58 protein-coding genes and 5 tRNA genes (2 of these 63 running past the window's edge) are annotated in these 57,671 nt (G+C 23.3%); 19 read left to right on the top strand and 44 right to left on the bottom strand.

Annotated elements, in window-relative coordinates:
• A protein-coding gene (gndA, locus tag AOQ89_RS00930) for an NADP-dependent phosphogluconate dehydrogenase (protein WP_080872446.1) crosses the window boundary here: on the top strand, positions 1–970 show its 3' portion. The gene continues 425 nt to the left of window position 1, outside the view; only the last 970 of its 1,395 coding nucleotides appear in the window; the start codon falls outside the window, past its left edge; it ends in the stop codon at positions 968–970.
• Positions 971–979: 9 nt separating this feature from the next.
• On the opposite strand, the gene AOQ89_RS00925 is transcribed toward gndA, so the two are convergent.
• A tRNA-Asn gene (locus tag AOQ89_RS00925) sits at positions 980–1,052 on the bottom strand.
• A gap of 54 nt (positions 1,053–1,106) precedes the next feature.
• On the opposite strand from AOQ89_RS00925, the gene AOQ89_RS03020 reads away from it, so the two are divergent.
• Positions 1,107–1,195 (top strand) — tRNA-Ser (locus AOQ89_RS03020).
• A 12-nt stretch (positions 1,196–1,207) separates the two neighbouring features.
• On the opposite strand, the gene AOQ89_RS00920 is transcribed toward AOQ89_RS03020, so the two are convergent.
• Positions 1,208–1,295, bottom strand: a tRNA-Ser gene (locus AOQ89_RS00920).
• Positions 1,296–1,343: 48 nt separating this feature from the next.
• On the opposite strand from AOQ89_RS00920, the gene murJ reads away from it, so the two are divergent.
• On the top strand, positions 1,344–2,870 hold the full coding sequence (murJ, locus tag AOQ89_RS00915) for a murein biosynthesis integral membrane protein MurJ (protein WP_080872444.1): 1,527 nt from the start codon (positions 1,344–1,346) through the stop codon (positions 2,868–2,870).
• Here the strand turns inward: murJ and argS are convergent.
• On the bottom strand, positions 2,867–4,588 hold the full coding sequence (argS, locus tag AOQ89_RS00910; RefSeq protein ID WP_080872443.1) for an arginine--tRNA ligase: 1,722 nt from the start codon (positions 4,586–4,588) through the stop codon (positions 2,867–2,869). The two genes, murJ and argS, sit on opposite strands and share 4 nt — an antisense overlap.
• 121 nt (positions 4,589–4,709) lie before the next feature.
• Here argS and aspS point away from each other — a divergent pair, with 121 nt between their 5' ends.
• From aspS to AOQ89_RS00890, 4 genes are read left to right on the top strand one after another with little or no spacing between them, the layout of a single operon-like run.
• Positions 4,710–6,461 carry an aspartate--tRNA ligase gene (gene aspS, locus AOQ89_RS00905; protein WP_195909754.1) on the top strand — a complete coding sequence of 584 codons (1,752 nt, stop codon included), beginning with the start codon at positions 4,710–4,712 and terminating at the stop codon, positions 6,459–6,461.
• Between the two features lie 18 nt (positions 6,462–6,479).
• Positions 6,480–7,205, top strand: a complete 726-nt coding sequence (locus tag AOQ89_RS00900) for a YebC/PmpR family DNA-binding transcriptional regulator (RefSeq protein ID WP_080872439.1) — start codon at positions 6,480–6,482, stop codon at positions 7,203–7,205.
• A 5-nt stretch (positions 7,206–7,210) separates the two neighbouring features.
• Positions 7,211–7,693: a crossover junction endodeoxyribonuclease RuvC gene (gene ruvC / locus AOQ89_RS00895; protein WP_080872438.1), complete on the top strand. Its 483-nt coding sequence runs from the start codon at positions 7,211–7,213 to the stop codon at positions 7,691–7,693.
• 5 nt (positions 7,694–7,698) lie between these two features.
• Positions 7,699–8,829: a peptidoglycan DD-metalloendopeptidase family protein gene (locus AOQ89_RS00890; protein WP_080872436.1), complete on the top strand. Its 1,131-nt coding sequence runs from the start codon at positions 7,699–7,701 to the stop codon at positions 8,827–8,829.
• Here AOQ89_RS00890 and AOQ89_RS00885 read toward each other — a convergent pair.
• Entirely contained in the window at positions 8,822–10,165 is a 1,344-nt protein-coding gene (locus tag AOQ89_RS00885; protein WP_080872434.1) for an Nramp family divalent metal transporter, read from the bottom strand. The genes AOQ89_RS00890 and AOQ89_RS00885 overlap by 8 nt on opposite strands.
• Positions 10,166–10,180: 15 nt before the next feature.
• Positions 10,181–11,605 carry a pyruvate kinase gene (pyk, locus tag AOQ89_RS00880; RefSeq protein WP_080872433.1) on the bottom strand — a complete coding sequence of 475 codons (1,425 nt, stop codon included), beginning with the start codon at positions 11,603–11,605 and terminating at the stop codon, positions 10,181–10,183.
• 134 nt (positions 11,606–11,739) lie between these two features.
• Here pyk and zwf point away from each other — a divergent pair, with 134 nt between their 5' ends.
• Complete coding sequence (zwf, locus tag AOQ89_RS00875) at positions 11,740–13,218, top strand: glucose-6-phosphate dehydrogenase (protein WP_080872431.1); 1,479 nt, start codon at positions 11,740–11,742, stop codon at positions 13,216–13,218.
• Between the two features lie 12 nt (positions 13,219–13,230).
• Here the strand turns inward: zwf and AOQ89_RS00870 are convergent, their stop codons facing one another.
• Together AOQ89_RS00870 and AOQ89_RS00865 are read right to left on the bottom strand one after the other, a co-directional pair.
• Positions 13,231–13,860 carry a two component system response regulator gene (locus tag AOQ89_RS00870; RefSeq protein WP_080872430.1) on the bottom strand — a complete coding sequence of 210 codons (630 nt, stop codon included), beginning with the start codon at positions 13,858–13,860 and terminating at the stop codon, positions 13,231–13,233.
• A 1-nt stretch (position 13,861) separates the two neighbouring features.
• Positions 13,862–16,603 (bottom strand): two component system sensor kinase, encoded by a 2,742-nt coding sequence (locus AOQ89_RS00865; protein ID WP_080872427.1) that lies wholly within the window; start codon positions 16,601–16,603, stop codon positions 13,862–13,864.
• Positions 16,604–16,767: 164 nt separating this feature from the next.
• On the opposite strand from AOQ89_RS00865, the gene htpX reads away from it, so the two are divergent.
• Complete coding sequence (gene htpX / locus AOQ89_RS00860) at positions 16,768–17,655, top strand: protease HtpX (protein ID WP_080872424.1); 888 nt, start codon at positions 16,768–16,770, stop codon at positions 17,653–17,655.
• A gap of 227 nt (positions 17,656–17,882) precedes the next feature.
• Positions 17,883–18,092, top strand: coding sequence for a transcription antiterminator/RNA stability regulator CspE (gene cspE / locus AOQ89_RS00855; RefSeq protein WP_080872422.1), 210 nt, complete (start codon positions 17,883–17,885; stop codon positions 18,090–18,092).
• Positions 18,093–18,134: 42 nt separating this feature from the next.
• Here cspE and manZ read toward each other — a convergent pair whose 3' ends face one another.
• From manZ to AOQ89_RS00835, 4 genes are read right to left on the bottom strand one after another with little or no spacing between them, the layout of a single operon-like run.
• Positions 18,135–18,980 carry a PTS mannose transporter subunit IID gene (gene manZ, locus AOQ89_RS00850; RefSeq protein WP_080872421.1) on the bottom strand — a complete coding sequence of 282 codons (846 nt, stop codon included), beginning with the start codon at positions 18,978–18,980 and terminating at the stop codon, positions 18,135–18,137.
• Positions 18,981–18,999: 19 nt separating this feature from the next.
• Positions 19,000–19,800, bottom strand: a complete 801-nt coding sequence (locus AOQ89_RS00845) for a PTS mannose/fructose/sorbose transporter subunit IIC (protein ID WP_080872419.1) — start codon at positions 19,798–19,800, stop codon at positions 19,000–19,002.
• Between the two features lie 12 nt (positions 19,801–19,812).
• On the bottom strand, positions 19,813–20,757 hold the full coding sequence (gene manX / locus AOQ89_RS00840; RefSeq protein ID WP_080872417.1) for a PTS mannose transporter subunit IIAB: 945 nt from the start codon (positions 20,755–20,757) through the stop codon (positions 19,813–19,815).
• Positions 20,758–20,779: 22 nt separating this feature from the next.
• Complete coding sequence (locus AOQ89_RS00835) at positions 20,780–22,147, bottom strand: chorismate-binding protein (protein WP_080872414.1); 1,368 nt, start codon at positions 22,145–22,147, stop codon at positions 20,780–20,782.
• Positions 22,148–22,164: 17 nt separating this feature from the next.
• On the opposite strand from AOQ89_RS00835, the gene tsaB reads away from it, so the two are divergent.
• The gene (gene tsaB / locus AOQ89_RS00830; protein ID WP_080872412.1) at positions 22,165–22,788 is read left to right on the top strand and encodes a tRNA (adenosine(37)-N6)-threonylcarbamoyltransferase complex dimerization subunit type 1 TsaB; all 624 of its coding nucleotides are present in this window, start codon (positions 22,165–22,167) and stop codon (positions 22,786–22,788) included.
• Here tsaB and minE read toward each other — a convergent pair.
• Genes minE through minC form a run of 3 tightly spaced genes read right to left on the bottom strand, consistent with a single transcriptional unit; the run spans position 22,778 to position 24,492 of the window.
• Positions 22,778–23,029 carry a cell division topological specificity factor MinE gene (gene minE / locus AOQ89_RS00825; RefSeq protein WP_143715370.1) on the bottom strand — a complete coding sequence of 84 codons (252 nt, stop codon included), beginning with the start codon at positions 23,027–23,029 and terminating at the stop codon, positions 22,778–22,780. The two genes, tsaB and minE, sit on opposite strands and share 11 nt — an antisense overlap.
• A gap of 1 nt (position 23,030) precedes the next feature.
• On the bottom strand, positions 23,031–23,843 hold the full coding sequence (gene minD / locus AOQ89_RS00820; RefSeq protein WP_080872408.1) for a septum site-determining protein MinD: 813 nt from the start codon (positions 23,841–23,843) through the stop codon (positions 23,031–23,033).
• Positions 23,844–23,859: 16 nt separating this feature from the next.
• Entirely contained in the window at positions 23,860–24,492 is a 633-nt protein-coding gene (gene minC, locus AOQ89_RS00815; protein WP_080872406.1) for a septum site-determining protein MinC, read from the bottom strand.
• Between the two features lie 174 nt (positions 24,493–24,666).
• Here minC and alr point away from each other — a divergent pair, with 174 nt between their 5' ends.
• A complete protein-coding gene (gene alr / locus AOQ89_RS00810) occupies positions 24,667–25,746 on the top strand; it encodes an alanine racemase (RefSeq protein ID WP_080872404.1) in 1,080 nt (359 codons plus the stop codon).
• On the opposite strand, the gene AOQ89_RS00805 is transcribed toward alr, so the two are convergent.
• The 12 genes from AOQ89_RS00805 to AOQ89_RS00750 form a co-directional block, all read right to left on the bottom strand.
• Positions 25,724–27,460: a potassium/proton antiporter gene (locus AOQ89_RS00805; RefSeq protein ID WP_080872402.1), complete on the bottom strand. Its 1,737-nt coding sequence runs from the start codon at positions 27,458–27,460 to the stop codon at positions 25,724–25,726. The two genes, alr and AOQ89_RS00805, sit on opposite strands and share 23 nt — an antisense overlap.
• Before the next feature lie 49 nt (positions 27,461–27,509).
• A complete protein-coding gene (gene gap / locus AOQ89_RS00800; protein ID WP_080872400.1) occupies positions 27,510–28,508 on the bottom strand; it encodes a type I glyceraldehyde-3-phosphate dehydrogenase in 999 nt (332 codons plus the stop codon).
• 27 nt (positions 28,509–28,535) lie between these two features.
• Positions 28,536–30,386 carry a signal peptide peptidase SppA gene (gene sppA, locus AOQ89_RS00795; RefSeq protein ID WP_080872398.1) on the bottom strand — a complete coding sequence of 617 codons (1,851 nt, stop codon included), beginning with the start codon at positions 30,384–30,386 and terminating at the stop codon, positions 28,536–28,538.
• A gap of 76 nt (positions 30,387–30,462) precedes the next feature.
• Positions 30,463–30,990, bottom strand: coding sequence for an exodeoxyribonuclease III (locus AOQ89_RS00790; protein ID WP_080872396.1), 528 nt, complete (start codon positions 30,988–30,990; stop codon positions 30,463–30,465).
• Entirely contained in the window at positions 30,906–31,253 is a 348-nt protein-coding gene (locus AOQ89_RS00785; RefSeq protein WP_080872395.1) for an endonuclease/exonuclease/phosphatase family protein, read from the bottom strand. The genes AOQ89_RS00790 and AOQ89_RS00785 overlap by 85 nt, the downstream gene beginning before the upstream one ends.
• Positions 31,254–31,389: 136 nt before the next feature.
• Positions 31,390–31,471, bottom strand: a tRNA-Tyr gene (locus AOQ89_RS00780).
• A gap of 69 nt (positions 31,472–31,540) precedes the next feature.
• Positions 31,541–32,968: a cardiolipin synthase gene (gene cls, locus AOQ89_RS00775; protein WP_080872393.1), complete on the bottom strand. Its 1,428-nt coding sequence runs from the start codon at positions 32,966–32,968 to the stop codon at positions 31,541–31,543.
• Between the two features lie 42 nt (positions 32,969–33,010).
• Positions 33,011–33,778 (bottom strand): YciC family protein, encoded by a 768-nt coding sequence (locus AOQ89_RS00770; RefSeq protein ID WP_080872391.1) that lies wholly within the window; start codon positions 33,776–33,778, stop codon positions 33,011–33,013.
• Positions 33,779–33,807: 29 nt separating this feature from the next.
• On the bottom strand, positions 33,808–34,518 hold the full coding sequence (locus AOQ89_RS00765; RefSeq protein ID WP_080872389.1) for an SDR family NAD(P)-dependent oxidoreductase: 711 nt from the start codon (positions 34,516–34,518) through the stop codon (positions 33,808–33,810).
• A 17-nt stretch (positions 34,519–34,535) separates the two neighbouring features.
• Positions 34,536–35,123 (bottom strand): GTP cyclohydrolase II, encoded by a 588-nt coding sequence (gene ribA, locus AOQ89_RS00760; protein WP_080872387.1) that lies wholly within the window; start codon positions 35,121–35,123, stop codon positions 34,536–34,538.
• A gap of 53 nt (positions 35,124–35,176) precedes the next feature.
• Entirely contained in the window at positions 35,177–35,965 is a 789-nt protein-coding gene (locus AOQ89_RS00755) for an enoyl-ACP reductase FabI (protein ID WP_080872385.1), read from the bottom strand.
• 84 nt (positions 35,966–36,049) lie between these two features.
• Positions 36,050–37,891, bottom strand: a complete 1,842-nt coding sequence (locus AOQ89_RS00750; protein ID WP_080872383.1) for an inverse autotransporter beta domain-containing protein — start codon at positions 37,889–37,891, stop codon at positions 36,050–36,052.
• Positions 37,892–38,003: 112 nt separating this feature from the next.
• Here AOQ89_RS00750 and nth point away from each other — a divergent pair, with 112 nt between their 5' ends.
• On the top strand, positions 38,004–38,648 hold the full coding sequence (gene nth, locus AOQ89_RS00745) for an endonuclease III (RefSeq protein WP_080872381.1): 645 nt from the start codon (positions 38,004–38,006) through the stop codon (positions 38,646–38,648).
• Here the strand turns inward: nth and tyrS are convergent.
• Together tyrS and pdxH are read right to left on the bottom strand one after the other, a co-directional pair.
• The gene (tyrS, locus tag AOQ89_RS00740) at positions 38,631–39,896 is read right to left on the bottom strand and encodes a tyrosine--tRNA ligase (RefSeq protein ID WP_080872378.1); all 1,266 of its coding nucleotides are present in this window, start codon (positions 39,894–39,896) and stop codon (positions 38,631–38,633) included. The two genes, nth and tyrS, sit on opposite strands and share 18 nt — an antisense overlap.
• 1 nt (position 39,897) lies before the next feature.
• Positions 39,898–40,512 (bottom strand): pyridoxamine 5'-phosphate oxidase, encoded by a 615-nt coding sequence (pdxH, locus tag AOQ89_RS00735; RefSeq protein WP_080872374.1) that lies wholly within the window; start codon positions 40,510–40,512, stop codon positions 39,898–39,900.
• Between the two features lie 115 nt (positions 40,513–40,627).
• Here pdxH and rnt point away from each other — a divergent pair, with 115 nt between their 5' ends.
• On the top strand, positions 40,628–41,269 hold the full coding sequence (gene rnt, locus AOQ89_RS00730; protein WP_080872371.1) for a ribonuclease T: 642 nt from the start codon (positions 40,628–40,630) through the stop codon (positions 41,267–41,269).
• Here rnt and grxD read toward each other — a convergent pair.
• Complete coding sequence (gene grxD, locus AOQ89_RS00725) at positions 41,250–41,567, bottom strand: Grx4 family monothiol glutaredoxin (protein ID WP_080872369.1); 318 nt, start codon at positions 41,565–41,567, stop codon at positions 41,250–41,252. The genes rnt and grxD overlap by 20 nt on opposite strands.
• A 9-nt stretch (positions 41,568–41,576) precedes the next feature.
• The gene (locus AOQ89_RS00720) at positions 41,577–42,185 is read right to left on the bottom strand and encodes a riboflavin synthase subunit alpha (protein ID WP_080872366.1); all 609 of its coding nucleotides are present in this window, start codon (positions 42,183–42,185) and stop codon (positions 41,577–41,579) included.
• A gap of 125 nt (positions 42,186–42,310) precedes the next feature.
• Here AOQ89_RS00720 and AOQ89_RS00715 point away from each other — a divergent pair, with 125 nt between their 5' ends.
• From AOQ89_RS00715 to AOQ89_RS00705, 3 genes are all read left to right on the top strand, one after another.
• A complete protein-coding gene (locus AOQ89_RS00715) occupies positions 42,311–43,657 on the top strand; it encodes an MATE family efflux transporter (RefSeq protein ID WP_080872363.1) in 1,347 nt (448 codons plus the stop codon).
• Positions 43,658–43,756: 99 nt separating this feature from the next.
• Positions 43,757–43,828: transfer RNA gene (locus AOQ89_RS00710), tRNA-Val, on the top strand.
• Between the two features lie 74 nt (positions 43,829–43,902).
• On the top strand, positions 43,903–44,133 hold the full coding sequence (locus AOQ89_RS00705) for an LPP leucine zipper domain-containing protein (protein WP_080872361.1): 231 nt from the start codon (positions 43,903–43,905) through the stop codon (positions 44,131–44,133).
• A gap of 39 nt (positions 44,134–44,172) precedes the next feature.
• Here AOQ89_RS00705 and AOQ89_RS00700 read toward each other — a convergent pair whose 3' ends face one another.
• From AOQ89_RS00700 to AOQ89_RS03060, 13 genes are all read right to left on the bottom strand, one after another.
• Complete coding sequence (locus AOQ89_RS00700) at positions 44,173–44,589, bottom strand: SufE family protein (protein WP_080872358.1); 417 nt, start codon at positions 44,587–44,589, stop codon at positions 44,173–44,175.
• Between the two features lie 17 nt (positions 44,590–44,606).
• On the bottom strand, positions 44,607–45,839 hold the full coding sequence (locus AOQ89_RS00695; RefSeq protein WP_080872356.1) for a SufS family cysteine desulfurase: 1,233 nt from the start codon (positions 45,837–45,839) through the stop codon (positions 44,607–44,609).
• The gene (locus tag AOQ89_RS03030) at positions 45,836–46,573 is read right to left on the bottom strand and encodes a SufB/SufD family protein (protein ID WP_280938073.1); all 738 of its coding nucleotides are present in this window, start codon (positions 46,571–46,573) and stop codon (positions 45,836–45,838) included. The genes AOQ89_RS00695 and AOQ89_RS03030 overlap by 4 nt, the downstream gene beginning before the upstream one ends.
• Positions 46,574–47,032: 459 nt before the next feature.
• The gene (gene sufC, locus AOQ89_RS00685; RefSeq protein WP_080872353.1) at positions 47,033–47,776 is read right to left on the bottom strand and encodes a Fe-S cluster assembly ATPase SufC; all 744 of its coding nucleotides are present in this window, start codon (positions 47,774–47,776) and stop codon (positions 47,033–47,035) included.
• A 26-nt stretch (positions 47,777–47,802) separates the two neighbouring features.
• Positions 47,803–49,254, bottom strand: a complete 1,452-nt coding sequence (gene sufB, locus AOQ89_RS00680; RefSeq protein WP_080872352.1) for a Fe-S cluster assembly protein SufB — start codon at positions 49,252–49,254, stop codon at positions 47,803–47,805.
• An 8-nt stretch (positions 49,255–49,262) separates the two neighbouring features.
• Complete coding sequence (locus tag AOQ89_RS00675) at positions 49,263–49,586, bottom strand: HesB/IscA family protein (protein ID WP_080872350.1); 324 nt, start codon at positions 49,584–49,586, stop codon at positions 49,263–49,265.
• An 8-nt stretch (positions 49,587–49,594) separates the two neighbouring features.
• A complete protein-coding gene (pheT, locus tag AOQ89_RS00670; RefSeq protein ID WP_080872349.1) occupies positions 49,595–51,925 on the bottom strand; it encodes a phenylalanine--tRNA ligase subunit beta in 2,331 nt (776 codons plus the stop codon).
• Positions 51,926–51,943: 18 nt separating this feature from the next.
• Positions 51,944–52,696 carry a phenylalanine--tRNA ligase subunit alpha gene (gene pheS, locus AOQ89_RS00665; protein ID WP_080872347.1) on the bottom strand — a complete coding sequence of 251 codons (753 nt, stop codon included), beginning with the start codon at positions 52,694–52,696 and terminating at the stop codon, positions 51,944–51,946.
• Between the two features lie 76 nt (positions 52,697–52,772).
• Positions 52,773–53,135 carry a 50S ribosomal protein L20 gene (gene rplT / locus AOQ89_RS00660; RefSeq protein WP_080872346.1) on the bottom strand — a complete coding sequence of 121 codons (363 nt, stop codon included), beginning with the start codon at positions 53,133–53,135 and terminating at the stop codon, positions 52,773–52,775.
• Between the two features lie 23 nt (positions 53,136–53,158).
• The gene (gene rpmI / locus AOQ89_RS00655; RefSeq protein ID WP_080872630.1) at positions 53,159–53,356 is read right to left on the bottom strand and encodes a 50S ribosomal protein L35; all 198 of its coding nucleotides are present in this window, start codon (positions 53,354–53,356) and stop codon (positions 53,159–53,161) included.
• Positions 53,357–53,360: 4 nt separating this feature from the next.
• Positions 53,361–53,888: a translation initiation factor IF-3 gene (gene infC / locus AOQ89_RS00650; RefSeq protein WP_143715369.1), complete on the bottom strand. Its 528-nt coding sequence runs from the start codon at positions 53,886–53,888 to the stop codon at positions 53,361–53,363.
• A gap of 35 nt (positions 53,889–53,923) precedes the next feature.
• Positions 53,924–55,813 carry a threonine--tRNA ligase gene (gene thrS, locus AOQ89_RS00645; RefSeq protein WP_080872342.1) on the bottom strand — a complete coding sequence of 630 codons (1,890 nt, stop codon included), beginning with the start codon at positions 55,811–55,813 and terminating at the stop codon, positions 53,924–53,926.
• Between the two features lie 107 nt (positions 55,814–55,920).
• Entirely contained in the window at positions 55,921–56,055 is a 135-nt protein-coding gene (locus tag AOQ89_RS03060) for a hypothetical protein (protein ID WP_280938066.1), read from the bottom strand.
• Between AOQ89_RS03060 and AOQ89_RS03095 the strand changes: the two genes are divergently transcribed.
• Together AOQ89_RS03095 and nadE are read left to right on the top strand one after the other, a co-directional pair.
• Positions 56,033–56,452: a metal-dependent hydrolase gene (locus tag AOQ89_RS03095; protein WP_425356349.1), complete on the top strand. Its 420-nt coding sequence runs from the start codon at positions 56,033–56,035 to the stop codon at positions 56,450–56,452. The genes AOQ89_RS03060 and AOQ89_RS03095 overlap by 23 nt on opposite strands.
• Position 56,453: 1 nt before the next feature.
• Positions 56,454–57,251, top strand: a complete 798-nt coding sequence (nadE, locus tag AOQ89_RS00635; protein WP_080872340.1) for an ammonia-dependent NAD(+) synthetase — start codon at positions 56,454–56,456, stop codon at positions 57,249–57,251.
• Here nadE and kdsA read toward each other — a convergent pair.
• Positions 57,248–57,671: the final stretch of a 3-deoxy-8-phosphooctulonate synthase gene (gene kdsA / locus AOQ89_RS00630; RefSeq protein ID WP_080872338.1), read on the bottom strand. The gene runs 443 nt beyond the window's last position; 424 of the gene's 867 nt are visible here — the last part of the coding sequence; the start codon falls outside the window, past its right edge; the stop codon is at positions 57,248–57,250. The genes nadE and kdsA overlap by 4 nt on opposite strands.

Genomic DNA, 57,671 nt, shown 5'->3' with positions numbered 1-57,671 from the left:
TTATCATTATATTCGATTTATGCTAGAAAAAATTTCTGCAAAATATAAAGAAGAAAAATGCGTAGGATATTTTAAATATGCAGGAACAGGTCATTATATAAAAATGATACATAATTCTATTGAGTATGCATTTATGCAATTAATAGCAGAATCTTATGAAATTCTAAAAAGAATGCTGTTTTTTAGTAATAAAAAAATATCGAAAGTTTTTTTTGAATGGAATAAAGGAGAATTAGAAAGCTATTTGATAGAGATATGCATTAATATTTTTCGAAAAAAAGAAAATAAAGATTCTTATTTGATTGATAAGATTTCTGAAAGAGCAAATAACAATAAAACAGGATCTTGGGCTTGTAAAAGTGCTTTAGATTTAGAAGAATTTTTTAGCGTTCCTTCGGAAGCTATTTTTTTTAGGTATATATCAAAAAACAGAAAAATTCATAAATACCTTATGCAAGAAAATTTTGGACCAAAATTTTCAAATAAAGAAATTAAAAAAAATAAAAAAAGTATTTTGTATTCTTTGAAAAAGAGTCTTTATGTTTCTGCAATTATTTCGTATCATCAAGGATTTTCTTTATTACAAAAAGCTTCTAAATTTTATGGATGGAACATTGAAATAGAGAAAGTTTTAAAAATTTTTCTTTCTGGATGCATCATTCGCTCAAAAATACTAGAAAAATTCTTATCTTTTTATAAAGAATTAAAAAAAATGAATAAAAAAGAAATTTTGTACTCTAAAAAATTCTTAAATACTTTAATAGAAAACCAAAAATATCTTAGAAATACGGTAGTTCTATGTGCCAAATTTGGACTAGCAGTACCTTGTTTTTATAGTTCTTTATCTTATTATGATATTTTAAGAAGCGAAAAATTACCTACAAACTTAATTCAGGCGCAAAGAAATTACTTTGGTTTGCATAAATATACAAGATCAGATAAAAAAGGATATTTTTCGGATTTTTGGTAAGTTTTAATTCTCCTCTGACTGGATTCGAACCAGTGACATACGGATTAACAGTCCGTCGTTCTTCCAACTGAACTACAGAGGAATTCTTAATTCTACTACACAAATATCAGTTTAGTCAAATAAAAAAATTGCATAAGGAGAGATGCCAGAGAGGTTGATTGGAACGATTTCGAAAATCGTTAAGGAGATAAATCTTCTTCCAGGGTTCGAATCCCTGTCTCTCCGAAAAATATAGTACGGTGAGAGAGGGATTCGAACCCTCGATACGTTATTAACGTATACACGCTTTCCAGGCATGTTCTTTAAGCCTCTCAGACATCTCACCTCTTTCTTATATTATATACTATAAAAATAACTAAATAAAATTACAAATATGAATTTAATAAAAAAAATCTTACAGATTAGCATTACAATATTATTTTCTAGGATTTCTGGTTTTGTAAGAGATGTGTGTATTGCTAATTATTTTGGTACTACTCCTGAAATAGGGATTTTTTTTATTGCTTTTAAAATACCAAATTTTTTAAGAAAGATTTTTGCGGAAGGAGCTTTTTTTCAAGCATTTTTTCCTATTTTTATAGAATACAAAAAAAATAACTCTCACAAAAAAACAAAAAAATTTTTTTCTCTCATTTTTGGATGGCTATTACTCATTTTAGTTATTATTAGTATAACAGGTGTTATTTTTTCTTCTGTATTTTTATTTTTATTAGCTCCTGGAATACTATTTATATATAAACAATATTTTGATTTAGCTAATAATTTAATAAAAATAGTATTTCCTTATTTGGTATTTATTTCTTTATCTTGTTTATTTAATATAGCATTGTATGCTTGGAAAAAACTTTTTATTCCAGTAATTTCTCCTTTTTTTTTAAACTTTAGCATTGTATGCTTCATACTTTTTTTCTATCCTTTTCATTTAGGAGAGGAGACAATTTTTTTATCCTTTTCTGTTCTATTTGGAGGAATTTTACAGTGCTTATACCAAATTCCTTTTTTAAAAAAAATAGACATGCTAGTTTTTCCTAAAATAGAATTTCATAAAGATGCATTTTTAGTATTTCAAAAAACTTGTTCTGGTATACTAGTTTCTATAGTACCACAAATTTCTTACATTACTAGTACAATTATTTTTTCTTTTTTAGTACCTAATTCAATTTCATGGATCTATTATACAGAAAGAATTATAGAAATACCTTGTGGTATTCTATGTTATGCTATAACAGTAATATTATTGCCGTATCTATCTAGACTTATACAAAAAAAAAACTACAGTAAATACTATAAAACTATACAAAATAGCATCAAAATAGGAGCTATTTGTACAATTCCTGTATCAATTGCAGTATTTACTCTTTCATTTCCTATAGTAGTTTGTTTTTTTCAATATGGAAAATTTTCTTATTTCGATTCTTTTATAGTATCAAAATTTTTGAAAATTGCTTCCATAGGAATATTTTTCACAATAGTATATAAAATACTTCTTTTAGGATTTATTTCTAGAAAAGACTTTAAAACTCCAATTCAAGCATCTTTTTATACCATGATTTTTTCACAATTGACAAATCTACTTTTGGTTTATTTTTTAAAACAAGAAGGTATGTTTATTTCTTTAATTTTTTCTAACGTATTTAATTGTGTATTTCTTTTTTTTAGAATGAAAAAAAAAAGTATTTTTTCCATAAAAAATTATCAAAAAACTTTGATTAAAATATTTTTTTCAAGTTTATTTATGGTATTTTTTTTGAAATTTTTTCTTTCATATTTTATTTTTTTTGAAAATTTTGAAACAAAAAAAAAGTTTTTTTACTTATTTTCCGCAATTTTTTTGGGAATTTTTGTATATTTTTCAGTTTTTTCAATTTTTGAAATAAACTATAAAAATTTTAGAAACTAAATCTCTTTTACTGTTTTTATTCCTAAAAAATTTAAGCATAATTTTATAATTTTTGCAGATAAGTAAGATAGATGCAATCTACTGATTTTTTTATTTTTTTTACTGTTCATTATATTAAATTTTTCGTAAAAAATGGAGAATAGTAAGGCTATTTTGTACAAATATTCGCATAAAATATTCGGCATTTTAAATTTTTGTAAAATAGAAAGAGTTTCTCCTAATCTAAGTATTTGAATAGCCAGTTTCTTTTCTTCTATAGAAGAAATAATAATTTTTTTTTTCTTTTCTTTGTAAGAAAAATACTTATTTTTTTTTAATAGAGATAGTATTCTACAGTAAGTATATTGTATGTAAAGCACTGTATTTCCTTTGAATTTTAGCATATTATCAAAATTGAAAACATAATCTAACTTCCTATTCTTAGAAAGTTCGAAATATTTGATTGATCCAATTCCTAATACTTGTGATAATTTTTCTAATTTTTCTTTTTGAATACCGGAATTTCTTGCAAAAATAACTTTTTTTGTATCTTTTATAAAACGATTAATAATTCCTTTTAAATTGACTGTTTTTCCAGATCTTGTTTTAAAAGGTTTTCTTTTGCTATTTAAAATCATACCAAAATTATAATGCTGTAAAATCAAATTTTTTGGAACAAAACTTGCTTTTCTACAAATCTCCCAACTTTGCATAAGATGCTGTTTTTGTCTAGTATCAATACAGTATATAATTTTCTTGGGAAGAAATTTTTTGTATCTGTACTTTAAACAAGCAATTTCTGTAGCCGCGTAAAGATACAATCCATTTTTTTTTAAGATAACTCCCATATTTTTATTATCTCTATTCTTAAAATTTTTTAAAAAAACAACTATTTTGTTATTTTTGTTATTTGCTATTTTTTTGTATTTTAATTTTTCTATAACTTTTTTTATAGTAGTATTGTAAAAACTTTCTCCTAAATTATTTTTTAATGAAAGTTTAATATCTAAAAGGTTATAAATTTTTTGATTTTCTTTAATTGATACATTAGTAATTCTTTTCCATATATCTGTACATAATTTATCTTTATTTTGTAATTTAAAGGCACAATTTTCTGCAAAATAAGAAAATTCTTTATCTTTTTCATACATTTTTCTAGCTTTTTTGTATACTGCATCTAAAAAAAGTATATTTTCGTACTTTTTTATTTTATATTTTATTATATAAGCTATTAGAATTCCAAAATTTATTCCCCAATCCCCTAAATGATTAATCCTAATTACTTTATTTCCTAAAAAAGAAAAAACTCTTGCAAAACAATCTCCTATTATAGTAGACCTTATATGTCCAATATGCATACTTTTTGCTAAATTAGGAGAAGAATAATCTAAAATTATTTTTGAATTTTTTGTTTTATAAAAACAAAAGTTTTTTTTTTTGAAAAAAATTAGTAATAATCTCTCAATCCATTTCGTATTTAAAAAAAGATTTATAAATCCTAATTTAGTCATTTCAATTTTTGAAAAAATTTTATTTTTTTTTAGACAAAAAATAAAGCATTGAGATAAATAAGAAACTTCAATATCATTTTTTTTAGCAATATTTATAATTCCATTTATTTGATAGTCTCCAAACTTTTCATTTTCTGAAGTTTTTAAACGTATTAGAGAAATTCCTACAATTTTCATTTTTTGTAGTATTATACTAATTTTCTTTAGTACTATAGAGTGTATGTCCAATTTTACCTCTTAAAATAAAAAATTAAGATTGTTTTATTTTTTTATTTTAGTATATTGAATAATTAGCAAACAAGTATAAAAATATAAAATATTCATATAATTTAAAAAAATGGTTTTCTTTATGAAAAGAACGTACTGTAAAAATATAAATTTATTAGAAAAAAAAAAAGTTAAAATTTTTGGATGGATCAGCACAATTAGAATTCTAAAAAATTTAGTATTTATAAAAATAAGAGACTTTACTGGAGAAGTACAAGTTATTTGTATAAAAGAAAAAAAAACAGTATTTGAGTTAGCAAAATCTTTAAAAAATGAATCTTGTGTAAAAATTTTTGGAATAGTTCAGAAAAAACCAAAAGATCAAATTTTAGATCATGAAAATAAAGAAAAGTTTGAAATTATAGCTAAAAAAATAGAAATTATAAATATTTCAGACAACATACCTATAGAAATACAAAAAGAATCTTCTGAGGAAAAAAGATTAAAATTTAGATATCTTGATTTAAGAAGCAAAAAAATGCAGAAAAACATTAAAATAAGATCCAAAGTAATAGAAATAATTAGAAATTTTTTTTATAAAAAAAAATTTTTAGAAATAGAAACTCCTATACTTTCGCATTCTACAGAAGAAGGAGCTAGAAATTATATAATTCCAAGTAGAGTGCAAAAAAATAAATTTTATTCTCTTCCACAATCACCTCAAGTTTTTAAACAAATTCTTATGATTTCTGGATTTGAAAAATACTATCAGATAGCCAAATGCTTTAGAGATGAAGATTTAAGATCAAATAGACAACCTGAATTTACACAAATAGATTTAGAAGTTGCTTTTGCAAACGCAAGATCTATACAAAATATCATAGAAAATCTAATTCGAATAGTTTGGAAAAAAATTTTTAATATTTTTCTTCCAAAATTTCAAAGAATTTCCTATAAAAATTGTATTTTACGTTTTGGAAATGATCAACCAGATTTAAGGAATAAAATACAATTTATAAAAATAAAAAATAGCAATGTTCAATACAAAATAAAAACTAAAAAAAAAAAATATTCCCTTTGTTTTAAATTATCTAGTTCAGACATGCAAAAAGATATTTATAAGATACAAGAAAAATACTTTTCTAAAATTTTTCAAAAATACTATCCTTATATTTCCTGGACACAAATTATTCTAAAGAATAGAAAATTAGAATTTTTTGGTCCTTTAAAAAAAATTTTATCTACTTATTCAATTGAAAAAATATCAAAAATTGCTAATTGTGAAAATAAAGATTTTTTATTTTTCTATAATTTTGAAGATATACAAGATATAGCAATTTTTAACAATATAAAAGAAAGATTTGGAAAATATTCAAAATCTTTCATTAAAAATTATAGTTCTTGGAATCCTATTTGGGTAACAGATTTTCCAATGTTCGTAAGAGATGAATCAGGAAAAATTATTTCTGGAAGACATCCTTTTACATCTCCAAAAAATAAAAAAATAAAAATAAAAGATTCTTCTAAAAATCTTTTAAATATCGTATCCGACTCTTATGACTTAGTAATAAATGGATTCGAAATAGGAAGTGGATCAGTTCGTATTTTTGAGTATAAAATGCAAAAATCTATTTTTAAAATTCTAAATATTGATAAAAAAAGAAATTTTGGCAATCTTTCTTTTTTTCTAAATGCTTTAAAATTTGGCGCTCCCCCACATGCTGGTTTTGCTATAGGTTTAGATAGACTTATTATGATACTAACTGATTCAAAAAATATTAGAGATGTAATAGCATTTCCAAAAACTACTTCTGCTATTGATTTAATGACAAATTCACCTAATAATATAGATAAAAATCTTCTTAAAGAATTAAATCTATACAAGTTTTATTAACTTTTAATTAGGTAAATTATGTCTGGTCACAGTAAATGGTCAAATACGAAATATAGAAAAGCATACAAAGATTCTAAAAGAGAAAAAATTTTTAATAAAATTGTTAGAGAAATATACTCTGCTATAAAATTTGGAGGAATTGATCCAACAAAAAATTACAAATTACGATCTATTATAGAAAAATCTTCTTTGTACAATATGCCTAAAAGTAATGTACTGAAAATTATTTCTAAATTTAAAAAAAATTCTCTAAAAAAAGAATTTTTTATAGAAGGATATGGCCCAGAAGGAATAGCAATTTTAATTTTTTGTATATGTAGTAATTTTAGTATTGTACTCTCAAAAATAAAAAAAGTATTTTCTAAATTCAATGGTAACGTATCGAAAAATAATTCTGTATCTCATATTTTTAAAGAAATGGGTGTATTTTTAGTATATTCAAAACTTTTAAAACAAAAAATGATAGAAAAAATGATTGAAATTGGAATAGAAGATATATTCAATATTAAAAATTTTACAGTTTTGTATGTTTTAAAAACTTATTTTGAGAAAATTAGCTTTTTTTTAGAAAAAAAAAATACTAAAATAATTTATAAAAAAGTACTTATGATTCCAAAAAATAGAATTGAAATTTGTAGTAATAAAAAAGAAAAAGTTCTTAAATTTATTAATGAATTAAAATCTATGGGGGAAGTATCAAAAGTATACCATAATATGAATAAAATAACTATTTTAAAAAATTAAAACATATGAAATATATTATACTAGGAATTGATCCTGGATCTACTGTTACAGGATACGGAATAATAGAAAAAAATTTTTATATCAATAGTGGATGCATACCAGTAAAAAAAAAATATCAAAAAAATTCTTATTACTTTTTAAGATATATATATTTAGAAATAAATAAAATTATTAGAAAATTTAATCCAAATTATTTTGTAATAGAAGAAGTTTTTATAGGTAAGAACGCAAAAAATTCTTTAAAACTATCTCAAGCTAGTTCTGCTGCAATACTTAGTGCTACAAAATTCAAAATACCTATATTTCAGTATTCTATAAAAACGATAAAAAAAATAGTCACTGGATTTGGTAATGCAAAAAAAGACTATATTTTTGAAATTGTTTCTAAATTTTTTAGTATTCAGAATAGAAGTATAAAACAAGATTCTATAGATGCTTTAGCAGTTGCTATGACACACTATTTTATATTTTTAAAAAATAAAATATAAAAATTATGAATTTTTTTTTTAAAATAGTAAAAATACTAGCACTTTTTTTATTTATATTAACATTTACTCATATCGTACAATGCGAAAATCTAATTTTCTTTACAGAAATTAGAAAAAATTTACTTTTTTTAGAAATTTATAAGATTTACAAAAAAATAAAAAAAATTTTTTTTTATTCTACATTGGAAAAAACAAACCCAATTTTTTTAAGTAAAGAGAAAAATAAAAAAAACTTATATATTCGTACTAAAGAAGAAAAAGAAATTATAGATACAGAACTTTTAAAAAGAAAAAAAAAAATTTACGATGCCTCCATTATTAGAGAGAAAAATAACAAAATAAATAAAAGTACTGAAAAAGAAAATAGGTATATTTTAATTAAGGGAGATACAAAAAAAAATAAGTTTTTATACTATACGGAAAACCTTACTATTTCTAAAGAACAAATAGAAGAAATAAAAGAGATTTTTAAAACACAAATTAATTCGCAAAAAAAAATTAAAGAATTTGCTTTTCTTTTAGAAAATAAGAAATATTCTTTAGAAAAAAAATTTGATAGAATTATTGCAATCCGTATTTTGCAAGAAAATAAAGAATACTTTGCATTTTTAGAAAAAAATGGAAATTTTTATAATCAAAACGCAAAAATTTTATCTAAAAAATTTATAAAATTTCCTATACTAAAAAAAGTTCGTATTTCTTCTTCATTTAATTTAACAAGAATTCATCCAGTAACAAAAAAAATATCCCCTCATAAAGGAGTAGATTTTGCTTTACTAAAAGGAACACCAATAGTATCCATAGGAGATGGAGAAGTAGTAATTTGTAAAAATGATAGAAAAGCAGGAAATTATCTAGAAATAAAACATAATAAAATTTGTAGCAGCAAATACATGCATTTAAAAAAAATACTAGTGAAAAAAGGACAAAAAGTAAAAGTAGGAGAAAAAATTGCTTTATCTGGAAATACAGGTAGATCTACAGGTCCTCATTTGCATTTCGAAGTTTGGGTTAATAAAAAAGCGGTTAATCCTTTAACTACTAATCTTCAGTATACAGAAAATCTTACAGGAAAAAAAAAGAAAAGATATTTAGAAAAAATAAAAAATATACTACCTAAATTAAAGATTAACTAAAAAAAATTTCTAATATCAATCTTATGTTTAAGATAATTAAAATAAAAGCGATTAGAAATCCAAAAAATATTTGATACTTTTTATTTACAAAATTTTTCATTATTTTTTTTGATGAAGTTATGTACAACAATGGTATAATTGATACAGGAAGAGCTATACTTAAAAAAATTTGCGTATATATTAGTAATTTCTCTATTTTATCGTTATTATTTCCGTAAAAAAATATACAAAATAAAACAGGAATAATTGCAAAAAATCTGGTAATCATTTTTCTCTTCCAAATTGAGATTCTAAAATTTAAAAATCCTTCCATTACAATTTGTCCAGATAAAGCTCCTGTAATAGAAGCGCTTTGACCAGAAATAAGTAGAGCAATTGCAAATAAATTAGATAAAGTTGAACTAGCAATTTCCCCTATAGTATTTTTGTTTTGTAAAGAATAGTAGATTTTAAAAATTTTTCCTACTGTTTCTGGAGATTTTCCGAAAAACAAAGAAGCTCCCAAAATTAAGAGAAGGCAATTTATAATTAAAGAAAAACTTAGTTGTATATTTGAATCAAAAATGGCGTATTTAATCGATTCTTTTATATCTTTTTCATTCTCTCTTATATACCTTCTAGATTGTACTATAGAAGAATGTAAGTATAAATTGTGAGGCATAATAGTAGCTCCTATAATTCCTAAAGATATAAAAAAAGAAGAATCATTTCCATTTGAATAAGAATATAAAATTTTTTTATTAGGTAATAAAGATAAAAATATTTTTTTCATATCCGGATTTGCCAAAAAAACTTCGTAACAAAAAATTAGAAATACTGTAAAAATCAAAGTAAATACTATTGCTTCAATTTTTCTAATTCCAAATTTAGTCAGTTCTAAGAGTAATAAAACATCTAATATTGTTATAATAGTTCCAAAAATAATTGGTATTTTGAACAGTAGACTTAGTGCAATTGTACTTCCTATAATTTCCGCTGTTTCTGTAGCGATTATAGATAATTCAGCTATTATCCATAAACATAAATTAATTTTTTTATTTTTTACTAAAAAATTAGTTGCTTGAGCCAAATCCATACCTGTAACTATTCCTAACTTAATACAAAGTACTTGTAAAAACATAGCAATAATACTAGAAACAAAGATCACAGAAATTAATAAATACTCGTATAAAGCACCTCCTTGTATAGATGTAATCCAATTTCCAGGATCCATATATCCTACTGCTACTAGAGAACCTGGACCAGAAAAAGCAAATAAATTTCTAAAAAAATTCCTATTTTTTTTAAAAACTGGAACTGTATTATTAATTTCTGGAAGACTTACTTTTTTTTTCATTTTTAAGAAAATTCTTTATTCTACTCGAAATATTTTCATTATACTAAAAAATTTTTTGAAATTTGTTTTTGTATTTTTTTTGATAATCACTACTAAATCATTTTTTTTTAATATTTTTTTGTATTTTAGTTTTTCTATAATATTTTTTTGTAAAGAAAACTTTTTTTTATTTTTGATCTGAAATACTGGAAAAATACCTTTGCATAAAATAGAATTATACAGATTTTTTTTATTTTCTGATACAAAGAATATTGGAGTTCTACAATTCATTTTTGACATTTTTACTAAAACTTTTTCAGAAATAGAAAATGCTAAAATAGCTTTTATTTTATGAAAAATATTAGATATATAAATTGCAGATATTCCAATAGATTCTTGTAAATTTGTAATTTTTTCAAAATTTCTTATTGTTTTTTCTTTTATTTTTTCTGCTTTTAAACAAATTTTAGACATACTCAATACAGTTTCTACTGGATATTTTCCTGTAGCTGTTTCTCCAGAAAGCATAACACAATCAGTACCATCTAAAACAGAATTAGCAACATCCATCACTTCTGCTCTTGTTGGAATACGATTGTATGTCATAGATTCCATCATTTGCGTTGCTGTAATAACTGGTTTTTGCAATTCTATAGATCTCAATATAATTTGTTTTTGTATTTTTATTAAATTTTCGTATCCAATTTCAACTCCTAAATCTCCTCTTGCAATCATAATAGCGTCTGATGCTAAAATCATTTCGTCTATATTTCTTTTATTTTTTACTACTTCAGCCCTTTCTATTTTGGAGATAATTTTTGCTGTACTGCCTACTTCTTTAAGTAATTTTCTAGCTAAAAGTATATCAGATTTATTTTTTGGAAAAGATATGGCTAGATAATTGATCTCCATATTAGATAACTTTTTAATATCTTTTTTATCTTTTTTTGTTAGTGTTTCTGCTGATAGACCTCCGTATAATTTATTAATTCCCTTATTATTTGCTAAAACTCCTCCTGTAAGAACTTTAGTAAAAATTGTATTTTTTTCTATTTTTTCAACTTTTAATTGTATTTTTCCATCATCCAGTAAAAGAATATCCTTTAAAAATATGTCTTGTAGTATTTTTTCATAGTTTATTACTCCTACAAAATGATTAGTTAGTTCTTTCGAAAGACAACTTAAAATAAATTTTTGTCCTTCTCTAAGTTCCACATTTTCTTTTTTATAAGTTTTTACTCTTAATTTTGGTCCTTGTAAATCTCCTAAAATTCCTACATATTTTCCTAGTTTATAAGAAATTTTTTTTATTTTTTCTATTCTTCCTACATGTTCTTGAAAATCTCCATGAGAAAAATTTAAACGGAATATATCTGCTCCAGAAATAATCAATTTTTCTATATTTTTATCTAAATCAGTAGAGGGACCCAAAGTAACAACTATTTTAGTTTTTCTAATCATATAAATAAATTCCTTTTGTTTTTATAAAAATTTTTATTTTTTATTTAAACAATATAATATAAATATCTTTAAAAAAAATAGTTTTGTTATAATCTTTATCAAAATTAATCATCTAATTCTTAAAAGGAAATCATATGCCAAAAATTGTACAAAAAAAAATAAATCCGTATAATTTAGTAATTTTTGGCGCTAAAGGAAATTTATCTAAAAAAAAATTGTATCCTGCTATTTATCAACTAGAAAAAATGCATCTTATACATCCAAAAACTAAAATTATAGGAGTCGGAAGAGCAAATTGGAATTCAAATTTTTATAGAGAAATTTTTTTCGTTGCTATAAAAAAAAAAATTAAAAATTTTTTAGAATTTTCAGTTTGGAATAGACTAAGAGAAAAATTAATATTCTGTAATTTAGATATAGAAGAAACAAAAAATTTTAAAAAATTAAAAGAAATTATTGAACTAAATTCTTTTATTACAATTAGCTATTTCGCTACACCACCTGAAACTTTTTCTAATATTTGCTATGGATTAGCTAAATTCAAAATGAACAAAAAAGAAAATAGAATTATACTAGAAAAACCTTTCGGTACAGACTATTCTTCTGTAAAAAAAACAAATGAAAAAATTTTAAGATACTTTCAAGAAGAACAAATCTATAGAATAGATCATTATTTAGGAAAAGAAACTGTTTTAAACTTATTTCCTTTACGATTTTATAATTCTTTTTTTTATTTTAATTGGAATAATATTTCTATAGACCATATACAAATAACTTTGGCAGAAAAAATAGGCATAGAAAAAAGATGGAATTATTTCGATAGAATAGGACAAATGAAAGATATGTTTCAAAGCCACATGCTGCAAATACTTACAATGATTTCTATGAAAAAACCAAATTCTATGAATGTTTTTTCTATAAGAAAGGAAAAAGTAAAAATTTTAAAATCTTTAAAAAAAATGGATATTAAAAATGCCAGAAATTTGATTTCTCTTGGTCAATATAGTTCTGGATATATAGACAAAAAAAGAGTTCTAGGATACTTACAAGAAGCAAATGCAAATCAAAAAAGTCAAACAGAAACTTTTTTTGCTGCCAAAATAGAGATAGAAAATTCCAATTGGTTTGGAGTTCCATTTTATTTACGAACTGGAAAAAGAATGCCAAAAAAATGTTCAAAAATAGTTTTGTACTTTAGAAATCCATTTAAATTTTTAAAACAAAAAAATAAATTTTTTGAACAAAATAAAATTACAATTAGACTACAACCTGATGAAGGAGTAGATATCGATATTTTTAGCAAAATTCCTAATTTAGAAAAAAACAATTTTTATAAAAAAGTAAAATTAAATGCAAATTTTAATAGAATATTTAAAACTAAAAAATACTGCTCTAATTCTTATGAAAAACTTTTATTAGAAGTTATGAAAGGAAATCAATCTCTTTTTGTAGGAAGAGAAGAAATGGAAGAATCTTGGAAATGGATAGATTCTTTATCTGAAGTAATATCAAAAAAAGAAAAATTTTTACAAACCTATCCTTCTGGAACTTGGGGTCCAAAATCTTCTTTTAAAATACTAAAAAAAGATAAAAGATATTGGAATAACTCTTAATTTACTACAAAACTAGTCTTGAATAAGACCTAATTTTCTAGAGAAATTTAGTAATTCTGTTACTTTGTGTACACTTAGTTTTCTCATAATATTTAGTCTATGTGTTTCTACCGTTTTTACACTAATAAATAAATTTTCTGCAATTTTTTTATTAGTGTATCCTAAAGAAATTAACTGTAAAATTTGTTTTTCTCTGAAAGAAAGAATAAAAAATCTTTTTTTATTTTTTATTTTTTGCAGAATTGTTTTTCTATTTAAAGAAGGATCAATATATACTTTTTTAACAGCTACAGTTTGTATTGCAGCTAGTAATATTTGTTTCTTACTGTTTTTTAGAACGTATCCTTTTACTCCATCAGAAAAAGCTCTGATAGCAATTTTTTCTTCTGTAAAAGCAGTATAGGCTAATATAGACATTTCTGGAATTTCATAGTGTAGTTTAGAAATTAAGTTTAATCCATTAATATCCGGTAAATTTAAATCTAAAATTAAAATATCTGGCTTATGTAAACAACAAATTTTATATAAAGAGTTTCCTTTATTAGTTTTTGCTATTATTTTAAATCTAGTATAAGGATATAAAAGATTTTTAATTGCATAAAAAATAATTTCATGATCATCAGCTATTATCAAATTATACATATTAGGTCTTTAAATTTTTTTGTATAGTATCATATAATAATAAGATTTCTTTATTAGATATTTCTTCTTTTTGATTTTTTTCAATTTTTACTACTCTATTAAAAGTATTTTTTAAATTACATTGTCCTGCAATTCCTTTTATATTATGTAAAAAAAACGAAATTTTTTCTTTATTTTTTCTATTTTTATAAATTTTAGAAATAATTTTTTTGAAGAAAAGAAATAATTTCTTTTTAGGAACAAAAAATTTTTTAAAATTTTCTTTTTTTTCTGTATGATTCTCTTTTAATGGAATATTTCTTAGAATTTGAAATTCATATGCAATGCTTAAAATATTTGCAATTTGTAAAATATTAATTGGTTTAATCAAGTATTGATTAACTCCTATTTTTTTACTATATTTTATATCTTTTTGTGAAATACTAGCAGAAAGTATAACGATCATGCAATTTTTATCTTTATTTTTTTCGTCTTCTCTCCAAATTTCTATACAAGATAATCCACTTATTTCTGGCATTTTTATATCTACTATAACTAAATCAAATCTATGAACTCTTCCTAGTAAAATTGCTTTTCTTGCAGAAGAAACAGAATAGACTTCTTGTTGTAAATACTCTAACATCATAGTAATTAAATTTCTATTAATTTTTTCATCTTCTACTATAAGTATTTTCATTCTCCATGGTTGCACTAAAAAATGTTTTTTCTTAAATTTATAGAAATTTTTTTCTTTGAGTATATTTCTTATATATTTGTATAATTGATTTGGTAAGAATTGAAATTCTTTTTTAAAATACTTGTTTTTCTCATATGAAATACTGCATTTTATTCCCCAGTTAGATAATTGTTGGTATAAAAAAAGAGGAACTTTTTTGATTTCTTTATGAAATTTTATTTCTTCTTTTTCTTTTGTTAGTAAAGGAATGGTGCAAACTACAATAGTGCCAAAATTTAAAATACTATACAAAGATATTTTTCCTTTCATAATTTCAACTAAATTTTTAGCAATTGTTAGTCCTAATCCAGTACCTTGAACTGTGTTTTTTGATTGGAAAAATGGTATAAATATCTTTGATTGATCTTTATCGGATATACCTGATCCATTATCATGAATAGAAAATCTTATATTTTTTTTTCTTCTTAGAACACTAAGAAGTATTTTTCCGTTTTTTTGAGTAAATTTAATTGCATTACCTAGAATATTAATTAGTATTTGTTTTAATTTTTCTCCATCTGTATAAATCTCTTTTGGAATTCTTCTTCCTATAAAAGTTCTTAATTCAATTGATTTTTTTTTACTTGCATTTTGTATGGTATAAATTGACTGATCTATTATTCTCAGTATAGAAGTTATTTTATTATGTAAAGAAATTTGTCCTGATTCTATTATAGAATAATCTAGTAAATTATTTACTATAGAAGATAGAGATACTGCACATTCTTTAGTAATCTTATTTAATTCTTTTTGTTTTTTACTAAGAGAAGTAGTCTTTAACATATCTATGGCTCCTAGTATTCCATTTAATGGAGTTCTTATTTCATGACTAATATTTGTAATTTGTATACTTTTTCTTTTATTTTCAATTTCTGCTTTTTTTTTAGCAAAATTAATTTGTCTTGTTCTATATTGAACTTGTTTTTCCAAATTTTCATATTGAAATTTTAAAATTTTTAATAGTAAATTATAAGATTTTGCTATTTTTCCAATCTCATCGTTTCTATTTTGAGGTAGTTTTTTTTGTAAAGATTTAAAACTTGTTTTAGTAATAATATCTATAAATTTCCAAAGTGGTTTAGCTAAGTGTATTCTTAATAAAATAACTAAATTAGTAATTAAAATTAATAAAGTCAGTACTACAAATGGAAGCTGTTTATTTAAAATTTTCATACTTTCATCAAAAAAATCTCTATTGGGTAGTATAGTAATTTGTTTCCATTTATTTGGTACCAAAATTTTACAGTATATACTGTATCCAGAAATTTTTTGCCAACCTTCTCGGATATTTTTGAAGTCAATAATAGATTTTAATTTTTTTTCATTAAATTCAGATACTCGAGAAAAATGTAAAAGATTTCCTTTTTTATCAGTCCAGACATTTATTTCTGTTCCAAAAATTTTGCTTGTATACTCAAAAATATCATTAATTTTTATAATTAAACCTATAACAGTATTACAATCTACTTTTTTAGCTACAGAAACTATCCATCCTATTTTTTCTTGGTATCTTGGAATGCTCCAATAAAATTTTTTATTTTTTGAATACTCTGAAATTTCATTTAAAATTTTTTTTTGTGCAAAAAAATATCCCTTTTCTACTTTTTTTGGCAAAAGTAAAATATTATATTTTTGATCAAATAGAAAACTATCTATATAGTAAGTTTGTCCAGAAGTTCCATAGTACTTTATAAAATTTTTGTAATTCTCTTTTGTATTTTTGTATGTACAAACATTCTTATTTTTTCTATCATTCTTTTCTAGAATAGAAGATGTATAATGATTTTTTTCTTTATAATTCTTATATTTCTTTTCTAATTCTTCTACATCTTTTTCTGCTCCTAAAAATTTATAACTTGTTAGATTATTTTTTAATAAAGCAAGTTTTTCAGTATTTTCTAAGATCATTCTTTTATTTCTATCAAAAGAAATATAAGAAAATATAAATATAGACAGTATCCAAATAATTATTAGATTCAGTATTATAAAAGTGGTTAATTTTGCCACTATAGAATTTGTTATTTTCATGATTATAAAATTTAGATTTGTAAAATACTAAGCAATTAAAGTATTTTTTTCCTACTATTTAAAATTAAATTAGTTTAATGTTTACTAAAAAAAAATAATTTTTTATAATTTTGCAAACATTAAAATTTTTATAAAATCTTATTTATAATGGAGAAAATAAAATTATGCTAAGAATAGCAATTTTTCTTCTAACAAACTTTTCAATTTTACTAACATTAGGAATGATCTTACAATTTTCCGGATTTCAAAAATCTAATATACTATCTCTACTAATAATTTCAGGAATATTTGGATTTGGAGGATCTATAGTATCTTTAGTACTATCAAAGTATTTATCTCTAAAATCCGTATCTGGGAGAATAATAAAAAAAATTACAAACCAAGAAGAAAATTGGTTATTCAAAACTATATCTAAACATGCAAAAATAGTAAATATTAAAACTCCGAAAATTGCTATATATCCATCTATGGAAATAAATGCTTTTGCAACTGGAATAAGTAAAGATAATTCTTTAATAGCTGTAAGTCAAGGATTAATAGATAATATGAACGAAAAAGAGAAAGAAGCAGTTTTGGCTCATGAAATTAGTCATATATCAAATGGTGATATGGTTACTATGACTCTATTGCAAGGTGTACTAAATACTTTTGTATTTTTCTTTTCCAGAATACTTGCTCAAATTGTATATTCTATATTTCAAAACAGCAAAAATTGTAAAGAAGAAAAACCACAAAATAGTTTTTTGTATTTTGTTTTTTGTATGATATTAGAAACTATATTAGGAATATTTGCAAGTGTTATAGTGTTTTGGTTCTCTAGAAATAGAGAGTTTTACGCTGACGCTGGATCTGCAAAAATAGTTGGAAAAAAAAATATGATTTCTGCTTTAGAAAAACTAAAAAGCAGTATTTCTCCTAAAGAACCTAATCATGTACAGGCATTTTGTATAAATGGAAAAAAAACTAATTCGAATATTTTAACTAAATTATTTTTATCGCATCCTAGTTTAGAGAAAAGAATAAAAGCTCTACTAATGGAAAAATATTTCTAATTTTCTCGTAATTATAAAATTTGAAATATTCAAAAACTCAAGTACAATAAAAATCTATCAATTAAAAATTTTGTAAAAAAAATTGCATAAATTTTTTGTTCAATATAATATTTTTATCATGAAATAAAAGAATAAAAAGTTTCTGTATAGAAAAAATAAATTCTAAAATACAGCAACAATTTTCTTTTATAAAATTTTATTAATTTAGTTTGAGGAAATAAGTAACAATGGCAAAAATTAAAGGTCAAGTCAAGTGGTTTAATGAATCTAAAGGATTTGGTTTTATCACTCCTGAAGATGGCAGTAAAGACGTATTTGTGCATTTTTCAGCTATTCAAGGAAGTGGTTTTAAAACCTTATCAGAAGGACAAAATGTAGAATTTGAAATCCAAGACGGACAAAAAGGACCTTCAGCTATTAATGTAACTACATTATAATTGCAAAAAAATTGCAACTCCTATAAAAAGAGTTGCAATTTTTTAGTTTAGAATTCCTAACCAATATCCTAAAATTCCAAAAATAAAAAAACTCACAATAATCCAAAGAGCATTAATTTTTTTATTCAATAGCCAAATACAAAAGAAAGTTAAAATTAGAGGTACAATTCCCGGCATAAGTTGATCTAATACGTTTTGCAATGTAGTAATTTTAGAATCTCCATTTCCTCCTTCTAATCTTGAGATTACAACAGGTATATTGATGTGTGTCCATTTATTTACTAAAGCTCCCATTACAAAAAGTCCTAGTATTGAAGATCCTTCAGTAATTTTTTGTAGCACTCCTCCTTTAATATCTTCTACGATATTAGCACCTTTTTTATATCCGTATAGCAAACCATAGTATTTTGTAGATAATCTTACTAGATTAAAAGTACTAAAAAATAGTATTGGACCAAAAATATTACCAGCTATTGCAAAAGTAGCTCCTAAAGCGGCTAAAATAGGTCTGATAGTACCCCAAAATATAGGATCTCCAACTCCAGCTAAAGGACCCATAAGACCTACTTTAATACCATTAATTACAGAACTTTTTATTCCAGAAAATTTTGATTTTTTTTCTTCCATTGCAATTGTTACTCCTAAAATAGGAGAAAACATATACGGATGAGTATTAAAGAATTCCAGATGTCTTTTAAGAGCTTCTTTTCTATTTTCGTCATTTTTTGGATACAACTTTTTAATAATTGGTATCATGGAAAAACAAAATCCCATAGCTTGCATTCTTTCAAAATTCCAAGAACCTTGTAAAAAATTTGATCTAAAGAACACCTTAATAAGATCTTTTTTGCTAATTTTTTTTTTTATTATTTCTTTTTTTTTAGACATAGAATATTCCAATTTTTTATTAATCTAATTCATTATCGATAGTTTTAGCGCTCAGATTTTCTTTTGTATAAGAAGTAATTTTTTGATATTTTGGATTCAACTGTATATATATAATAGCCATTACTGATCCAATAATGCCAAGAGCTACTAAGTTAAAGTTTGTGAAAGCAGCTATTACAAAACCTAAATAGAAAAAAGGCATTAGGTATCCAGTTTTCATCATGTTTATTACCATAGCATATCCTACGACAACTATAATACCTCCTGATATATTCAATCCATTAGTAATAACTTTTGGTATTGAATTTAAGAAATTTCCAATTTTTTCTGTTCCTACAGAAATTCCTATTATGGTAGAAGGAATTGCTATACGTAATGCTTGCATAAAAAGAGCTAAAATATGTATTCTACTAATTTGATTTATTTTTCCAAAGTTTGCATATCTATTTGCTATATGCTGTAAACCTACAGCAATTGTTCTTACTAAAATAGTTAAAACTTGTCCTGTTGCTGCTAATGGTATAGCCAACGCTATTCCCGATCCAATTTCTTGACTGCCTGAAATTACTAGAATAGTAGATATTATAGAAGCTAGTGCTACATCTGGAGCAATTGCTGCACCTATATTCATCCATCCTAGTGATATCATTTCTAAGGTTCCACCAATCATAACTCCTTTTGTTACATCTCCTAAAATTGCTCCAACTAAAGTACAGGAAATTATTGGTCTGTGCAATTGAAATTCATCTAAAATGGATTCCATTCCAATCAAACAAGCAACAAAAAACAACAAAACGATTTGTATTATATTTATTTCCATTTTGGATGTTCCTTAAATATTATTTGCTTTTTTAATGAGTTTTATTAAATTTACTGATTTTTCTGTAGCTACCTTTCGTATTTCTAATTCTATTCCCAATTTATGTAATTTTAAAAAATATTTTATATCTTCACTACTTACAGAAATTGAAGAATGAATTTGTTTTTTACCTTCTTTAAAAGACATACCTCCTATATTTACAGATTTAAATTTTACTCCTTTTTCTAAAACTTTAAATACATCTTTAGGATTCGTAAAAAGTAAAATGACTCGATCTTTAGAATATTTTGGATTTTGATATACTTTGATAAATTTTTCTATACTAACAACATGAGCTGAAATTCCTGGAGGAGGTACTTGAGTTAATAAAGTTTTTCTAATTAAATCTTTTGATATTTCGTCATTTACTACTATAATTCTATTTGCTTTAGTAGATTTAGTCCAACTTGTTACAACTTGCCCGTGTATTAAACGATCATCTATTCTAATTAAAGAAAGATTCATACTTAGTTTTTCTTTTTCTTTAATAGGTTTTTGTTTGTTTTCTATTTTACATTTTGTTTTTTTTTGCGTAATTTGTATACTTTTTTTTCCTATTTCTTGAAGATAACTAGCTAATTCTTTTAAAGAAAATTTTTCTTCTTCTAAAGTACTCACTTCTAGTAGAATAGGAATATTCAATCCTGTCAAAATTTCACAATTTCTTATTTCAGATTTAATTCTACTAGCAGCATTAAATGGACTACCACCCCACATATCTACTAAAAATAGTACACCTTTCTTACAATCCAATTTTTTTATCGTACTTTTAAATTTTTTATACAATTTTTCAGTATCTTCTTCAGATAAAAAATTTACAAATTTTATATTTTCTCTTTTTCCAGCAATCATTTCTGCAGTTTCTAGAATACTTTCTGCAGTTTTTCCATGAGTGCTAATAACAATTGCAGTTTTCATAATTTTTCCTAAATTAATTTCATTAAATTAAAATACCATATTTTGCGTTTAAAACTGGAATAATAGACATTATTTTATGTATAGTTTCTTCAAATTCTTCTTCATACTTACTAGATATAGTTATGCCACCACCTGCAGAACAATATATCTTTTTTTCTTCTGTTATTAAAGTTCTAATTAGTATATTACTATCAAAATTTTTACAAAAACTTAAATAAAAAACATTTCCGCACCAAGCATTTCTTTTGTTTGGTTCTATACTTTCTAAAATTTGCATAGCTTTTATTTTAGGAGCACCAGTAATTGAACCTCCTGGAAAACAAGAACGAATTAATTTAAAAATTTTTTTATTGCTACTAATTTTTCCATTAATTGTACTTACCATCTGATAAACTTTTTTAAGTTTCTCTATTCTAAATAAAGAAGAAACATACACACTCCCTGGAATAGCAATTTTTCCTATATCGTTTCTTAATAGATCTACAATCATAACATTTTCAGATTTATTTTTTTCTGATAAAAACAAATCTATTTTCTTTTTTTTGTCTATTTTTTTATTACTAGATCTATTTGTTGTTCCTTTAATAGGTTCTGAAATAACACATTTTTTTTTTACTTGTAAAAATCTTTCTGGTGAAAAACTTAATATAGTTTGAGAATTATTAATTCTAATAAAAGAAGAAAAAGAAGCAGAATTGTAAAATAGTAAATTACAAAAAGCTCTCCATTCATTTCCAGAATATGAAGAAAAAAATCTTTGTCCAAAACAAATTTGGTAGCAATTTCCTTTATTCAGATGCGAAAAAATTTTTTCAAATTTTTTTTTATATTCTAATTTTGACATGTTTGATTTCCATGAGCTAGACAAAGAAAAATTTTCTTTTTTGTTATTTTTTAATGATTTAATCATTTTTATAATTTTATTGGGATTTTTTCTACTGACTAAAGTAATCTTTTTTTTTTTAAATTCAGAAATAATCGCCCAATTGTATATTCCTACAGCCATATCTGGAAGATATAGATCTTTTTTAGAAATATTGGGAATTCCAGAAAAAAAATATTTTGATAGATCGTATCCTAAAAATCCCATTGCTCCTCCTTGAAAAGGAATGTTCTTTTTTCTTTTTACTCTATTAAATTTTGAAAAAAAATATTCTACTAATTCAATAGGATCTTTAGTGCTTACAAAACTTTTATTTTTATAAGTAACAAAAGTATAGAAATTTTTTGTTAGTAGTGTAACTTCTGGAAAAGAAGAAAAAATATCATATTTTCCATCTTTTTTATTATTATTTCCGGAATGTAGTAAAATAGACCAAGGAATATCAGAAAAATGACTAAATATTTCTAATATTTTATTTTCTTGATAAGATAAAGATTCGTAGTACATAATTTAATAATACTGACATGAAAATTTTATGTATAGACACTACCACAAGTACTTGTTCTGTTGCAATTTTTAAAGGAAAAAAAATTTTTTACAAAAATAAAATAGTTCTAAGACAGTATACTAAGTATATTTTTCCTATGATAGAAGATTTATTTAAAAAATCTAAAATTTCTAATAAATCTATTGATGCTATTTCTTTTAATTGTGGTCCTGGAAATTTTACAGGAATCAAAGTAGCACAATGTATAGCAAATAGTATATTTTTTATTAAAAAAGTACCTATTCTCGCAATACCTTTGTATATTATTTTGGCAGAAACAATCAAAAAAAAAATACAACTTAACAGAGTAGTAATATCTATTCGATACAAAAAAAAAAAAATGTATTTCGCCAGTTGTTTAAAAAACAATTTAGGAAATTGGATTTTTTTAAAAAAAAAAGAAGAAAAATTTTCTGTGAAGAAAATTCTTAATTATGTAAAATATATCAAAGAAAGAACTATTTTTTTAGGATACGGGAAAAAAGAAATTTTAAAAGTAAAAAATAACAAAAATTTAATTTTCCATGATTTATGCAAAATAGATGCTCGTCATGTAGGAATAGTAGCAAAATTATTTTTTAAAAAAAAAATCACTTTTTAAAAATTTCAATTTTACAGACTAAAAATGAAGAACTTTTATTATTTTTTCTAATTTTTATAGATATCATATTAGGTTCAACTTTATAATGTTGGCAAATTTTTGTTATTAATTTTTTTCTTAAAAAAGAAGGAAAACTTTTATTTTTTTTATTTCTTTTACTATCTATAAGAATTCTAAGTCTATTTTTCGCAATTTTTGCAGTGTTCAACTTTTTGGAATTAAAGAAATTTAAAAAATTCATTTTAAATTCTCCTAAATATTCTTCTAAAAAATCCAAATTTCTTTTTTAAGAAAGGAAATTCTATTTTTCTTCCAAGCAAACGTAGTACAGTGTTATAGTACTCTTTTCCTGCTATAGAATTTTTTTGTAGTATAACAGGCTTTCCTATGTTAGAAGATTTTAAAACCAGTTTATCTTCAGGAATTATACCAATAATTGGTATCCCTAAGATTTCCATTATATCTTTTGTACTCATCATATCTCCTTTACTAACTAAATTAGCATTATATCTGTTAATCAATAAATGTTCTCTTATTGGATTAAGATTATTTTCTGATTTATAAGATTTTGATGCGATAATTCCTAGTATTCTATCTGCATCTCTTACAGAAGAGATTTCAGGATTAGTAACTATAATAGCTTCATCTGCATAGTACAAAGCCATTAAAAAACCTAATTCTATTCCAGCTGGAGAATCACAAATAATAAACCTAAAATTTTTTTTAGCAAGTTCATCGAAAATTTTTTTTATCCCTACTTTATTAAGAGAATCTTTATCTTTTGTTTGAGAAGCTGGAAGAATAAAAAGATTTGTACTTCTTTTATCTTTAATTAGAGCTTGAGAAAGATTTGCATTGCCTCTTATTACATCTATAAAATCGTATACTACTCTTCTTTCACATCCCATAATTAAATCTAAATTTCTTAATCCTATGTCAAAATCTATAACTGCTGTTTTGTATCCAATTTTTGCTAAACCCATTGCTATGGAAGCGCTGGAAGTAGTTTTACCAACTCCTCCTTTTCCAGAAGTGACAACAATAATTTTTGTCATTATCATTCCTCAAAATTTATACTAGTATTTTTTGCATACAAATCCTATTATTTAATAAAAAAAATCTAACAGATTTTTTTATAAGATTTTTTGGTATATCTTCATAAAAACAGCATTTTCCAGCTATAGAAAGCATTTCTGGTATTGATTTAGTACAAAATATTTGACATTCTTTATTTCCGGAAAATCCTGCTAAAGCTTTTCCTCTTAGAGTTCCATAAATATATATATTGTAATCAGAAATTATTTCTGCTCCTGAATTAATATTACTAAGTACTATTAAATCTTTTTTTCTTTCGTATATTTTCTGTCCTGATCTAATTGTTCTTTGTATAACTTTAAAGGATTTTTGTTTTTTAGAAAGAAAATTATTTTTTTTCATAGAAAAATTTGCACGCACAAAATTTTCTTTTTTGATTTTTTTTTTTGTTACACCTACTACATTTAGTCCCATTTTTGTAATTATTTTTAAAAAAAGTTTTTTAGGAAAGTTTTTTTTTGTATTTTTAAAATTTACAATAATAGGAATATTTTTTAAAAAAATTGGATTTTTTTCTAAAAAATGAAAGATTTTTTTTTGTAGTTTATTTACATCTTTTTCATATACGTATATGACAAAAAAAGAAAAGTTTCTAACTTTAATTTGCATATTACAATTAGTAAAATAAAATATTAAAAATTAGGGATAGTATTTTTTAGAATACTTGTATTATATAAAATTTTTTATAAATTAAAAAATTTAAATGGTTTTAAGTGGGCATAAAAATTTTAATAATTGTTTTTTCGTTATACAATTGAAAAGAAATTTTCTAAAATTTGTTAAATGTATAGACCAGTTTTTATAAATATCAATTTGAAGAATTTTTCAAAAAATTTATCTATAATTAAAAAAATAGTACAAAATTCATTTATATGGGCAGTAGTAAAATCTAATGCTTATGGACATAGTTTGATGAGTGCTATACTAGGACTAAAAAAAGCCAACGGATTTGCAGTTTTAGAAATAAGAGAAGCAATTTTTCTTAGAAAAAATGGTTGGAAAAAACCTATTTTATTGCTTTGTGGATTTTTCAAAAAAGAAGAATTAGAACTTATTGTAAAGTACAGAATCACTTTGGTAATTCATAATAAATGGCAAGTCAAAATTCTCAAAAATAGTTCTTTCATTTCAGAAAATATATTTATTAAGTTGAATAGTGGAATGAATCGATTAGGTTTTGATAAGAAAAATTTTATAAAATTTTGGATAGAAATGAAAAAAACAAAAAAATTTTCTAATATAATTTTAATGACTCATTTTTACAATACTAATAGCAAAAAAAGTACTAAAAAAATTATGTATACTATTAAAAATATTAGCACGAAAATACCAGTAAATAGTTTCTGTCTCGCAAATTCTGCTTCTATGCTTCTTTCTAAAGAAACACATTTAGATTTTGTTAGACCAGGTATTTTGCTATATGGAGTTTCTCCTAGTAAGAAATTTGAAAAAAAGGTTAAACAGTATAAAATAAAACCTGTAATGACTTTGCAAAGTGAGATAATATCTATACAAGAATTTTCTAATATAAGAAAGAATTTTGGATACTATAATAAGGAAAAAAAAATTAAAAGTAGAAAAGTTGGGATTGTAGCCTGTGGATATAATGACGGATATCCAAAAAAAATTCGTATTGGACACTCATATTGTTTAGTTGAAGGAAAAAAATGCTTTGTCATATTTGTTTGTATGAATATGATGGTTGTAGATCTACAATTTTGTCCGCAAGCATCTTTAGGATCTAAAGTTGAACTTTGGGGAGAAAATATAAAAATTAATGAAGTAGCTGAATTTTGTCAAACAAGTTCTTATCAAATTTTTAGTAATATTTCTAAAGATATTAGGTATTTCTATAAAAAATAGAAGATTTTTCTAAAAGTTTTATTCCTATTTTTTTTATTTTATAATTTCTTTTTTCAGCAATTATCCAGATCATATTTTCAAATAATATACTATCTCCAACTACAGGAGTAATATTTTTTGTAAGTTTCATAAAAAATTTTTCTAAACTAATATTTTTTGAAATTTTTTTAGAAAATTGTATTCCGTAAATTTTTGATATTTCGTATATTTTAGTTCTAGCGTTTAGTATAAAAATTCCAAAAATAAATTTTTTGTTTTTTGGTTTACAACTAAATACTTTACTAAGATAAGATAAATTCTTTTCTTTTCCTATTATACAAAGAATATCGTCTTTTTTTATTCTTATATACGGATGCAAATTAATCAACATATTTTTTCTAAAAATAGCCGTAATTTTAGAGTTTTTCGGAATTTTAATGTCTTTTAATAAAATACCTATACAAGAACTTCTTTTTTTTATTCTATATATAAATTGCTCCCAATGATTTTTTGGACATATATCTATTCCAATTCTTATCATAGGCAAAGAAATAGGAGGAATAATTACTCCTGCAAATCTAGCAGCAAAACTTAAAGAAGTACCTTGAAATAAAAGAGAAATTAGTACAACAAAAAAAGCTACATTAAAATACAATTTTGAATTATTTAAACCTGCCATCATTGGAAAAACTGCTAAAATAATTGGAACTGCTCCTCTTAAACCTACCCAAGATAAAAATATTCTTTCTTTTAAAGAATATTCTTTAAAAAATAATAAACTTAAAAATATTGAACAAGGTCTCGCTATCAGCATTAGCCAAATAGATAAAAACAAAGAAGGCATGGAAATCTTAATTAAATCACTAGGAGTAACTAATAATCCCAACACCAGAAACATACAAATTTGACTTAACCAAGCCATTCCATCAAAGGTTTGTAATATACCGTATCTATTTTTTATTGGATGATTTCCTAAAAAAAATCCGCATAAATATATTGCTAATATTCCACTTCCTCCAAAAAAATTTGTTATTGAGAATACTAAAATTCCTCCACTAATTGCTAGCAAAGGATACAAACTATTTGATAAAGAAATTTTATTAATTGCCTTTTGTAAAAGCCATCCTCCTAAAAATCCTGTTAGAATACCTAATCCAAATTCTTGAAAAAAATGTAGTATAAAGAAAAAAAAAGAAAAATTACTTTTATTTTTTATAGCAGAGATGAGTGTAGTAGTAAGGAAAACAGCCATAGGATCATTGCTTCCAGATTCTAGTTCTAAAGTAGAACTAACTCTTTCATTAATTCCTTTATTTCCTATAAGGGAAAAAACAGCTGCTGCATCAGTGGAAGATATGATAGCTCCTATTAACATTCCTTCTATAATATTTAGACTAAATAAATAAGAAGCCATCATTCCAGTCATTCCTGCAGTGATTGCTACACCTAAAACAGATAACGATAAAGAAGGTTTTATAGCAACAGAAAAAGCAGATTTTTTTGTTCTCATACCTCCGTCTAGTAGAATTATTGCTAAAGACAGATTACTAATAAAATAAGCAATTGAGTAGTCGTTGAAATCTATTTTTCCTATTCCGTCTACTCCTGCTAACATTCCTATAGCCAAAAAAATTACTAATATAGGAATTCCTAAACGAGAAGAAATTGAACTTAGTATAATGCTGATGCTAATTAGAATAGCGCTTATAATAAATAAGCTATCTGTATTGTGCAAATCTTAATACCTTAAAGTAATTATAAAATAAATACTAATGAATATAGATTTAAAATTTTGCTACATAAGATACTAAATCTAACACTTTACTAGAATACCCAGTTTCATTATCGTACCATGCAATCAATTTAAAAAAGTTTTTATTTAATTCGATTCCTGCTTTTGCATCAAATATTGAAGTTAATTCATTTCCATTAAAATCTGAAGAAACTACTTCATCTTCAGTATACCCCATAATGCCATAAAATTTATTTTTACAATACTCTTTAATTATTTTACATATACTATAGTAAGAAGTAGATTTTTTTGTTCTTACAGTTAAATCTACTACAGAAACATTTGCAACAGGAACTCTAAAAGACATTCCAGTAATTTTTCCTTGTAATTCCGGTATCACTTTTCCTACTGCAGTGGCTGCGCTAGTAGAAGCTGGAATAATATTTTGAAATGCCGCTCTACCTCCTCTCCAATCTCTTTTAGAAGCAGCATCTACAGTTTTTTGTGTCGCAGTAACAGCATGTACGGTAGTCATCAAGGCTTCTGTGATGCCAAAATTTTCTTGTATAACTTTTGCAAGTAAAGCTAAACAATTTGTTGTACAAGAAGCATTAGAAATAATTTTTTCTTTTCTGTAAGATTTTTCATTAACACCAATAACAAACATAGGAGTTTGATCTTTAGAAGGTCCTGTCATAACTACTTTTTTAGCACCAGAATGAATATGTCCATAAGCAAGTTCTTTAGTTAAAAATAATCCAGTTGATTCTATAACTATATCGACTCCTAATTTTCCCCATTGAATTTCTTTAGGATTTTTTTTTGAAAGACACACAATTTTTTTATTATTAACTAGTAAAAAATTTTTTTCAAAAGATATTTTTCCTTTAAATTCTCCATGCATTGAATCATACTTGAGCATATAAGCTATATACTTAGCATCTAAAACATCATTAATTGCAATAACATTAATGTCTTTTCTTTTTTGTGATAATCTAAAAATTACTCTTCCTATTCTTCCAAAACCATTAATTCCAATTCTTATACTCATAAATAAGATCCTTTTAAAATTGATTTTTTATTTATTACAAGAAGTGCAAATAGCGTACTGCATATCTTTATTTTCATTAAATATGAATTTATTTGTTTCTTGATTTTTAAATATATCTTCTATATATGGAAGATAATAAAGTAGATTTATTTTAAAAATTTTATATAAAATGCTATTTAAAAATTTATTTTCATAAAGAATAGAGTCTAAAATACTAGAATTATTATAGTACCAAATTATACTACCTTCTTTGATTTTACACATTTTATAAGCTTTGTTTATAGCATCATCAAAATCTCCAATTTCATCTACCAGTCCAATTTTTTTTGCATCTCTACCTGTCCAAACTATACCTTGACTGATTTTTTCTATTTCTTCAATTTTTTTATTTCTAGAATTTGATACGATTTTGATAAAATCTTCGTATTTCTTTTTAGTAATTAGATCTATAATAGCTGCGTTTTCTTTAGATAATTTTTTGATAACACTGATTTCATCTAATTGAGTTGTAGAAACTCCATCAGAGTATATCCCTATAGCATTTAAAGCATTTTGAATAGTGTTCACTACACTAAATATTCCTATAGATCCAGTTAGTGTACTACTTTCAGAAATTATATAATCTGCAGCAGTAGAAACTAAATATCCTCCAGATGCAGCTATAGAACCCATTGAAACAACTATAGGTTTTTTAGTTTCTAAAGAATACTTTTTTAAAGAATTTCTAATTATTTCAGATGCTGCGACACTTCCTCCAGGAGTATTTATTCTTAGAACAATTCCTTGTACTTCTGGATTTTCTTGAATATCTTTTATATTCTTCACAAAATTTTTAGAATTAATAATTGAACTGTTTTCATAAGAATCCGATATAATGCCGTCTAAAAAAACAACTGCAATTTTTTGACTGTTTTTAGGAATTTTTTGTTTTTTTTGATATTCATAGATGCTAACAGATTTGTAGGTATTTTTCTTTTTATCAATTCCAAAAATTTTTATCATTTCTCTTTCAAAATCAGAGAAAGAAATTATTTTGTCGACTAGTTTCTTTTCTAAAGCTAATTTTGCCAAATTTCCTTCTAAAATATTTAATTTTTCTATGGTTTCTTCCGCATCTGGAAATAGAATATCTTCATTAGAATTCCTATTCTTTGCGATAATTTTTTTATAAGAGTTCCAGATCTGAATTATCCATTTTTTTCTATTATTCCTAGACTCTTCTGACATATTGTTTCTAAATAAAGGTTCTACAGCACTTTTATAAGGTCCAATTCTGAATACATTTCTTTCTATTTTTAATTTGTCTAAAAAATCTTTGTAGTACAAATCATTTATAGAAAATCCATATAAATCTACCGATCCCTCTGGAGTTAAGTATATTTTGTCAGAGTAACTAGCTAGTAAGTATTGTTTTTTGTCATAAGAATTACTAATTGCATATATTGGTTTTCCTGATTTTTTGAATTCTTTTAAATACTTTCCTATATATTCAATTAAATTGCATTCAGAATCTGAAAAATTCTGTAGATTTAGTATAATTCCTTTAATGTTATCATCAAATTTTGCTTTTTTTATCGCATTGCATATTTCATACACAGAATTTTCAGGAAGATAATTTTTTGAACTTCCTAATAGTCTATTACTTATTTTGTATATTTTTTTTGTTTTTGGAGGTTTATCTACTATTGATCCTAATATATCAATATTTAGTACTCCTTTTACGTTTTTTTTATTATTTGAAAAATATATAAAGAACAGAAAAATGAAAAAAAATACCAGTAGTGTAATAATGTTTAGTAACAAGGTTCTAAAAAAATTTAAAATTTTCCAAATCCAAAAAATTGGAGAAAAAATCATTTTTAAAAATTTTATACGCATTATTTTAATTTAAACCTTTGTATCAAAAAAAATTAAATAATAAAATAAATTTCATGAAATTTTTATATAAAAATTTTTATATTTTAATTTCAATTAAAATAGGAATATGATCAGAGGGTCTATTGTATTCTCTGAATTTTTGCATCATACTGATTTTTTTAACACAATTTATAAGATTTTTACTTATAAAAATTGTATCTATTCTCATTCCTATTTTATATTTTTTAAAATATCTATAATCGTACCAGGAAAACTTTCTGTGAAAAGGATACGTAAATCTGTATATATCCGTTAGACCTAAGTTTTCTATTTTTTTGATCCATTCTCTTTCTTCTGGTAAAAAAGAACATTTTTTAGATTTTATCCAGTATTTTTTTTGTTTTTCACTAATCCCTATATCTAAATCTTTTTGCGCAATATTGAAATCTCCAGATAAAATTAAGTTTTTTTTACCATAAAAATTTTTTTTTATATACTTAAATAAATTTCTAAAAAAATTTTTTTTTTCTAAAAATTTTTTTAAATTGCTCTTCTTGTCTCCTTGAGGAGCATAACAATTAAAAAAGAAAAATTTTTTTTTTTTACAAAACTTATTCCTATAAATCTTTTATTTTTTTCTTTCTTTTTAATTCCTATAAAAAGATCTTTATTTGGTATTTTAGTTAAAATTGCTACTCCATACTTTTGTTTTTGACCATATACCAAAGATTGGTATCCATATTTTAGAAATTCTAAATAAGGAAAATTTTCATTGGAAGTTTTAATTTCTTGTAAACCAATAATATCAGGATTATCTGATTGAATTATATTTTTTATAGCTTCTATTCTTGCACGTATACCATTTACATTAAAAGAAACAATTTTCATGATTTTATTTCATATGGTAGTAGAAGAAGGATTTAAACTTCTGAAGTCTATTACGAAAGATTTACAAACGCTGTCTTTTAGTCACTAAATAACCTCACTAGTTATTTAACTTGAGTTTTTATGAAAAAATTTTACTTGGTGGGAGAAGGATTCGAACCTTCGAAGTCTACGACGACAGATTTACAGTCTGCTCCTTTTGGCCGCTCAGGAATCCCACCTTTTTTATTATTTCATATTTAAAAAGTTTTGTAAATTTTTTTTAAAATTTTGTCAATAAAATTATATTTTTATAATAAAGGGCTAAAAAGATAGAAAAACCTCTCTAATAATTTTTTCCAAATAGGTCTTTTCTTCCAACTATAAAAACTAATTGCTTTTGATAAAGCAATATATTTTTCTTGTAATTTTTTTAACTTTTTTCCAAATTTTTTACTATCTATAATTATTGTTAATTCTGAATTCAACCAAAGACTGCGCATATCAAAATTTGCAGTACCAATTAGGCTTAGTCTATTATCTATAAGTATACTTTTTGTATGTAGTAAACCGTGAAAAAATTGATATATTACCACTCCTGAAGTAAGAAGATCTTTAAAAAATACTCTTCTAGCCCAATATACTGGAAAAGAATCTATTTTTTTTGGTATAATAACAAACACTTTCACTCCTCTTTGTGCAGCAGTGCATATCGCGTATACTAAATCATTCGTAGGTATAAAATATGGAGTGGTAATAATAATTTTTTTTCTTGCAGAATGTATAGCAATTAAAAAAGCTTTATGTATAATTCCTTTTTTAAATCCTGGTCCAGAAGCTATGTAGTGAATAGAATCATTTTTCTTAAAAATTTTATTTTTTTTTAAATTTATACAAGGGAGAAGAATTTTTTTGCCTGTTTCAAATTCCCAATCGCAATTAAATATCATTTTGATATAAAAAATAATGGGACCGTGTATTTTAATCATAATATCAATCCAGTTTCCTATTCCTATATTTTTCTTAAAGAAACAAGGATCTACCATATTCATACTTCCTATATAAGCCTGTTTTTCATCTATTATGATCATTTTTTTATGTTGTCTTAGATCTATTCTTGTAATAAATAATGAAAATATATTTATTTTAAATGCTTTTACTATATTTATTCCATAAGAAAGAAATAATTTATAGTTTTTACTTTTAAAAAATTTTTTGCTTCCTGCATCATCTAGTATAATTCTGCAACATACCCCTCTTTTAGCTGCATTGATAAGTTCTTTAGTTACTTTATACACAATTCCTTTAGAATTCCATATATAAAATACAATATCTATGCTATATTTTGCATTTTTTATATCTACTAATAAAGATTGCATAAATCTTTTTGTATTCGTATACAATTTTATTTTTTCAATTTTCATACTTTGAAGGTCTTGTTGCAAATTACAAAATTGAAATAGAGGATGCGCTGTTTTGCTGTATCGATAGGAAAATACAATTTTTTTTTTATTTCTTTTTTTTTTCCATTCTTTATTGATTCTTGATAAAATTTCTTTATATTTCTCAAATCTTTTAGATATTTTATTTTTTCCAAAAAAAACATAAAATAGTATTCCAAAAATTGAAATAAAATGCATAAAAAATAGCCAATTAAGTAGAAACATAAATTTTTTATTTTTTATAAATATTTTATTAATAAAATTATAGAAATGATTTAAATAGATCAAAATAAAAATAGTACTTAAAAAAAATTATAAATCTGTATTTTATAAGATATTTTAAGTATTTTCACTTTTTTTATCAAACGCTATATACATTGTAAAAAAATAAATTAGCAAAAATGAAAAAAGTAATTTATTTAATAAAATAAATATATAAGAAAAAAAAATTGGAAAAAAAGGTTTCGAAACTATTAAAAGAAAAAAAAATGCATATTTAATAGAATAATATACCAAAAAAGTGTAGGAAACAGTTTTAATTTTAGAATTGACTAGAAATATACTCTTTTTTAAAGAAGAAGTAATTTTACTATGAATATCTTGCACAGCAAATATTGGAGAAAAACTTAAAAATACAATAAGTAAAATTCCTGGAAAAAACATGCATAAAAATCCTAATTGCACCAAAAAAAATACTATAAGATTTAGAAAAAAAATTTTTGGAAAAAACAAAAAAGAAGATCTAACAATCTTAGATAAGCTTATATTTTTTTCTGTATAAAAATATTTACTTAGTAATAGAATACTACAAACTTGTATTGAATTACTAAAAATATGTATAAAAAAAGTAAAAAAAATGAATTTTAGTACATAAAAATTATCCTGCTGAGAAAGTTCTTGTATTAAATTTTGTATACTACTTTTTTGTATACTACTTATACTAATGTTTTCCATTATTTCCTTACTTCTTTTATTAGTAATTAAGGAAATATTTTTTAAAAAAAAATTAACTATTTCTGAAAAAAAAGTAAAGAAAAAAATTTTCTTATACTGATTCTTTATGCAATTTATTGTGTTTTTATAAATCTTATCAATATGAGAAGACATTTGGATAATTAATAGATTAAAATGAATTCTTATGCTAAAAAAATTTTTCCGTTCTCTTTTTTACTTTCTTCACTCATTAAATATAGATATTTATTCATAATTTGATTTGTTTTCTTTAACTTTTTTTTTGATTTTTCTTTAGGATACGCTTTTTTTCTCATACCAGTTGCAACTCTTCCTGGATTAATACAATTAAATCTTATATTTTTATTTTTTAAAAATTCTGAAACAAATGCTTTCATAATTCCTTCTGTAGAAATTTTTGAAATTGCATAAATTGCCCATTTCTTTTTTATTTTTTGCGTCGCATTTGAAGTGGTAAATACTACAGAAGAATTTTTTGATTTTAGTAAAACAGGAATTAAGTATTTAGTTATAATAAATACACTAAAAAAATTGACTATAAAAACTTTTTTTATATTATAAAATCTTTGATTTTGTATTTTTTTTAAACTTCCTAAAATAGAAGCATTATTTAGTAAACCATCTAAACAAGAAAAATTCTTTTTTACTTTCTTAATAAAACTTACGTATTTATTTTTTTCAAAACAGTTTAGATCAAAACAAATTACTTCAGATTTTGTCTTATATTTATCTAATTTTTTTTTGACTTCCATAAGACTTTTTTTTCTTTTTCCAACTAAAATTACATTTGCTCCGTGTTTAGAATAAGTAATTGCAGCTTGCTTTCCAATTCCTCTATTTGCTCCTGTTATTAGTATATTTTTGTTTTTTAGCATTAATTTTTATTTGATACCTACAGAATATGGCCCATTTTTTTTTCTTTTGTTTTTAGATACTGTTTATTTTTAGGATTGATTCCAACTACCAAAGGAATTCTTTTATTTACTATAATTCCAAAATTCTTTAAAAATTCTAATTTTTCAGGATTATTAGTTAGTAAATTAATAGATTTTATTTTTAAAAAATTTATTATCTCTGCACATATTGTAAAATTTCTTTCATCCGCAGAGAATCCTAATTTGTAGTTTGCTTCTACTGTATCCATTCCTTTTTCATCTTGTAGGGAGTATGCACGAATTTTATTCAAAAGTCCTATTCCTCTACCTTCTTGTCTGTGGTATATAAGAACTCCTTTTTTATTTTTAGCAATTCTCTTTAATGATTCTTTTAATTGAAATCCGCAATCGCATCTTAAACTAAAAAGTGAATCTCCTGTCAAGCATTCGGAATGTATACGAGTTAAAATTTTTTCTTTATTTTGCACTTTTCCTAAAACTAAAGCGATATGATTATTTTTATTTTTTATTTCTTCGAATCCAAAAATTAAAAAGTTTCCCCAAAGAGTAGGTAAATTTGCTTTTTTTATATATTTAATTTGCATATATTTGTAATTTTTTAAAAATTAAAAATTTTTAATTTTTAATTTTTAAAAATTTATTCTTCAATGATTAGAGAAGGAGAAAGTTTATTAAATCCACCATCTACATGAATAATTTCTCCATTGATACCGGAAGAAAGATTGGAAAGCAAAAATAAACAGGTATTTCCAATTTCTTCGATAGTTACTAATCTATTTAAAGGACAAATTTTTTTGAAAGAAGAGAGCATTTTTTTAAAATTTTTTATTCCAAGAGCTGCAATAGTTTTAATTGGTCCAGAAGAAATTGCGTTAATTCTAAAACCTAATTTTCCTAAAGAATACGAAAGATACTTTACACTTGCTTCTAATGAAGCTTTAGCAATACCCATTACATTATAATTTTGTACTACTTTTTCAGAACCTAAATATGTAATTGTAACTGCAGAAAAATTTTTGTTGAACATATGAATACTACTCTTTATCATTTCAGAAAGACTATACGCACTAATTTCATGTGTTTTTAAAAATGCGTCTTTTGTTATCGAATCTAAATATGTTCCTTGTAATTGATTTTTTGGAGCGAAAGCTATTGAATGCACAATTCCATCAAATGTATTCCAAGATTTTTTTAATATTTTAAACAAATTCTCTATTTCTTTAGTTCTTGATACATCACAGGGAATAACTATACTACAATCAATTTCTTCTGCTATTTTTTGTACTTTTTCTCTTAATCTTTCGTTTTGGAAAGACAAAGCTAAATTTGCTCCATGTGTTTTTAGTACTTTAGCAATTCCATAAGCAATGGATTTTTTGCTAGAAATACCTGTTATCAAAATTGATTTTTTTGATAAAAACCCCATTTTTTATTCCTTAAATTTGAATTTTAAAAATATTTTAAATATAAAATTTAATTTAATTTAATTGATTGATGCACTATACTTCATTTATTCTAAATCTTTATTTAAATGAACAGCTATAAATTTTCTTTCTTCTACTTGTTGTTCTGGTTCATCTGTACGGAAAATACTTTTAATATTTTTTAACTTTCTAGGTTGTCGAATTTCTTCTAACAATTTTTCTCTAAAATTTTTGCTATTTTCACTTTCTATAGTAGAAGAAACTTTTTGAGACTCTACATATTTAATTGGAGCAGGACTTTTAATACTTCTCAATTTTCTTGGTTGTTTAATTTCTTCTAACAATTTAGCTCTAATATCTACATTTTCTTCTTTTTTCAAAACAGCAGCTACTTGTTGAGGAGTAGGTTTTTTTGGAACTGGAGGTGGATTATCTTTAATACTTCTAAGTTTTCTTGGTTGTTTTATTTCCTCTAATAACCTAGCTCTAAGATCTTGTTGACTATTTTGGGTAGCAAATTGAGAAGTATTAGCACTTCTCAATTGTTCCGGTTGTTCAGACTTCACAGAAGTTTTTTCTGCAATTTGTATTACTTCTGGCATAGATGGTGGTGGTGGCGGAGGTGGAGGTGGTGGTATAGCAGCCATCTCTTTTTCCAATTGTTCTATTCTAGATTTTTGTCTTTCTTTCTCTGCTTCTATATCTTTAGTTGCTTGTACTGTTTCTTCAACATCAGCATTCATTTCTTTTGTTAAAATAGGAATATTTTGGAATACTCCTTTTTTCATCACCATGCCTTTATTTCTTTCTGATGATCTAGATCTAGATCTTTTTCTAGATGGACTTGATTTTTTTGGTTTTAGAGGTTTAAATTCAAATTCAGATCTAGCTAGTTCACGAGCTTGTTCATTTCCTTCTACTCTATATGAATTTCTTCTATCTTTTTTACTTTTTCTTTTTCTTACTTCTTGAAACTCTGGTTCATAAAATGATTGTTCACTTAGAACTATTACGTTATTTCTCTTTACAGTTTGATAAAAACTATTTTTTATTTCCTCTTTTTGTGAATAAAAAGGATTTGATTGTTTTGAAATAGATTTATCTGTACTATAGTTTATAGATATTCCAAAAATAGTATTTCTTTTTTTATTAGAACAAAAAACATTATCTACATCCAATTTTAGTAGAGGTATTGGATTGTATCTAATTCCTACAGTAATGATATTAGGACTATTTAATCTAATTTTGTCTTGATAATTAATATTTCTTCCAAAATATTTTTCTAGTTTAATTTTTCCATTTATTTGCGGAAAATTAGAAAACCATCCTATTGCATATAAGTCGCATCCACTTTTTGCTTTTTGTTTAGTATTTAGCTCAGAATAATTAGGAGAAGATATTCCATAATATCCATTTAAAGAAAGATATAAGAATTTTCTTTGATACTCTGTTCCTACTCCTATTCTTTGATGCATATTTTCAGACATTTGAGAATCGTAAAATGCATTATAGCCACTTATCCAATTATTTCCAGCAAATCTTTTTCCGATTCCAAAATTGATAATATTTCTGTTTTCTACGTTTCTTATTCCAAATTGACTAAAAAATATTTTCTTTTCTTTTTCTTTAAATGGTAAAAACAAGTCAAAGGATTTTTCGTATTGATTATTTTTATTTATATTTTTTGTAGTTATTTCTCCAGAAATACTATGATTTTCTCTTTTAATTTCTTCTATTTCTCTAGAGTATTCCTGTTTGGGTTCATTAATAATTTCTTCTTCTTTTATTTGTTGCTCTCTATACTTTTCTTCTGATTCTTCTTCTTTACTTTCGTATTGTGCGAAAGAACTTTTCACTATAGAAGAAAAAAGTACAGAAAATATAGCAAAAATTTTGAAAAAAGAATAAAATTTATTTAGTATTTGCATATATTTTTTTGTTAATTTAGTTACAAATTTTTTACGTTACTTCCAGTTTAACAAAAAAAAAAAAAAAATTCAATAATTTTATAAAATTAAAATTTATATACTTTAAAATAGTATGAATAACAAAAAAAGAAAAGAAATTCTTCTTAGATTTTATAGTAATAATCCTACTCCTAAAGTAGAACTTTCTTATAAAACAGAATTTGAATTTTTAGTATCTGCAGTGCTTTCTGCTAGAGCTAAAGATTCTGTAGTAAATAGAATTACAAAAAAACTTTTTAAATTAGCTAATACTCCTAAATTAATAATAAAATTAGGATACAAAAAATTAGAGAAAATCATATATCCTATAGGATTTTTTAGAAAAAAAACAGTAAATATAATAAAAATATGTAAAATTTTATTAAAAGATTTTAACGGAAAAGTTCCAAATAAAATAAAAAATTTAAAAATTTTACCAGGGGTTGGAAGAAAAACTGCAAATTTAATTGCAAGCACGATTTTTAAAAAAAATACTATAGCAATAGATACGCATGTTTATAGAGTGTGTAATAGAACAAAATTTGCTATAGCAAAAAATATACCAGATATGCAAAAAATACTAGATTCTAAAGTACCAAAAAAATTTAAACCTTACATTAACAATTGGTTTGTCCTACACGGAAGATACATTTGTACTTCTAAAAATCCATTTTGTATTTCTTGTAATATTTCTGATTTATGCGAATATAAAAAAAAATTCCTATTTTTTTTTAAATAATAGAACGTAATTTTTTTTTCCTTTTCTGATAAGTATGTACTTTTCATAAATAAAATCTTTGGAATCTATTATATAATCTTCTTTATTATTTAATTTTTTATTGATAAAGATTGCGTTTGATCTAATTAATTCTCTTGAATTTCTTTTAGAAGTAGATAATTTACATGCTACTAGAATAGACTGTAAATCAAAAAAATTTTTTATCAAAAGATTAGGTATTCCATTATTTAGAAGAAAAGAAAAATCTTTTTCTTTCAATTTAGAAATTTCTTTTAAAAATAAGATTTTAGAAATTTTTTTAGCAGAAGATAGTCCTATACTTCCATGTACTTTTTTTGTAATTTTTTCAGCTAGTACTTTTTGGGCTTTTTTCTTGTTCTTCATAATAAGATCTATTGTTTTTTTTGATAAAGAAGTAAAAATTCTTAAAAATTTTTTTATCTTTAAATCAGATATATTAATAAAAAATTGATAAAATTGGTACGGACTAGTTTTTTTTTTATCTAACCAAATGGTATTTTTTTCTGTTTTTCCAAACTTTTTTTCTTTTTTATCAGTCACCAGTTGTACTGTTATTCCATAAACTTTTTTATTTAAAGTTTTTTTTATCAAATAAATACCAGAAACAATATTACCCCATTGATCTGAACCTCCTATTTGGAGTATAACATTATGTTTCTTATACAAATGTAGATAATCATAACTTTGCATTAAACTGTACGTAAATTCAGAAAAAGAACAACTTTTCTTTTTTTGTTTAAGTCTATTTTGTATAGATTCTTTTTGAATCATATTTTTAATAGAAAAATTGTTTCCTACTTTTTTTAAAAATTTTATTAGTTTCATAGAAAAAAACCAACTATTATTAGTTTCTATAACAGCTTTATTTTTTCCGTATTTAAAATTTAAAATTCTTAAAATTTGTAACTTTATTTTTTTTGTAAATTCTTTTATATTTTGTAATTTTTCTAAATTTCTTTTTATTTTTCTGAAACTAGGATCTCCAATAATAGCAGTTGCATTTCCTAATAGTACTATTGGTTTATGGCCTTCTTTTTGAAATTTTCTTAAAATTAGTAGAATCGCTAAATGTCCTATATGCAAACTATCGTCGTTTGTGTCAAATCCACAATAGATAGAATGCATTTTATTTTTTTCAAACTCTTTTTCTAATTCTTTTTGTTTAGTAATTCCGTGTAAAAGATCTCTATTTTTTAGATATTTTATTATATTTTTTGTTTTTTTCATTTTATGGAGAAAGTCTATTTAAGATCCAATTATTCTTTATTTTTTTGTATACTATCCTTTCATGTAATCTGTATTTTGATTTTTTCCAAAATTCTATAGATTTTATCTCCACTAAATATCCTCCACAAAAATTTGGAAACGGAACATTTTTATTTCTAAATTTTCTTTTCAATTTTATAAAACTATTAAGTAGTTTTTTTCTACTAAAAATTATCTCCGATTGATGAGAAGATATAGCAGAGATCTGATGTTCTTTTGGTCTAGAATAAAAATATTTTTTTGACTCTTGTATTTTAAGCATCCTTGCTGTTCCTAAAATTAGAACTTGTCTATTTATTTCTTGCCAAGGAAAATGAAGACTAATTTTTTCACTATTAGAAATTTGTTTTGCTTTTCTACTTTGAAAGTTAGTATAAAAAACTATACCTTTTTGGTCCATTTTTTTTAAGAACACAATTCTTTGATAAGGGTACTCATCTATACCAAATGTGGCAAGTATCATTGCATTAAAGTACGATATTTTTGGAGAAAATTTAGCTATTTTCATCCATCTTTTAAATAGTATAATAGGATTTATTGTCTTCTTGCTTTTATTTTTTTTTTTCTTTTTTTTCATGAGAAATTAATTAAATTTCTGAAAAATTTTTACTTTTATTTTTATTATATCATGTTTTAAAAAAATAAAATTTTTCATATAATTATAATTTTTATAAATACTTCAAGTACTGTATATGACTGAAAAAAATAAAAAAAATACTTTTAAAACAAGATTTCAAGGATTGTTTCCAATTGTTGTAGATACAGAAACTAGTGGATTAAATTCTAAAAAAAATGCTCTATTAGAAATAGCTTTTGCTATTTTAGAAATGAACAAAATGGGATGGATAAAAATTAAAAAAATTTTAAATTTTCATATTATTCCTTTTAATGGATCTATACTAAATCCTGAATCTTTGGAATGCAATAAAATCGATCCAGAATCTCCTTTTAGACAAGCAATTACAGAAAAAGAAGCAATTGAAAATTTATTTAAAATAGCTTTTTTAAGTCTGAAAAAAGAAAACTGTAAAAAAGCAGTTTTAGTTGCACATAATTCTGCATTTGATCATAAGTTTATTAAAGAAGCTGCAAAAAGATCAAAAATAAAATACAATCCTTTTCATTCATTCGTCACTTTTGATACAGCTACTTTAGGAGCACTAATTTTTGGACAAACTGTATTAGCGAAAGCTTGTTATGCTGCAAAAATTTCTTTCAATAATAGAGAAGCACATTCAGCTTTATACGATGTGAAAAAGACAGCAGAATTATTCTGTAAAATTATAAATATATGGAATAAAGTAAGAAACTTTACTAGCAATCGTTTTTTTTAAAGATTTTAGCAAGCTGATCTTTTTTATCTAAATGTACAACTATATCACAACCTCCTATTAATTTTCTTTTTACCCATAATTGAGGAAATGTAGGCCATTTTGAGTATTTTGGTAAGAAATTTCGTATTTCTATATCTTTTAAAACATCAACATACGCAAATTTTACTTTATTTTTTAGTAGTATTTTTACTACTTGTGCAGAAAATCCACATTTTGGTTCTTCAGGTGTTCCTTTCATATAAAGTATAACTTTATTATTTGAAATTTGATTTTCTATTTTTTTAAAAATTTTTTTCATAGTTTTGACCTACATGTTTTTTAAAGTTCTTTTTACAGAATCTACCACAAATTTAGCAAAAACATCAAATTCTACATTTACAATATCCAAAATACTTCTATACTTAATATTTGTTGATCTTATCGTTTCTGGAATAAAATTGATAGCAAAAGAATCATTTTTTTTATCAGATATAGTTAGGCTAATACCATCTATACTAATAGATCCTTGTTCAATAATGTACTTATTTAATTTTTCTTTTTCTAATAAAAACCAAATTTTTTTTCCTATTCCTCTAGAAATTATTTTAATAATTTTAGCTTTTCCCATAATATGACCGTATACAATGTGCCCATTTATTTCTTCTGAAATTTTTAAAGATCTTTCTATATTTACTACTTCATTTATTTTTAGAAACTTTAGATTAGTTTTTTCTAAAGTTTCTCTAATAATTTCAAAATCTACTAAATTTTTTAAAATTTTTGTAACTGTTAAGCAGCAACCATTATACGATATTGATGATCCTACCTTCAAACCTGATAAAAGTTTTTCTGAAAGGCAAATAGTATGTGTGTAAAAATACTTCTGTTTTTTAATTTCTAAAATTTTTGCCGTTTCTTGTATTATTCCTGTAAACATTCTTATTCTCTAATTAAAAAAAATTCACTATTTTAAAAAATATAATATAATTCGTATAGAAGATATTTTTATTTATAGATAGTATACATATAAATTTTATAAAAGCTAAAAATAAAGGATTTTTTTTGCAAAAATATTTTAAAGAGATAAAAACTTTAGTAATTTTAGCAATTCCTGTAGTTTTTACACAAATATTTCAAACTTCTATGGGTGTAGTAGACACAGTTATGTCTGGTACTATAAGTGCTATTGATATGGCTGCTGTCTCTCTTGGAACTTCAATTTGGCTTCCAATTATACTATTCGGTCACGGTATACTTCTTGCCTTAACTCCTATAGTTGCTCAAATGAAAGGTTCTAATCTACAAAAAAGTATTCCAAAGCAAATTCAACAAGCTATTTGGTTATCTATATTTATTTCTATTATAATTATGATTGTTCTTTATAACAGTCACCTTCTTATATACTGCATTAAAGAAATGGATTCAAAATTAGCAGAAAAATCTGTTAGTTTTTTAAGATGTCTATTGTGGGGTGTTCCTGGATATTTACTTTTTCAAGTTTTACGATGCAAATGCGAAGGTCTATCGTATACAGTTCCAAGTATGATTATTAGTTCAATAGGATTAATTAGTAATATTCCGATAAATTATGTTTTGATTAATGGAAAATTAGGATTTCCTAAATTTGGTGGAATAGGATGCGGAATAGCAACTTCTGTAGTTTATTGGATTATGTTTTTTTCTCTTAAAATATATATAAAAAATTCTAAAAAATTTAAGAATTCAAAAAATATTTTTTCACTAAAAAAACCAAATTTATTCACAATAAAGAAAATACTTATTTTAGGTATACCATTAGCACTTTCTCTTTTTTTTGAAGTCACTTTATTTGCTATGGTTCCGATATTTATTGCACATTTAGGTATATTCGATATCTCTGGACACCAAATAGCTTTAAATTTCAGTTCTTTAATGTTTGTTTTGCCTTTATCAATAGGATCTGCTACCACTATAAGAGTAGGAACAAAATTAGGAGAAAAAAATAAACATCTAGCAAAAATTAGTGCTATATCTGGATTAATAATTGGAATTTTAATTGCTATACTTACCGCTAGTTTTACTATTCTTATGAAAGAAAAAATAGTATTTCTTTATAATCAGGATCCTAAAATAGTTTCCATAGCTTCTAATCTAATGCTATTTTCTTCAATCTATCAAATTTTTGATTCTATACAAGTAATAGGAAATGGAATTCTTAGAGGATATAAAGATACAAAATCGATATTTTTAATCACCTTCTTTTCTTATTGGATTATAGCATTTCCATTTGGATATATTTTGGCCTTAACTAATTTCATTGTTCCTAAAATGGGAACAAAAGGATTTTGGATAGGATTCGTAATTGGATTAATGGTTTCTGCAGTTTTAATGATCTCCAGAATGATTTGGATACAAAAAAAATTGCGATAGAATTTTATTTAATATATTTTATAAAAATGCCATTTTTCTATTGAAAAAATTCAGTTAAATAATATAATTGAATTCATTGCTATTTTCATATTTTTTTTTACGTCTGTAGCTCAGTGGAAGAGCACTACCTTGACTTGGTAGGGGGCAGTGGTTCAAATCCACTCAGACGTAGTAACAATATAAGAAAATAGAAAAATTATAATTGTAATAATAATGAAAATTTTATACCTTTTAGGAAAAAATAAATGAATCGTATACTTTTTTTTAGCATTATAAGTTTTCTTTTTATTTCTGGTTGTGCTAATAATGGAAACAAATTTGAACAATTATCTTCTGATGTACAAAATTTAAACGAAAAGGTCGATCAAATAAACAACGAAATTAACGGTATTAGAACAGATATTCAAAATACCAAAGAAGAAGCAAATAGAGCTAATCAAAGATTAGATAATCAAGCTTCTTCTTATAAAAAATAAGTTTTTCTTTCAAAAAAAAACAGTGCTTTAGCACTGTTTTTACTTTTTCATAGAAAGAAGTATTTTTTTTATATGTTCAAAAATATAGTGTAAACTTTGACTTCTAGAAAATGTTAAGTATTGATCTAATGCAATTTTTTTAAAAATTTTTTTTGCATCGAAATTAATAATTTCAGAACAACTCAAATCTTCGTAAAAAATAAATAGTATAGCCATCAGTCCTTTTACAATTAAAGCTTCACTTTCTCCAAAAAAAACTATTTTGTAATTTTTTTTTGTTTTTACTTTTTTTAAGTATATCCAAGACTTATTTTGGCATCCATGAATTAAATTATTTTTCGTTTTTTTACTTTCTGGAAATTTTTTAAGTTTTTTACCTAATTCTATAATATAGCAATACTTTTCTTCCCATGAAGAAAATGTAAAAAAATGCTCTAGAAGTTTTTTTTTTTTCATTGCATAACAGTCTCCATTTAAAGTAATATTTTTCTTATTTTTTCTATTTTACTAATAAAATAATCAATTTCTGAAATTTCATTGTATATACCAAAAGATACTCTACACATTCCGCTAACACCAAAAAAACTCATTAGAGGCATAGCGCAATGGTGTCCTGTACGAATTGCTATACCAAATTTGTCTAGTAGTAGTCCTATATCATAGGAATTATATTCTTTTATATTAAAAGGTATAATCCCTATGTAACAATCACTTTCGTAATTTTGATAAAACTTAATATCCTTAATATTTTTAAATTTTTCTAAAGCATACTTAAATAAATTTTTTTCATGATTTATAATTTTTTCTATTCCTATTTTTTTTATAAATTTTATTGATTCTCCTAAAGCAACTATTCCAGAAATATTAGTTGTTCCAGATTCAAATTTCCAAGGAAACTCTTGAAATGTAGTTTTTTTTAAACTTACAGAACGAACCATAGCGCCTCCAAATTCCCAAGGAGAAATATTTTTTAGAAGTTTTTTTTTTCCAAATAGTATTCCTAAACCAGAAGGACCGTACATTTTGTGTGCAGAAAAAACATAGAAATCACAATCTAATTTTTGTACATCAATTTTTTGATGCGCAATAGATTGTGCTCCATCTATTATTATTATGATATCTTTTCTTTTTTTTCTAATTTTTTTAATAATTTTAAAAATTGGATTTATTTTCCCTAAAACATTTGAAATATGAGCAATAGTGACTATTTTTACTCTACTATTTATTAGTGAAAGAAAATCCTTATAATCTAAGTTTCCATTTTTTAAAATACTAACTAACTTTAAATCTATATTTTTTTTTTTTGACAAAATTTGCCAAGGTACAAAATTTGAATGATGCTCTGCAATAGTAGATATTATAGTATCATTTTTTTTTAAAAATTTTCCTAAAGTATTTGCTAAGAAATTAATTCCTTCTGTGGTTCCTTTGGTAAAAATTACCTCTCTATTTGATTTCGCATTAATAAAATTTGCTACTTTTTTTCTTACTTCTTCTACTATTTCAGTAGCTTTATCACTTAAATAGTACACACCTCTGTGTATAGATGAATACTCGTATTTATAAAAATGCATTTCTCTTTCAATTACTGAAATTGGTTTCTGTGTTGTAGCTGCGTTATCAAAATAAATTAATTTTTTACCATTTTTCATTTTTTTACTAAATATTGGAAATTGCTTTCTAATTTTTTCTGTACTAAAAATCATTTTTTTTCCTTTAAAAATTCTGTTATTTGAAGGGAGAAAATTTTTTTAACTTCTTTAATTTCTATTTTTCTCTTTATTTTTTTAACAAATGCTAAAATTAATAATTTTCTTATTTTTTTTTTAGATATACCCCTAGTTAAAAGATAAAAAACAATTTTTTTTTCCACTTTAAATACAGTAGCACTATGTTTACAAAACACATCTTTGTTGTAAATTTCTAAATTAGGATGCGAACTTACTTTAGAAAATTTTTCTAATAATAAATTTTGATTTTTCACTATTGCATAAGAATTATTAGAATTTTTATATATTTTAACTAATCCAGAAAAATAACCTTTTCCAAAATTTTTAGTAATAATCTTATGATTTTGTTTACTTATAGAACCAGATTTATTATGAAATATACGAGTACTAATTTGATTTTTTTTATTTTTTTCAACTAAAATCAGACTATCAATAGAAATTTTTGCACTTTTTCCTAAATAAGAATAAATTTGATTTTTGCAGTTCTTATAAGAAGAAATAAAAAAGTTTGATTTCAAACTAGAATTTTTCTCTAACGAAATTCTAGTATTTCCAATATATAAATTTTTTGTATTTTCCGTACAAAATTTTAAATATCTACATTCTGAATTTTCTTTTAGTGTAATATCTGTATTTTGTCCTATAAAATATGTATTTTTTTTAATATCAGTATAAATTTCTATTATTTTTCCAAAAGAATATTTTCCTATTTGAAACTCATTTGAACAAAATAAATTATTTAATTTATTTTCATAATCGTAATTTATATATAATAAACATAAGTTTTTTTTTTCTATTTTATTTTCTGGAAGGAAAAAACAATTTTTTTCATCACTTAATTTTTCAATACAATTAAATAAACTTTCCTTATAAATTTTTCTTTTTTTTCTTTTTATTCTCCAATATCCAAAATTATTTACTGATTTTTCTAATAAAAGATTTCCATTAAAGAAAAAGACAAAATAAGAATTTTCTACTTCTATTTTTTTATAAAGATTTTCAAATTTGATATATTTTAAAATATTTCTTAATTTATTTTCTTTTATTTTATAAAAAATTTTTTTATCTAGTAGATTTTTTTTGTACCTTTTGTTTTTAAAATAAAAAAGGTCTTTTTTATTTTTTAAAAGAAAATTTTTTTTAAAAAAAAATTTTCTAAAATAATTTTTTTATTTTCCTTTAAAATATTCATATCCTTGTTCCTCAATTTTTTTAATTATAGAAAAATCTTCAGAAGCTACAATTTTTTTTTTGTTTAATATATGAACAAAATTAGGACGAATATATTTTAATATTCTTGGATAATGAGTAATAATAATCAAAGATTTCTGAGCATTTTGTAAATGATTTATACTATTTGCAACTGTTTTTAGAGCATCAATATCCAAACCAGAATCTATTTCATCTAGCACAGAAAGTATTGGATCCAAAATAGCCATTTGTAAAATTTCGTTTTTTTTTTTTTCTCCTCCTGAAAAACCAACGTTAAAATATCTATTTAAAAAATCTTTAGAAATTCCAAGAGAAACTATTTTTTTTTGTATAAGATTTTCAAATTCTAAAGTATCTAATAATTTTTGTTTTCTATACTTTCTTATTGAATTTAAAGAAGTTTTTAAAAAATTTTTATTATTTACTCCAGGAATTTCTATAGGATTTTGAAAAGTTATAAATATACCTTCTCCTGCTCTTTCTTCTGTTCGTAATGAAAGTAGATTTTTTTTTCTAAAAAGTATTTCTCCTTTTTCGACAAAAAAATTTTTATTTCCTGCTAAAGTTTCTACAAAAGTACTCTTTCCAGAACCATTTGGACCCATAATTGCATGTACTTCTCCAGAATTGACATGTAGACTAAAATTTTCTAAAATTTTTTTTTTCTTTACTTTAACACAAAGATTTTTTATCATTAACATATTTTATTTTCCATAAATTTTATCAATTATCCAACTGTGTTTTCTAAATTTACTGATAGAAGCTCTTGTGCTTCTATAGCAAATTCTAAAGGAAATTTTAAAAAAATTTCTTTGCAAAAACCATGTATTATTATAGAAATTGCTTCTTCTTCATTCATACCTCTTTGCGTACAATAAAAAATTTGCCTTTCTCCTATTTTTGATGTAGAAGCCTCATGTTCTACTATAGAATCTTTATTATCTACCTTAATACTTGGAAAAGTATGCGAACTGCATTTTTCTCCAACTAAAATAGAATCGCACTGTGTAAAATTATGCGAATTTTTAGCTGTTTTTTTAATACTTACTAAACCTCTATAAGTATTTGAACTACAATTAGTAGAAATTCCCTTAGAAATAATAGTAGATTTTGTATTTTTTCCAATATGAATCATTTTTGTTCCTGTATCTGCTTGTTGAAATCCACTAGTAAAAGAAACAGAAAAAAACTTTCCTCTAGAATTATTTCCTTTTAAAATAACACTAGGATACTTCCAAGTGATTGAAGATCCTGTCTCTGACTGAGCCCAAGACATTTTTGAATTTTCTCCTTCACACAATGCTCTTTTAGTTACAAAATTTAGTATTCCACTTGATTTATTCTTTCCAGAATACCAATTCTGTACAGTAGCGTATTTAACAGTAGAATTTTTCAATAATATAACTTCTACCACAGCAGCGTGAAGTTGATTTTTTTTTCTTATAGGAGCAGAACATCCTTCAATATAACTAACATAACTTCCCTCATCTGCAATTAGTATAGTTCTTTCAAATTGATTTGTTTTTTTAGAATTAATTCTAAAATAAGTAGACAAATCTATAGGACAACGAACATTTTTTGGAATGTATATAAAAGTTCCATCTGAAGCAACTGCAGAATTTAAAGTAGAGAAAAAATTATCCCCTATGGGAACTACATAACCCAAATATTTTTTTACTAAATCAGGATAATTATGTATTGCCTCGTTAAATGAACAAAAAATAATTCCTAAATTAGAAATTTCTTTTTTTGAAGTGGTAAATACAGATACAGAATCAAAGATTGCATCTACTGCAATAGTAGAATTTTTTTTTATTGGAACACCAAGTTTAGTAAAAGTATTTTTTATTTGTTTCTTAGAATTTTGATGTTTTTTTCTTTCTATAGAATTTTGTTCTGTATTATTTATATACTTAGGAGCAGAATAGTAGCTATATTTATTATAATCAATTGTTCGGTACTTCCCTTTTAACCAATGTGGTTCTTTCATTTTTTTCCAAGTTTGGTATGCTTTAATTCGAAAATTCAGCATCCAAGATGGTTCTTTTCTTTTTTCAGAAATCTTATAAATTATATCTTTATTCAATCCTTTTTTAAATTCTTCTGTTCTAATTTTTGTATAAAAACCTAAATTGTATTTTCTTTTTTTACTAAAGATTTTCTTCATTTTTTTTTCCATTTTGTATCTTACTCAGTATTAAAACTTTCTCCACAACCACATATTGAAATTGCGTTAGGATTATAAAACTTAAAAGAGCTATTTAATTCATCTTGTATAAAATCTATTTTTGTTCCTTTTAGAATTTTTAAATTTTTTTTTTGAGAAAAAATTTTTATTTTATTTTTTTTGTACAAAAGAAGAGCATTTGTTTTAGAATACATTTTTTCTATTCCGTATTCTAATCCTGCACAACCTGATTTTTTAATAACAATTTCTATACCTATTGTTTTCTTATCTTTAGTAAATATTTCTAAAAATTTTTCCTTTGCTAAATAAGTTATTTTTATCATTTTGTATTTTATCTAATTTTTGCAAGAAATTTTTTTTCCAACATAGTAGTATATTTCTTTACTATTTTTTCCGTTTCTTTTTCGTTTATAGTATGGAACATTCCTTGTATTTTTAAAGAAATTGTATAACTTTTATACCCTATAGGTATATTTTCTCCTATGTATACATCTATTAAACTGAATTCTACATTTTCTTTTTGCTTAATTTTTTTACATTCTTTTAAAATTTTTCCAAAAGTAATATTTTGTTTGATAATCATAGAAATATCTCTTATACTAAAAGGATATTTCGAAAAATTTCTGAATTTTTTGTGTTTTTTATTTGGAATCTTATCCCAAAATATTTCAAAAAGAAAAATTTCTTTTTTAAGTTTTATTTTTTGTCTTATTTCTTTTTTTAAAAATCCTACAAAACCTATATTTTTTTCATTTAAAAATATATCAGAACTACATTTCTTATTGAGAAAAGGAGTATTCGTTTTTTTAAAAGCGACTCTATCATGAATATCCAAATAAAAAAATATAGCTTCTAAATCTCCTTTAATATCATAAAAATCCAAATAATTTTTTTTATCTTTCCAATGTAAAAATTCTTCTTTAGTAGATATTCCAGATAAAAAATTCTCTTGTATTATCTTTTTTTTACAGTAATTATTATCTTTATAAAAAAATACTTTTCCAAATTCAAAAAATCTAACTGAATTATTTTTTCTATTTATATTGTATAAACAAGTTGAAATTAGTCCTATTTGCAATGAAGCTCTTAGTACAGACATATTATTCGAAATAGGATTTTTTAGAAAAATAAATTTTTTTTTTGGAAACAACAAAGATTGTAGACTAGAGTCTACAAAACTATAAGAAATTATCTCATAATATCCTCTTGCAATAAGTATTTTTTTTATATCTTGTTCCAATAAGTAATTGTTTTCGAATTTTTTATTTTCATAAAATTTTTTTTCTTCTAAAAAAAATTTATTATGATTAAAATTTTTAATTATTTCTTCTATTAAATCTTCTTCGTATTTTATATCAAATCTCCAAGTAGGAGAAAAAACACAAAAATTTTCTTTTTTTTCTTTCACTAAAAATCCTATTTTTTGTAAAATCTTTTTTACTATTTTTCTACTTATTCTAAATCCTAAAACTTTTTTTATTTTTTTTTCATGCAAGACAATCTTTTTTTCTGTTTTAGGCTCCGAAGAATATTCAAAAATTTCGCTACATCTTCCTTTACAGATAGATGCAATAAAATAAGCAGCTTTTTTCAAAGCAAATTTTTGTGTTTTAATATCTATTCCTTTCGTGTGAGATTTGTAAAATTGATTTAAATGATGATTTTTTAAATTCTTTTTTATAAATTCTATAGGAAGTATAGTAGTTTCTAAAAATATATCTTTTGATACTTTGCTAAATATTTGATTTTTTCTTATTCCAACTATAGAAAAAATGCTTTTTTGATTAGATAAGACAATAGTATTTTTTTTTAGAAAAATTTTTTTCTTATTTTCATAATAAAATTCTTCGTTTTCTTTAGAATTTCTAATTACTACTAATTTTCCAATCATTTGAAAATCAAAAAAATTAATCGGTTGTCCTAATTCTAAAAAAATGTAATTTAAGACATCAATAATTGCATTTTTTGTTTGAATTCCACTTTTTAGTAGTTTTATTTTCATCCATAAAGGAGTTTTTTTTTTAGTATCTAGATTTTTAATTACTAAACTACAATGATAAAAAGAAGAACTCTTAATTTTTTTTTTAAATTTTATAGGATACTCAAAAGTAGGATTGAATTTTTTATAAATTTTATTTTTTAATTTTTTTTTTGTGTAAAAAGATAGTTCTCTAGCAATTCCAATTAAACTATTAAAATCTGGTCTGTTAGGAAGTGTACTAAAATGTATAATACTATCATTTAGCATCATATATTTTTTAAAATCTTTTCCTAAAAAAGATTTTTCTTGTATTGTAATAATTTTTTTTCTTTCATTTTTTATGAAGTCAGAAAAATAACAAAATTTTCCAATTTTTTTTTTCTCATTCTTTTCATCTTGAAAATACGAAACAACTACAAAAGTATTTTTTTTCAAATCTTTTTCTTTAGAGAGAACCACTAAAAAAAAATTTTTTCCTATATCTATAAGAAATTCTTTGCCTGCATAAGAATTTTGAATTTTTTTATAACTAATAATTTTTCCTATAGAAAGAAAATTTTTTTTTTTATAAAAAGGAGCTATTTTTCTAACTTCTATTCCAATATTTGTAATTTTTTTTAGAATTTTTTTTGAAATTTTTATTTTTATCCATTCTTGGAGCCAATTTTTACTAATTTTCATGTATTAAATACCAACTAATCAAAATTGTTTAAGAAAACGTACATCATTTTCAAAAAATAGTCTTATATCTTCTACTTCGTACTTTATAGAAGCTAGTCTTTCTATTCCAATTCCAAAAGCAAATCCAGAATATTTATTGCAATCTATACCTACATTTTTTAAAACTTTTGGATGAATCATACCGCATCCTAATACTTCAATCCAACGATCATCTTTTGAGATATCAATTTCAAAAGAAGGTTCAGTAAATGGAAAGTATGAACATCTAAAACGAAACTGAATTTTTTTTTCAAAAAATTCTTTTATAAAATTTATTAATATATTTTTTAAGTACAAAAAATTTACGTTTTTATCTACATAAAATCCTTCTATTTGATGAAACATAGGAGTATGGGTTTTATCATAATCTTTTCTATAAACTTTTCCAAAAGAGATTACTTTAGTAGGAATTTTTTTTTTTTTTAGTATTCTTATTTGTACTCCAGAAGTTTGTGTTCTTAATAGTTTATTTTTACTAATCCAAAAAGTGTCTTTTTCATCTCTTGAAGGGTGATTTTCAGGTACGTTGAGTGCAGTAAAATTGTGGTACGAATCTTCTATTTCTTTTCCACTTTCTAAAAAAAATCCAAATTTTTTAAGTATAAAAACAGATTTTTGTATTGTCTGATTAATTATATGTATAGAACCTATTGTGTTTTTTTTACCTGGTAAACTAAAATCTTTTTCGTATTTTTTAAAAAAGTGATAATTTTTTTCTTTTTTTTTTTTCATTTTATATTATAAATACTTACTATTTGCAAATACAAAATTTTATTTCCATTAGTAGATATTTTAGATTTTCCTTAAATTATTGAATAGAAAGATGTTTTTTTGTTTTTTCTAATAAATATCTAAAATATGTTTTATTTCTAATTGCCATATCAGATAAAATTTTTCTATTTATTTTTATAGAAAGTTGTTTTAATCCAAAAATAAATTTACTATAAGAAATGCCACTATTTTTGCAAGATAAAGCAATTCTTATAATCCATAATTTTCTAAATTCTCTTTTTTTATTTCTTCTATCTCTATAAGAATATTGTCTAGATTTTGTAACAGACTGTAAAGCAGATCTATATGTTCTAGATCTAGAACCATAGTATCCTTTTGCAAGTTTTAGAATTTTTTTGTGTCTAGCATGTGCTGTTTTTCCTCTTTTAACTCTTGCCATTTATTGGTCTCCAAATTTATCTACTAAAAATTAGGTAAACAACGTTTTATTAAAGAAATATCACTTTTAGAAACTAAAGATTTTTTTCTTAATTTTCTTTTTCTATTAGAATTTTTTTTTGTTAAAATATGTCTTAAATTTGCTTTTTTTCTTTTGATTTTATTTAAAGAAATTCTTTTAAATCTTTTTGCTGCACTATGAAGTGTTTTTATTTTATTCATATATTTATTTATTTCTATTAAAAATTTTTGGAGCAACAATCATGGTTATTTGTCTTCCTTCTATTTTTTTTGAAAAAAATTCAACTTTTCCAAAAGAATTTAAATCATTTTTTATACGATATAACATACTAATTCCAATATCTTTGTGTACAATTTCTCTCCCTCTGAATCGAACAGTAATTTTTGTTTTATCTCCATCTTTTAAAAATTTTATCAGATTTCTTATTTTTATTTTATAATCTCCTAATTCAGTATTAGGACGAAATTTAATCTCCTTAATTTGTACAGTTTTTTGTTTTTTTTTTTGTTTTTTTATGGATTTATTCTTTTTATATATGAATTTACCGTAATTCATAATTCTACAAACGGGAGGTTTAGAATTTGGACTGATTTCTACTAAATCCATTTCTAATTCTTTTGCTTTTTTCAAAGCTTTTTCTAAATCAACTATTCCAATTTGTATACCTTTAGTATCTGTTAATCTAACTTTTTTAGCAAAAATTTCTCGATTAATTCTATGTGTTTTAAGCATTTGAAATCTTCTATTTACTTTTATATATTTCTCCTTTACCTTTTATAAAGTATTTCTAATTCTACCATTTTTAGAAATTCTTTAATTTGTAAATTTTTTATTTCTTTTTCGTTTCTTTTTCGAATAGATATTGTATTAGTACTGCTCTCTTTTTTTCCGCATATAATTATATATGGGATTCTTAATAGTATATTTTCTCTAATTTTAAAATTCAAATTTTCGTTTCTAAGATCTGTTTTTACTCTAATATTATGAAAATTTAGTTCATTTTCTACATATTTTACGTATTTGTCATATTTTGAACTTATACTAATTACAACTACTTGAACAGGAGAAATCCAAACTGGATATTTTCCATAATATTCTTCTGTTATAATTCCTATAAATCTTTCTATTGATCCTAGTATTGCTCTATGAATCATAACAGGATTTTTTTTTTCGTTATTCTTATCTATATAATTTACATTTAAATATTTCGGTAAGAAAAAATCTAACTGTATTGTACCACATTGCCATTCTCTATTTAAAGAATCCAACAGTATAAATTCAATTTTTGGACCATAAAATGCTCCTTCTCCAATTTGATCAGAAAAACTAATTTTATTTTTTTCTAATACAAATTTTAGTTTTTTTTCTGCTATCTCCCAAATTTCTTCTTTTCCTACCCTATTTTTTGGTCTGGTAGATAATTTTACTTCTATATTTTTAAAATTAAATATTTTATAGGTTTCGTATATCATTTGAATACAATCACTAATTTCTTTTTCAGATTGTTCTATAGTACAGAATATATGTCCGTCATCTTGGGTAAAGCATCTAGTTCTAAAAAGACCATGTAATGATCCAGAAGGCTCATTTCTATGACAATTTCCAAATTCTGCAATTCTTAATGGTAGGTCTTTATAAGAACGAATTTTATTTTTAAAAATCTGTGCATGAGAAGGACAATTCATAGGCTTTATACAGTATACTTTTTTTTCTAAATTCGTTGTAAATATATATTTTTTGTAATTTTTCCAATGTCCTGTAGTTTCCCAAATTTTTTTATCCGTCATAAAAGAGCATTTCACTTCTTGATAAGAAAATTTTTTTAATTTTTCTCTAATTAATTTCTTTAATTCTTTAAAAATGGTCCATCCATTATCATGCCAAAAAATCATTCCAGGAGAAGTTTCTTCAATATGGTATAAATCTAAAATTTTAGCTATTTTTCTATGATCTCTTTCTTCAATTATTGAATTATTTTCTTTGTGATATCGATCTATATAGACTTTTCCTAAAATTTTTTGTATAAATTTTTTTTTCTTATTTTTTTCTTGTGATACAAATTTAATTTTTTTTATTTTGAAATAGAATTTTTTATTCTCTAATATGCAAGGAATTTTAGCTATTTCTGCAAAATTCTTATAGAAAATTAAAAAAATACTATTTTTTTTTAAAAAGTATTTTTTTATATATTCTATTTTATGCTCTTCTTTTTTTTCTGAAAAAAAATTTATTGCTTCTTTTAAAGAAAATTTTTTAATATAAAATGCATTTTCTAAAAATATTTTTTGCATTTCTTGTTCTAATGTTAAACAATATTTTTTTTCTATTTTTTTATCAAAAGAAAATTCATAGAAAAATTTCTTTTCTTCTATTCCAAAAATTCTTCTTTTAATATTAGGAAAAGTTTTTTTTAGAGCAAATCCTAACAAATAAGCATAAAAATAATTTGCAATTTTTATTCCTTCTTTTTCTAAATAAGTAATAATTTTTATTTTAGAATTTTTTTTCAAATTTTCAGAAAAATAAATAAAGTTTTCATTAATTTTTGCTGCTACATACATTTTTTTTATTTTTTTATCTAAAGATTCGAAAACTTTTTTAAAAGAACTAGAATTTTTTAAATGTATATTTTTTATAGTAAAATTCATATCTATCATTGAAATCCTTAATTTCAGTAAGATTTACTTAAAATAAAAATTTTAAATAAGTTAGAGTATAATACAATTATTTAGAAGTCAGATTTTAATTTTAAAAAATATGAAATTTAAAGGACATTTTTTTTTTCTATATTCTTCACACTACTAAATAAAAAAATTTCTTTATATTTCGAGATTTTACAAAATTTAGAATGGAATTTTGTATTTTTAGGAAATCTAATTTCTTTTTTATTTCCAGACATCGATCATCCTAAATCTACAATAGGAAAGAGAGTAAAATTTATTTCTTTTCCTATTTCTAAATTTTTTGGTCATAGAGATTTTACGCATAGTCTGTTAGCAGTATCTATAGTATATTTTTTTACATCTATATTTGAAAAATGTCTTTATAAAAGTATATTTTATGGAATTTATATAGGATACTTAGGACATATTCTAGCAGATTTTTTTACTCCTTTTGGAGTACCAATATTTTGGCCATTTCGAATATATTTTAGCATTCCAATACTACGTTCTAAAAATGAAAAAAAAGAGTCTTATTTTGGAATTTTTTTATCTATTATACTTATTGTATTTGAAAAATATATTTTTTATGCTATAAAGCTAGTTATACAAAAAATTAACGTACTTTTTAAATAAAATGCAAAAGTTGATTATATCTCAATTAAACGTAAAACAAAAAATTTTTCCTGAAACTGAATTTAGAGGAATTAAAAAAAAAATTCAAAAATACATACAAAATAATAGAAATATAAAATCTTTAATAATTGGAATCAGTGGAGGACAAGACTCTACTTTAACAGCTAAAATTTGCCAATCTGCTATTTCTGAAATAAGAAAAAAAAAAAGTTCTTCTGTTTTTTTAATTGCATTAAGAATGCCATTTGGAAAACAAATAGATGAAAAAGACTGTGAAAAAGCAATTAATTTTATTAATCCAGATAAAATTATAAAAATTGATATTAAAAGTATAGTAGAAAACACTATCAGTGTTTTAAAAAAAAAAAATATACCTATCAATGAAAAAATAAAAGGCAATTTAAAATCTAGAGAAAGAGCCAAAATTGAATACTTAATATCTAATATATACTCTGGAATAGTAGTAGGAACTTTAAATGCTTGTGAATTAGTAACAGGATATTTTACTAAATATGGAGATAATGCAGTTGATATAAATCCCATAATTCATTTGAATAAAAGACAAGGAAAAAAAATTCTTCAATATCTTAAATGTCCAGAAATATTGTATAAAAAAACTCCAATGTCTGGTTTAGAAGACTCTTTTCCTTTTGTTTCTGATGAAAAAGCAATAGGAATTTCTTATAAGAACATTGATAGATATTTAGAAGGAAAAAAAATCAAAAAAGAATATGAAAAAATTATAGAAAATCTATATCTATATTCTTTACATAAAAGAAATGTAGTATTTAAAATCTAAAATTCAACTTTACCTATTCTTTTTTCTGGAAAAGACTTTATTAAAGTATCTACTTTTTTTATTTGTTGAAGAAAATTTTCCAATTCTTTGATTGGAAGAGAAGAAAATCCATCACATTTAGCATCTTCTGGATTAAAGTAAGATTCAACAAACAATCCTGCAATTCTTGAACAAATGGCTGACTGAGATAAATTAAAAATTTGCCAATTCCTTCCAGAACAAGATTTCTTATTTTTTGAATTTCTTTTTTGTAATGAATGACTAGCATCAAAAATTACTGGTAATCCATTAGAAACAACCTTTATAATATTGAATCCAAGCATATCAACTACTAAATTTTCGTACCCAAAAACATTTCCTCTTTCGCATAAAATAATTTTTTTATTTCCAAAATTTCTTATTTTCTCTATTATATATTTC

The sequence above is a fragment of the bacterium endosymbiont of Pedicinus badii genome (assembly GCF_002075085.1).
GTDB lineage: Bacteria > Pseudomonadota > Gammaproteobacteria > Enterobacterales > Enterobacteriaceae > PRUG.
The sequence above is the reverse complement of the archived record's forward strand: the minus strand, read 5'-3'. Positions and strand labels throughout refer to the sequence as shown.

Coding starts and splice junctions, on each gene's coding strand:
- murJ (WP_080872444.1), top strand. CDS start 1,344: ATGAATTTAATAAAAAAAATCTTACAGATTAGCATTACAATATTATTT.
- aspS (WP_195909754.1), top strand. CDS start 4,710: ATGAAAAGAACGTACTGTAAAAATATAAATTTATTAGAAAAAAAAAAA.
- AOQ89_RS00900 (WP_080872439.1), top strand. CDS start 6,480: ATGTCTGGTCACAGTAAATGGTCAAATACGAAATATAGAAAAGCATAC.
- ruvC (WP_080872438.1), top strand. CDS start 7,211: ATGAAATATATTATACTAGGAATTGATCCTGGATCTACTGTTACAGGA.
- AOQ89_RS00890 (WP_080872436.1), top strand. CDS start 7,699: ATGAATTTTTTTTTTAAAATAGTAAAAATACTAGCACTTTTTTTATTT.
- AOQ89_RS00885 (WP_080872434.1), bottom strand. CDS start 10,165: ATGAAAAAAAAAGTAAGTCTTCCAGAAATTAATAATACAGTTCCAGTT.
- pyk (WP_080872433.1), bottom strand. CDS start 11,605: ATGATTAGAAAAACTAAAATAGTTGTTACTTTGGGTCCCTCTACTGAT.
- zwf (WP_080872431.1), top strand. CDS start 11,740: ATGCCAAAAATTGTACAAAAAAAAATAAATCCGTATAATTTAGTAATT.
- AOQ89_RS00870 (WP_080872430.1), bottom strand. CDS start 13,860: ATGTATAATTTGATAATAGCTGATGATCATGAAATTATTTTTTATGCA.
- AOQ89_RS00865 (WP_080872427.1), bottom strand. CDS start 16,603: ATGAAAATAACAAATTCTATAGTGGCAAAATTAACCACTTTTATAATA.
- htpX (WP_080872424.1), top strand. CDS start 16,768: ATGCTAAGAATAGCAATTTTTCTTCTAACAAACTTTTCAATTTTACTA.
- cspE (WP_080872422.1), top strand. CDS start 17,883: ATGGCAAAAATTAAAGGTCAAGTCAAGTGGTTTAATGAATCTAAAGGA.
- manZ (WP_080872421.1), bottom strand. CDS start 18,980: ATGTCTAAAAAAAAAGAAATAATAAAAAAAAAAATTAGCAAAAAAGAT.
- AOQ89_RS00845 (WP_080872419.1), bottom strand. CDS start 19,800: ATGGAAATAAATATAATACAAATCGTTTTGTTGTTTTTTGTTGCTTGT.
- manX (WP_080872417.1), bottom strand. CDS start 20,757: ATGAAAACTGCAATTGTTATTAGCACTCATGGAAAAACTGCAGAAAGT.
- AOQ89_RS00835 (WP_080872414.1), bottom strand. CDS start 22,147: ATGTACTACGAATCTTTATCTTATCAAGAAAATAAAATATTAGAAATA.
- tsaB (WP_080872412.1), top strand. CDS start 22,165: ATGAAAATTTTATGTATAGACACTACCACAAGTACTTGTTCTGTTGCA.
- minE (WP_143715370.1), bottom strand. CDS start 23,029: ATGAATTTTTTAAATTTCTTTAATTCCAAAAAGTTGAACACTGCAAAA.
- minD (WP_080872408.1), bottom strand. CDS start 23,843: ATGACAAAAATTATTGTTGTCACTTCTGGAAAAGGAGGAGTTGGTAAA.
- minC (WP_080872406.1), bottom strand. CDS start 24,492: ATGCAAATTAAAGTTAGAAACTTTTCTTTTTTTGTCATATACGTATAT.
- alr (WP_080872404.1), top strand. CDS start 24,667: ATGTATAGACCAGTTTTTATAAATATCAATTTGAAGAATTTTTCAAAA.
- gap (WP_080872400.1), bottom strand. CDS start 28,508: ATGAGTATAAGAATTGGAATTAATGGTTTTGGAAGAATAGGAAGAGTA.
- sppA (WP_080872398.1), bottom strand. CDS start 30,386: ATGCGTATAAAATTTTTAAAAATGATTTTTTCTCCAATTTTTTGGATT.
- AOQ89_RS00785 (WP_080872395.1), bottom strand. CDS start 31,253: ATGAAAATTGTTTCTTTTAATGTAAATGGTATACGTGCAAGAATAGAA.
- AOQ89_RS00770 (WP_080872391.1), bottom strand. CDS start 33,778: ATGTCTTCTCATATTGATAAGATTTATAAAAACACAATAAATTGCATA.
- AOQ89_RS00765 (WP_080872389.1), bottom strand. CDS start 34,518: ATGCTAAAAAACAAAAATATACTAATAACAGGAGCAAATAGAGGAATT.
- ribA (WP_080872387.1), bottom strand. CDS start 35,123: ATGCAAATTAAATATATAAAAAAAGCAAATTTACCTACTCTTTGGGGA.
- AOQ89_RS00755 (WP_080872385.1), bottom strand. CDS start 35,965: ATGGGGTTTTTATCAAAAAAATCAATTTTGATAACAGGTATTTCTAGC.
- AOQ89_RS00750 (WP_080872383.1), bottom strand. CDS start 37,891: ATGCAAATACTAAATAAATTTTATTCTTTTTTCAAAATTTTTGCTATA.
- nth (WP_080872381.1), top strand. CDS start 38,004: ATGAATAACAAAAAAAGAAAAGAAATTCTTCTTAGATTTTATAGTAAT.
- tyrS (WP_080872378.1), bottom strand. CDS start 39,896: ATGAAAAAAACAAAAAATATAATAAAATATCTAAAAAATAGAGATCTT.
- pdxH (WP_080872374.1), bottom strand. CDS start 40,512: ATGAAAAAAAAGAAAAAAAAAAATAAAAGCAAGAAGACAATAAATCCT.
- rnt (WP_080872371.1), top strand. CDS start 40,628: ATGACTGAAAAAAATAAAAAAAATACTTTTAAAACAAGATTTCAAGGA.
- grxD (WP_080872369.1), bottom strand. CDS start 41,567: ATGAAAAAAATTTTTAAAAAAATAGAAAATCAAATTTCAAATAATAAA.
- AOQ89_RS00720 (WP_080872366.1), bottom strand. CDS start 42,185: ATGTTTACAGGAATAATACAAGAAACGGCAAAAATTTTAGAAATTAAA.
- AOQ89_RS00705 (WP_080872361.1), top strand. CDS start 43,903: ATGAATCGTATACTTTTTTTTAGCATTATAAGTTTTCTTTTTATTTCT.
- AOQ89_RS00700 (WP_080872358.1), bottom strand. CDS start 44,589: ATGAAAAAAAAAAAACTTCTAGAGCATTTTTTTACATTTTCTTCATGG.
- AOQ89_RS00695 (WP_080872356.1), bottom strand. CDS start 45,839: ATGATTTTTAGTACAGAAAAAATTAGAAAGCAATTTCCAATATTTAGT.
- sufC (WP_080872353.1), bottom strand. CDS start 47,776: ATGTTAATGATAAAAAATCTTTGTGTTAAAGTAAAGAAAAAAAAAATT.
- sufB (WP_080872352.1), bottom strand. CDS start 49,254: ATGGAAAAAAAAATGAAGAAAATCTTTAGTAAAAAAAGAAAATACAAT.
- AOQ89_RS00675 (WP_080872350.1), bottom strand. CDS start 49,586: ATGATAAAAATAACTTATTTAGCAAAGGAAAAATTTTTAGAAATATTT.
- pheT (WP_080872349.1), bottom strand. CDS start 51,925: ATGAAAATTAGTAAAAATTGGCTCCAAGAATGGATAAAAATAAAAATT.
- pheS (WP_080872347.1), bottom strand. CDS start 52,696: ATGAAAAAAAAAAAAGAAAAAAATTATCACTTTTTTAAAAAATACGAA.
- rplT (WP_080872346.1), bottom strand. CDS start 53,135: ATGGCAAGAGTTAAAAGAGGAAAAACAGCACATGCTAGACACAAAAAA.
- rpmI (WP_080872630.1), bottom strand. CDS start 53,356: ATGAATAAAATAAAAACACTTCATAGTGCAGCAAAAAGATTTAAAAGA.
- infC (WP_143715369.1), bottom strand. CDS start 53,888: ATGCTTAAAACACATAGAATTAATCGAGAAATTTTTGCTAAAAAAGTT.
- thrS (WP_080872342.1), bottom strand. CDS start 55,813: ATGATAGATATGAATTTTACTATAAAAAATATACATTTAAAAAATTCT.
- AOQ89_RS03060 (WP_280938066.1), bottom strand. CDS start 56,055: ATGTCTGGAAATAAAAAAGAAATTAGATTTCCTAAAAATACAAAATTC.
- nadE (WP_080872340.1), top strand. CDS start 56,454: ATGCAAAAGTTGATTATATCTCAATTAAACGTAAAACAAAAAATTTTT.